This is a genomic window from Nocardia sp. NPDC055002, assembly GCF_053608825.1.
This window is the reverse complement of the sequence record NZ_JBSGWE010000006.1, coordinates 79324-135812: the sequence shown is the minus strand read 5'-3', so window position 1 is coordinate 135812 and position 56489 is coordinate 79324. Positions and strand designations below refer to the sequence as shown.

Genomic DNA, 56489 nt, shown 5'->3' with positions numbered 1-56489 from the left:
CATGACCTCGAAGTGTGGATCAGCGTCCCGATCACGATGATCGTGGTCGTCGCGGGTGTCGAGTATCCGGCGCTCCCGGCCCTCGGAATCGGCCTCCACCGCGTGTCCGTGATCGATGTCACCGAACCCGCCGGGCAGAGTCACTGCCTGCTCGTTGCCGTCGTCCGGCCGCCGATGCGGCCCCTGGTCCGCCCGCTCGCCCCGCGTGTACCTGACTCGCGCGGGTGCCTCACCGCAGACTTCGGTCACGAGGCAGTCGAGCAACACCAGCAGCCCGCGCGCCCCCGCGTCGACGACTCCCGCCGCGCGCAGCACGCCCAGCTGGGTCGGGGTGCGGCTCAGTGCCCGCGCGGCACCTTCGGCGGCGGCGCGGGCCACCTCTTCCAGGGAGGGTTCGGCGACCTCGGCGGCCGCGGCGGCGGCGCGGTCGAGAACCGTCAGGATCGTGCCCTCGACCGGGGCACTCAGTCCCGTGCGCACCAGCACGGCCGACCGCCGCAATGCCTCCTGCAGCCGCACACCGGTCAACGGACCAGCGACAACGGCCTCCGCGATCCCGCGCAGGACCTGCGACAGGATGATGCCCGAGTTTCCGCGCGCGCCCGTGGTGGCACCGCGAGCCAAGGCCTGGGCGACGCGGTGTGACGTGGCGTCCTCCGCGTCGAGCACGGCCCGCTCGGCCGTCGCGACCGCGGCTCGCATGGTGGCGAGGAGGTTGGTCCCGGTGTCGGCGTCGGCGATGGGGAACACGTTGAGCGCGTCGATCTCCGCGCGGCGTAGCTCCAGGTCGGTGCGGCAACCGCGGGCCCAGACCAGCAGATCGGGGCCGTCGAGAGACTCCCGCACGTGCGCCACCGCCACCTCGCTCCCCGTTCTGCGTACCCGCGCGCCGAGCACGCACGCCAGGTTAGCGGCAGCTACCGACCGGGGTACGCTGACCTCGGACGGGCCCTCAGCCGGGCTGTGCTCGGCAGGTCGACCGGGATACCCGGTTTGGAACTTCGAGGCCCGGCCCGCTAGTCTTGCAGGGTTGCTTTGTGCGGCCCACGTGGGTCTGCGCTGGCCGACGACAGTCGGCAAGGCATTTGACGACATCAGTTTCCGGTTCAGCGGGCTTACGTGCGCCGCTGTCCGCTTATGACATGAAGGAGCTCGCGACATGGCTGCCGTTTGCGACGTCTGCGCCAAGGGCCCCGGTTTCGGGAAGTCGGTCTCGCACTCGCACCGGCGCACCAACCGTCGCTGGAACCCGAACATCCAGACCGTGCGTGCGCAGGTTGCCCCTGGCAACACCCGCCGGATGAACGTGTGCACCTCCTGCCTCAAGGCGGGCAAGGTCGTCCGCGGCTGATTTTCAGCCCGTACATTCTGCCGACAATGCCCCGGCACCCCTCGTGGGTGATCCGGGGCGTTGTCGTACAACGGCCCCGCGCCGTCGAACGAGCGCGCCGTGTCTGACTGGCGGATCGCGCCGCTCACGGCGAACCGGGTCACCGAACTCGCCGCGTGCCACATCGCCAGCTGGCGTGAGGCCTACGGCGCGCTCGTCCCCCGCCACATCCTCGACGGCTTCGACCTCGAACGCTCCGCGATCAATTGGGAACGTCGTCGTGCCGCGGGCACCCACCGATTGCCGGTCGCGCTGGCCGGCGACCGCCTGGTCGGTTTCGCCGCCGGGCGGGATCGGCCCGTACCCGACCGCCCGGCGGACCCGTGCCCGTCCACCGAGGCCGAACTCGAAGCACTCTACGTCCGCAGCGCCTGGCACGGCACCGGCATCGCCGACGCCCTGATCGACGCGGCCGCCCCCGGATCGCCGTGCACCCTCTGGGTGTTCGCCGACTATCCGCGTGCCCACGCCTTCTACCGCAGGCACGGCTTCACCGACACCGGCAACCGCCGCACCGACCCGTTCACCCTGCTGCCCGAACAATTGTGGCGACGCGAGCCGGGTTAATGTGACGCCATGAGTACCACCGAACCGGTCGCCGCCGCCGAGATCATCGACGGCGTGCTCCAGCTGACCATCGCCACCTCCGCCGCGGGCACCTCGATGGATTTCGACCTGATCAACGCGGGCACCGCGGCCCTGCGCGCCCTCGACCCGTCGGTCGGCGCGATCCTGCTCACCGGCGCGGGCGCGAACTTCTGCGCAGGCGGCAATGTCCGCAATTTCGCCGGGGCCGATGACCGCGGCGCCTATCTGCACCAGCTGGCCGACGAACTCCACGAGTTCGTCCGCGCGCTCGCGGCCGCCCCCGTTCCCGTGATCGCCGCGGTGCAGGGCTGGGCGGCGGGTGCGGGCATGAGCCTGGTCTGCGCCGCCGACATCGCGATCGGTGGACCCTCGACGAAACTGCGCCCCGCCTACCCCGGCATCGGCCTGTCCCCCGACGGCGGCATGTCCTGGCTGCTCCCCCGCATCGTCGGCCTGGGCCGCGCCAGCGAGATCCTGCTCACCGACGCCGTCCTCGACGCCGACGAAGCCGTCCGCCTCGGCATCCTGAGCCGCACGGTCGCCGACGACGACATCCGCGCCGAAGCCCTCCGGCTGGCACAGACCTTCGTCAACGGCCCCCGCGCCACCTACTCGGCCATGAAAAAACTGCTGGCCCAGTCGCCTACAGCGATTCTGGACCAGCAGCTGGACGCCGAACGCGACAGCATCTCGGCCGCCGCGAACAGCGACACCGGCCGCGAAGGCGTCGACGCCTTCGTAGGCAAGCGCAAGCCGAACTACGTCGGCCTCACCTAGAAGCCACCAACTCCGACGTAGAAGTCACCAACTCCCGCGACTGAACTGACCACCCGGCGCGACCAACGCCACGCCGGATGTCAGCCACCACGGGTTTTCGGCCGCCTCGCATCCGAAGGGCGAGACGGAACGCCGAAGGCGCAGTATCGCCCTTCGGATGTGAGGCCCTCAGGGCCGAAAACCCCGCGGCGCCAGCCGCTCTAACACGCAGCACCGAGGGCGCTGAAGGTGTTCTGCAGCAGGCAGGTCACCTTCGCGTTCACGCCCGAGGAGATGGTCGAGGTGCCGGTGGAGGTCCATTCCTCGCCGACCTGAGTGGTGGCCACCGGCGCGGCCTGCTCGTTGTAGGGCTCGAGCTGCAGGCCTGCGGCGGTGGCCGAGCCCGCGCCCGCGGTGATGGCGGCGGCGACGGCGGCGGTCGCGAGGGCAGCGCGAACGGTGGAGATGTGCATCGGGTTGTGCTCCTTCATCATTCTCTTCTGGTGCGGGCGACGCCCCGGGTCAGGGCAGCCGCCAGTCGACGGGGTCGGCGCCGAGTTCGTCGAGCAGTTCGTTGACCCGGGAGAACGGTCGTGAACCGAAGAACCCGCGCGAGGCGGAAAGCGGTGAGGGGTGCGCCGATTCGACGTAGGGCACCTCGGCGGCGACGAGTGTGGGCTTCAGTGAGCGGGCGTCGTTGCCCCACAGCACGGCCACGAGCGGCTCGTCGCGGTCGACCAGCGCCCGGATCGCCTGCTCGGTGACCGCTTCCCAGCCTTTGCCCCGGTGCGAGGCGGGCGCGCCGGGGGTGACGGTGAGTACCCGGTTCAGCAGCAGCACACCCTGATCCGACCAGGGGCTCAGGTCTCCACAGGTCGGCGTATCGAAGCCGAGGTCCTTGCTGTATTCGGCGAAGATGTTGGACAAGCTGCGTGGAACCGGCGAAACCTGCGGTGTGACAGAGAAACTCAGTCCCATCGCGTGGCCCGGTGTCGGGTACGGATCCTGGCCGACGATCAGCACGCGCACCGCGTCGAACGGGCGCTGGAACGCGCGCAGCACGTTCTCCCCTTCGGGAAGATAGCCGCGGCCCGCCGCGTTCTCTTCTCGGAGGAACTCGCCCATTTCGCTGATGCGGTCGGTGACCGGCTCCAGTGCCCGGGCCCAGCCCGGATCGATGATCTCCGACAGTGGTTTGGCACCCATGACCGCACAACCTATCGTTCGTCGCCGGTGGGCGTGGCGTCCGCCCCACGGAACGATTCCCAGCCGGTGCCGCCGGTGGGTGCCACGCCGTCGACCGTGACGCCACTGCCTGCGGTTACTATGCCGATCGGCCGCCAGCCCGCGGGGAGCGCCACCTCGGCCGGCCAGGTTCCGGCGAAGGCGTGGTCTTCGCCGCCGGCCAGAATCCATTGCGCGGCATCGGCATCGAGCAATTTCGCGAGGGCCGACAGTTCGGGGTCGGTCAGTGCCGCGCTGTGCACGTCGATCGCGACGTGCGAGGCGGCGGCGAGATGCCCGAGGTCGGCGAGCAGTCCGTCGGAGACATCGGTCAGGGCGGTCGGGGGGTGCGCGCCGAACGCGTCGATCACCGCCGCGTACGGCGGCTGCGGAACACGATGTGTCGCAAGGGCGTAGGTGAACTCGGGATCGGTGAGGTCCGCGTCGCCGGTCAACACGGCCAGCCCGGCGCCGGACCAGCCGAGTTCGCCTGCCACGGCGACGATGTCACCGGCCACCGCGCCCGAGCGGGTGATCGCGGGCTGTCCGCCGAGGTCGCCGAACGCGGTCACCGAGACGACCAGCTGATCGCTGCGCACCAGGTCGCCGCCCGCGATGGAACCCCCGGCGCGGCCGGCCTCGATCCACATTCCGTCGGCGATCCCTTCGACCACGGACACGGGGGTGTCGGCCGGGCAGCCGAGCGCGACCACGAACGCGGTAGGCCGCGCGCCCATCGCCACCACATCGGCGGCGTTCTGGGCGATCGCCTTGCGGCCGATGTCGACGGGCGAGGACCAGTCGAGGCGGAAGTGTCTGCCTTCGACGAGCATGTCGGTGCTCACCACGAACCGCCCATCGGGCGCCGCGACCAGCGCGGCGTCGTCACCGGGGCCGAGCAGCACGTGCGCGGCCTGCTCCCGACCGGCGTTGATCCGGTCGATCAAGGCGAACTCGCCCAGCTCACGCACCGTCTGCGGACGGCTGTCCTCGCTGATGACCGACCCCTTCCCGCTGTGCTGCTGACCGACGAAATCGCCCCGACGGTACCCTTTCGGAGGCGATAGGGCACCACCGACGGTGCAGGCGAACCAGCGAACGGAAGGACCACACAGCTATGGCGGACTCGACACCGGAGGATCGCGGCGAGGCGACCGCTCCCGACGACACCGCCGCTGCCGACGCGATTTCGTCCGACGCTGAGCCGACGTCCGACGACTCACCGTCGTCCGGCGAAGACGTCCACCCGGAACCCGCCGTCGAGCCCGGCCTCGCCGACGACACAGACAGCGACGCGGACGATTCGGATTCCGGCGACGAGGACTCCGACGATGCCGACCTCGAGTCACACCACTCCCCCGCGCTGATCGCCACCGCGGTCGCCCTGCCCGTCGTCTTGATCGTCGCCGTCCTGGTCGCCGCCTTCATCGCCCTGCGCGCCCCGGTCGAACGCGAACCCCTCGCCCTCGGCCCGGTTCCGGCTCCCGCGGCCGACGGCCCCGCCTGTCAAACACTGCTCCCGGCCCTGCCCGCCGAGCTCGGCGACTACACCAAGTCGACCCTCGTCGAACCCGCCCCGCCGGCCACCCGCGCCTGGCAGCTCCCCGACGGCGGCGACCCGATCACGCTGCGCTGCGGCCTCGACCGCCCCCTCGAGTTCAACCGCGCGTCACCGTTGACGGTGATCGACGGCGTGAAGTGGTTCCAAATCCGCGACGAGGTCGGCAAGACCGGCACCTGGTTCGCCGTCGACCGCGAGACCTACATCGCACTGACCGTCCCCGACGGCTCCGGCACCAGCGGGGTGCAGACCGTGTCCGACATCATCACCGCGAATCTGCCTGCACGCGAACCGACTCCGGGCGAACTCTGAGCTAATCGACTGGCGCCGTAGAGCTTTCGTGCACGACCCCGCCGAAAGCCCTGCGGCCGAACAGAACTACCGCAGCCCGGTTCCGCGCGCGAGCGCCGTCTCGATCAGCGTCGACACCAGCGTCGGGTAGTCGATACCGGTCGCTTCCCACATCCGCGGGTACTGCGAGATCGGCGTGAAGCCGGGCATCGTGTTGATCTCGTTGATCACCGGACCGTTCTCGGTGACGAAGAAGTCGACCCGCGCCAGCCCCTGGCAGTCCAGCGCGCGGAACGCACGCACCGACAGCTCCCGGATCTCGTCGGCGACGTCGTCGTCGAGCTTGGCGGGCACATCGAATTCGCACACGTCGTCGAGGTATTTGGTGGCGAAGTCGTAGAACTCGGGCGCGGCCGCGTCGGCATCGGGCATGCGGATCTCGGAGACGACGCTGCCGCGCACCTCACCGTCGGCGAATTCCAGTACGCCACACTCGACTTCGCGTCCGACGATGCCCGCTTCGATGATCACCTTGGGGTCGTGCGCGCGGGCGGCGGCGATGGCCGCGGCGAGATCGGCCCAATCGGTGATCTTGGTGATGCCGATCGAGGAGCCGCCGCGCGCGGGCTTCACAAAGGCGGGCAGGCCGATCCGGGCCCGGTCGGCCTCGGACAGGGTCTCGGTGCCCGGCCGCAGCACGACCTGCACGCCGACGGGCAACGACTCGGCGGCCAGCAATTTCTTGGTGAACTCCTTGTCCATGCCCGCCGCGCTGGCCAGCACGCCCGCGCCGACATAGGGAATCCCGGCCAGCTCGAGCATGCCCTGCAATGTGCCGTCCTCACCGAAGGGCCCGTGCAGGATCGGGAACACGACATCGACATTGCCGAGGACATCGCTCGAGTCGAGGGCGACCAGCGCACCGGAGCGGCCGGGGTCAGCGGCGAGCGTGAGGGCGGTTCCCGACGCGTCGACCTGTGGTTGCACGCCGTGGCTCAGCGCCAGCTCGCCGATCCCGTCGGCCAGTACCCAGCCGCCGGTCGGGGTGATGCCGATCGGCACCACCTCGTAGCGGGTGGGATCGAGGTTGCGCAGCACACTGCTCGCCGACACGCACGAGACGGCGTGCTCGCTGCTGCGCCCGCCGAACACCACAGCCACCCTGATCCGTTCCGTCATGAACGTCACCGTAGTAGGTTCTCGCCGCCATGGCGCTATCGCCCTTACTCGGGCTTGATCCGCCTGCCGAGCAGGCTGCCGACCGCCTCGCTCACCGATAGCCCCTCATGACACACCCTGTGCACCGCGTCGGTCAGCGGCATCTCCACCCCGTGCTCGGCGGCCAGCGCCCGCACCGATGTGCACGACTTCACACCTTCGGCCACCTGCCCATTGGTCGCTTCCTGCGCGGCGCTCATCGTGCCGCCCGCACCGAGGGCGTACCCGAAGGACCGGTTGCGCGACAGCGGCGAGGTACAGGTAGCCACCAGATCGCCGACACCCGCCAGCCCGGCCAGCGTCACCGGCTGTGCGCCCAGCGCCACCCCGAGCCGGATCACCTCGGCGAGCCCGCGCGTGATCAGGCTGGCCACCGTGTTGTCGCCCAATCCCATTCCCGAAGCGATGCCGCAGGCGAGCGCGATGACGTTCTTGCACGCACCGCCGATCTCGCAGCCGATCACATCGGTATTGGTGTACGGCCGGAAGTACCCGGTGGCACACGCGCGCTGCGCGACCCCGGCCCGCTCGGTGTCGGAGCAGGCGATCACCGTCGCCGCGGGCTGACGTTCGACGATCTCGTGCGCCAGATTCGGACCCGACAACACCGCGATGCGCCCCGGCTCGGCCCCGGTGACCTCCGCGATCACCTGACTCATCCGCAGCAGCGTGCCGGTCTCGATCCCTTTGGCCAGACTCAACAGCGTGGCGTCGGACCCGATATCGCCCTTCCACAGATCCAGATTCGCCCGCAACGATTGCGACGGCACCGCCAGCACCACCAGATCCGCCCCGTCCAGCGCGACCCGATGGTCATCGGTTCCCCGCACCGGCGGCAACTGCACGCCGGGCAGGTAGAACGGATTGCGGTGCTCGGTGTCGAGCGCCTGCGCCACCTCGGGCCGCCTGGCCCAGATCGTCACGTCTGTCCCCGCCTCGGCCAACACCTTCGCGAACGCCGTACCCCACGACCCCGCACCCATAACCGCCGCCCTCGTCATCAGCCCAATATGCCATGCAAGGATCGGAACCATGCACACCGTGCACGCCGTGATGGCGGTCAAACACATCGGCCGGGCCAAGAGCAGGCTGGCGAACGTGCTGAGCACCGAGCAGCGGGCCCAGCTCGTGCTCGCCATGTTCACCGACACCGCCGTTGCCGCCACCGCGGTGCCCGAGCTGTTGTCGCTGACCGTGGTCACTCCCGATCCGCTGGTCGCCGCCCGCGCGCACGAGCTCGGCGCGCACGTGATCGATGAGCCACCGGCCGGTGCCGACCCGCTCAACACCGCGCTCGCGGCGGGCGCCGCCGATGTACGCGATCGCCACGGACCCACCGCGCTGCTCGCGCTGCAGGCGGATCTGCCCGCTCTTCGCCCGTCCGAACTGGCCGACGTGCTCGCCGTCGCCGTCAGCGCGCGATCGGTGGTGATCGATCACACCGGTACCGGCACCGCCGCATTGCTGATCCGCGACACCACCGCACCGCTGTCGCCCCGCTTCGGCGCCGATTCCGCGCGCGCACACCGCGACGACGGTGCCGTGCCGCTGCTCGGGCACTGGCCCGGCCTGCGCTGCGATGTCGACACCCCCGAGGATCTCGAGCTCGTCCGCACGCTCGGCGTCGGCGAATTCACCACATCGACCCTGCGTGAATTCGGATTCTCATCGCACAGAAGTGATCCCGTTCGCACCGTGTGCTAGCTGATCGCCACAATCGGACCGGTCGGAACGAATCGTGCAATGTCGTGATGCGCGCCGCCCGTTCCTCGAGGGATGATTGATCTCGTGAGCGATACGGAAACCATCAAGCAGCTGCCCCCGATTTCCCCGCCACCTGCGGCCGCCCTCGCCTCGGGCGGTGACGCGAGCACGCAGCGGTTGCCCAGAGATCGCTACCTCAACCGCGAGTTGAGCTGGCTCGACTTCAATGCCCGTGTCCTGGCCCTGGCCGAGGACGCCTCGTTGCCGTTGCTGGAGCGAGCCAAATTCCTCGCGATCTTCGCGTCGAACCTCGACGAGTTCTACATGGTGCGTGTGGCCGGCTTGAAACGCCGTGCCGAGACCGGCCTGTCGGTGCGCTCGGCCGATGGTCGCTCACCGTCGGAACAGCTGGAGATGATCACCGCCCGTGCCCAGGAGCTCGCCGAGCGGCACGCGAAGGTCTTCATCGACGCGGTGAACCCGGCGCTGGCCGTCGAGGGCATCGACATCATCGGCTGGAGCGACCTCGACGACGATGAGCGCCAACGCCTGTCGAACTACTTCACCGACCAGGTGTTCCCGGTCCTCACACCCCTCGCCGTCGACCCGGCGCACCCGTTCCCCTACATCTCCGGCCTGAGCCTGAATCTGGCCGTGACCGTGCGCGATACCGGCACCGGCGGCGAGCACTTCGCCCGCGTGAAGGTGCCCGACAACGTCGACCGTTTCGTGCGCGTGCGCCGCACCGGCGCGCCGTCGGCGATCGCGGCGTTCCTGCCGATGGAAGACCTCATCGCCGCCCACCTCGACCTGCTGTTCCCCGGTCTGACCGTGGTGGAGACGCATTCGTTCCGGATCACCCGCAACGCCGATTTCGAGGTCGACGAGGACCGCGACGAAGATCTGCTGCAGGCGATGGAGCGAGAACTCGCCCGCCGCCGCTTCGGCAAGCCGGTGCGCCTCGAGGTCTCCGACGACATGACCGAGCACATGCTCGAGCTGCTGTTACGTGAGCTCGAGGTCGACCCCGCCGATGTGATCCAGGTGCCCGGCCTGCTCGACCTGTCCTGCCTGTGGCAGGTCTACGGTGTCGACCGCCCCGAACTCAAGGACGCGCCGTATGTTCCGGCCACTCCGGCGGCCTTCGGCGAGCGCGAGACCCCGCGCAACGTCTTCGCCGCGCTCCGCGAGGGCGATGTGCTGGTGCACCACCCCTACGACTCCTTCTCCACCAGCGTGCAGCGCTTCATCGAACAGGCCGCGGCCGACCCCCAGGTACTGGCGATCAAGCAGACGCTCTACCGCACCTCCGGTGACTCCCCCATCATCAATTCCCTGATCGAGGCCGCCGAGGCGGGCAAGCAGGTCGTCGCGCTGGTCGAGATCAAGGCCCGCTTCGACGAGCAGGCCAACATCAAATGGGCGCGCGAGCTGGAACAGGCGGGCGTGCACGTGGTCTACGGCCTGGTCGGCCTGAAGACCCACTGCAAGACCTGCCTGGTAGTGCGCCGCGAGGGTTCCACGATCCGGCGCTACTGCCACATCGGCACCGGCAACTACAACCCGAAGACCGCGCGCCTGTACGAGGACGTGGGGTTGTTCACCGCCGCACCGGAGATCGGCGCCGATCTCACCGACCTGTTCAATTCGCTGACCGGCTACTCCCGCAAGGAGGACTACCGCAACCTGATGGTCGCGCCGCTGGGCGTGCGCGCGGGCATCATCGAGCGGATCGATCGCGAGATCGAACTGGCCGGACAGGGTGCGGCCGCCCGGATCCGGATCAAGGCCAACGCGATCGTCGACGAGCAGATCATCGACGCGCTCTACCGGGCCTCCCAGGCGGGTGTGCCGGTGCAGATCGTGGTGCGCGGCATCTGCGGCCTGCGCGCGGGTGTGCCGGGTCTGAGCGAGAACATCGAGGTGCGGTCGATCCTCGGCCGGTTCCTCGAGCATTCCCGGGTCATGGAATTCGGTGCGCAGGAGCAGACCTGGATCGGCAGCGCCGACATGATGCACCGCAATCTCGACCGCCGCGTCGAAGTGATGGTGCAGGTGAAGGATCCCAAACTCGTCGCTCAGCTCGCGCAGGTGTTCGATTCGGCGCTCGATCCGGCGACCCGCTGCTGGATCCTGCTGCCGGACGGCACCTGGCAGGCCAGTCCGACCGATGTCGAGGCCGACCAGGTGCGTGATCACCAGGCCTTCCTCATGCGTCGGCGTCGCCCCGATCAGCCGTGAGCGCACAGAGCAAGGACGCGTCGTTGCGTGACCCGCGTGTACGGCCCAATATCCATGCCGCGGGGGCGGTCCTGTGGCGTGCGGGCGCGCTCGGCCCGGAGATTGGCGTGATCCACCGGCCGAAATACGGCGACTGGTCGCTGCCGAAGGGCAAGCTCGATCCCGGCGAGACCCCGGTGGTCGCGGCCGTGCGCGAGGTAGCCGAGGAAACGGGCCTGCCGGCCACGCTGGGGCGCTATCTCGGCCATGTCACCTACCCGATCCCGGGGCACCGCCAGCTCAAGCGGGTCGACTACTGGGCCGCAGAGGCAGCCGACGGCGATTTCGCCGTCAACAACGAAGTCGACCAGATGCGGTGGTTCCCGCTGGCCCAGGTGATGGACCAGTTGTCGTATCCGATGGATCGCCAGATCGTGCGGATCTTCGCCCGGCTGCCCGCCCGCACCAACACGGTGCTGCTGGTGCGCCACGCCAAGGCGGGCAAGCGCAACCGCTACGACGGACCCGACGAGTTACGGCCACTCGAGGCCGCCGGGGAACAGCAGGCGAAGGGATTGACGCCGAATCTGTTGGCGTTCGGCGCATCCGAGATCTATTCCGCCGATCCCCTGCGCTGCATCCAAACCGTGACCCCGTTGGCAGAACAGCTCGATGCCGAAATCAATTGCGAGCCAATGTTTTCCGAGCAAGGTTACGATTCAGCGAAAAGCGCGGCGCGGCAACGATTTCTGTCGTTGGTAACAGATCGGGGGGTACCGGTCGTGTGTAGTCAGGGCGGGGTGATTCCCGATCTCACCCAGTGGCTGGCCGAGCAGGGCGGGCTCACGCTGCCCTCGGCGCGCAATCGCAAGGGCAGCGTCTGGGCATTGTCGTTCGTCGCGGACCGATTGGTCGCGGCGGACCATATGGACCGTTCGTTGTCGACGGCAATCGTGACGACCTGAGTCACCGGCACCGCCTCGGAAACAGCCGAAACGGCCCCGGGATTCCCGGGGCCGTTCTCGGTCCAGTGGTGGGTGATGCGGCCTACGTACACATTCCCCGACCTGATCCCGCTGCGGCAGGATCAACGAGCACGACGGGCGGCAGTCTTCTTAGCAGCAGTCTTCTTGGCGGCAGGAGCCTTCTTCGCAGCGGTGGTCTTCTTGGCGGCCGTGGTCTTGGCCGCCGTCACCTTCTTGGCAGGAGCCTTCTTGGCCGCCGTCACCTTCTTGGCGGGCGCCTTCTTGGCCGCCGTCACTTTCTTTGCCGCTGTGGTCTTCTTGGCGGCAGGTGCCTTGGTGGCGGCCTTGCGGGCCGTGGTCTTGGCCGGACCCTTGGACGGCGTGGCCTTCTTGGCCGCGGTCTTCTTCGCCGCGGTCTTCTTGGCTGCCGCCTTCTTCGCCGCCACCGGGGCATTCACGCCCCGCTTGACGGCAGGCCCGGACGAGGCCAGCTTCTGCTTACCCGCGATGACTGCCTTGAACTGCGCGCCCGGCCGGAAGGCAGGCACCGACGTGGCCTTCACCTTCACGGTTTCACCGGTACGCGGGTTACGGGCGACCCGGGGAGCACGCTTGCGCTGTTCGAACACACCGAATCCGGTGATGGTGACGCTTTGACCCTTGTGCACGGCACGGACGATGGTGTCGACAACATTCTCGACAGCCGCGGTTGCCGTCCGCCTGTCCGTACCCAACTTTTCGGTCAGAACGTCGATCAGTTCCGCCTTGTTCATTGAATCCTCCGCAGACTAATGGCCCGTCGTCGGACCGACTAGGTACCACGGTAAACCCAGTTTGAGCAAGAGTCTATGTGCCACGCCAAAATTCATGTGGTTTAGCACACGTCCAGCTACCGCCGCCCCGGATGCGCCCCTAAGCGCCCCAGCTGATTACGCCCGTGAAATAGGCTCCGGCAGCGTCACGGGTTTCCATGACGGCCTTCCCTTTTCGAACTCGCTGATCTCGTCGGCGCGGCGCAGCGTGAGGCCGACATCGTCCAAACCCTCCAGCAGACGCCACCGGGTGTAGTCGTCAATATCGAACGGCAACACGACGGTTCCCGCTGTGACGGTGCGCGCGGACAGGTCGACAACCAATTCGATGCCGGGCTGTTCCTCGATCAGCTTCCAGAGCATTTCGACATCGTTCTGTGACATCTGCGCGGCCAACAGGCCGCCCTTGCCCGCATTTCCACGGAAGATGTCCGCGAAACGCGACGAGATGACCACCCGAAAGCCGTAGTCCGACAGCGCCCACACAGCGTGCTCACGCGAAGAACCGGTACCGAAATCCGGGCCCGCCACCAGCACGCTGCCCCGGGTGTACGGCTCGGTGTTGAGAATGAACTCCGGATCGGCACGCCAACCGGCGAACAAGCCGTCCTCGAAACCCGTTCGGGTCACGCGCTTCAGGTAAACGGCGGGGATGATCTGATCGGTGTCGACATTGGACCGGCGCAGCGGTACGCCGATGCCTTTGTGAACGGTGAAGGCTTCCATAACGATTCCCTTTCGATCTGTAGGTGATCGGTGACTCAGGCCAGATCGGCAGGCGAGGACAGGGTTCCACGGACCGCCGTGGCGGCCGCGACCAGCGGCGAGACCAGGTGCGTGCGACCGCCCTTGCCCTGCCTGCCCTCGAAATTGCGGTTCGAGGTCGACGCGCAGCGCTGGCCGGGTTCGAGCTGATCGGGATTCATACCCAGGCACATCGAGCAGCCCGCCTGACGCCATTCCGCGCCCGCGGCGGTGAAAATCTCGCCGAGTCCTTCTTTTTCCGCCTGCGCGCGCACCCGCATAGAGCCAGGCACAACCAGCATTCGCACGCCCTCGGCGACCTGGCGTCCCTTCAAAACATCGGCCACCGCGCGCAAATCTTCGATCCGGCCGTTGGTGCACGAGCCGACGAATACGGTGTCGACGCTCACCTCACGCAGCGGCATTCCCGGCGTCAGGTCCATGTAGCGCAAGGCCTTCTCGGCGGATTCGCGCTCGTTCTCGTCGGCGATCTGGGCCGGGTCGGGCACATTCGCGCCCAGCGGCAGGCCCTGGCCGGGGTTGGTGCCCCAGGTGACGAACGGGGTGAGCGTGTTCGCGTCGATGTGGACCTCGGCGTCGAACTGCGCGCCTTCGTCGGTGACCAGCGCGTCCCAGGAGGCCACTGCGGCATCCCAGTCGGCTCCCTGCGGTGCGTGCGGGCGGCCCTTCAGGAATTCGTAGGTCACCTCGTCGGGGCCGATCATGCCGGCGCGTGCGCCCGCTTCGATGGACATGTTGCAGATCGTCATCCGCGCTTCCATCGACAGCTTGCGGATCGCCTCGCCGCGGTACTCCAGCACATAGCCCTGGCCGCCGCCCGTGCCGATCTCGGCGATCACGGCCAGGATCAGGTCCTTGCTCGTGACGCCCGGCGCCAATTCACCGTCGACGGTGATCGCCATCGTCTTGAACGGGCGCAGCGACAGCGTCTGGGTGGCGAGCACGTGCTCGACCTCACTGGTGCCGATGCCCATCGCCAGCGCGCCGAACGCGCCGTGGGTGGAGGTGTGGCTGTCGCCGCAGACGACGGTCATGCCCGGCTGGGTGAGACCCAGCTGCGGACCGACCACGTGCACGATGCCCTGCTCCGCGTCGCCCATGGAGTGCAGGCGCACGCCGAATTCGGCGCAGTTGCGGCGCAGCGTCTCCACCTGGGTGCGCGAGATCGGGTCGGCGATCGGCTTGTCGATATCGGCGGTGGGGACGTTGTGGTCCTCGGTGGCGATGGTGAGATCGGTTCTGCGTACCGGACGGCCCGCCGCGCGTAGCCCGTCGAAGGCCTGCGGACTGGTCACCTCGTGCACGAGGTGCAGATCGATGTAGATCAGGTCGGGTTCGCGGGAGGAACCATCGCCTTCGCCAGTGACGACGACGTGCTGTTCCCACACCTTCTCGGCCAGTGTGCGAGCGCGCTCGGCCATAGCTTGATCACCTTTCGACGGGCATACTTGGTATCTCAGCATTTGAGACGTTAGTATCGTTCTATGAGACAGCATAGCGGTATCGGTGTTCTCGACAAAGCCGTGGCGGTGCTCTACGCCGTCGCCGACGAGCCCTGCGGTCTCAACGACCTGTGCACCCGCACCGGCCTGCCACGCGCCACCGCGCATCGGCTGGCGGTCGGGCTGGAGACGCACCGGCTGCTGGCCCGTGACGGCAACGGACTGTGGCGGCCGGGGCCCGCGCTCACCGAGTTGTCGGCAGGGGCGGCCGATCCACTGGTGGAAGCCGCCGGTGCCATTCTGCCCCGCCTGCGCGAGATCACCGGCGAGAGCGTCCAGCTCTACTGCCGCGACGGTCACGCCCGAGTCTGCGTCGCCGCGCTGGAGCCGCCCGTCGGCCTGCGTGACACGGTGCCGGTCGGTTCGCGACTACCGCTCACCGCGGGTTCGGCGGCGAAGGTGTTGCTGGCGTGGGCCGATCCCGAGTTGCAGCGCACGGTCCTGGCCGACGCGGTGTTCGGCGACCGGGCACTGGCCGAGGTGCGCAAGCGCGGCTGGGCGCAGAGTGCCGCCGAGCGCGCACAGGGGGTGGCGAGCGTGTCGGCGCCGGTGCGCGATGCGGGCGGGGTGATCGTGGCCGCCGTGTCGGTCTCGGGGCCGATCGATCGCATGGGCCGTAGGCCGGGCGCGCGCTGGGCCGCGGATCTGGTCGCGGCCGCCGAGGCACTGCACAAGCGATTGTAGAAACGAAGAAGGCCCCCGGTCGGATTCGACCGGGGGCCTTACTTTGCTTTGTAGCCCCGACGGGATTCGAACCCGCGCTACCGCCTTGAGAGGGCGGCGTCCTAGGCCGCTAGACGACGGGGCCAGGACGATCTCACAGAGTGAAACCTTGCTGGGGTACCAGGACTCGAACCTAGAATGGCTGTACCAGAAACAGCTGTGTTGCCAATTACACCATACCCCAAAGACCGAAACGCCCGACCTTGCAATCCCCACCGAGTGGTTGTCGGTGTTGCGAGGCCGTGTTCCGCGGCGATGAGAAGATTACCAAACACTAGGGGGTAAACTACAAATCGCCTGGTCAGAAGCAGCTTTTCGGCCGTTTTCGACCCTGCTGGAGCGGATGCGACGCACGGGCCGCACCCGCTCCCACAGCTACTGCGCGGCAGGGACCCAACCACGGGCGGCGCGCAGTCGATCGAGCGAAGCCTCGCGACCCAGCAATTCCATCGACTCGTACAGCGGCGGGCTGATGTGCGAGCCCGTCACCGCGACCCGCACCGGCGCGAAGGCCTTACGCGGCTTGAGCCCCAGATCGTCGATCAGCGCCTTTTTCAGCGCCTCCTCCAGTGCCGGGGTGGTCCACTCGCCCAGCGGCTCCACAGCGGCGATCGCGGCGTCGAGCACGGGGTCGGCCTCGGCGCCGAGATTCTTGGTGCCCGCCGCCTGGTCGATCGCGAACTCCGCGGGAGCGACGAACAGGAACTTCAGCAGGTCCCACGCGTCCCCGAGCACCACGATGCGGGTCTGCACGAGTTCGGCGGCGACCAGGAAGGTCTTCTCGTCGACTTCGGCCCCGATGTGGCCCTTCGCGGTGAGGAACTCACGCAGACGGTGACCGAAATCGCCCGGCTCGAGAAGGCGAATCTGCTCGGCGTTGATAGCGTCGGCCTTCTTCTGATCGAAGCGAGCCGGATTCGAATTCACCGAGGAGATATCGAAAGCCGCGACCATTTCCAGCATGGAGAACACATCGCGGTCCTCACCGATGCTCCAGCCGAGCAGGGCGAGGTAATTCAGCAAACCCTCGGGGATGAATCCGCGGTCCCGATGCAGAAACAGATTCGATTCCGGGTCGCGCTTGGACAGTTTCTTGTTGCCCTGACCCATCACGAACGGCAGATGACCGAACTCGGGCGTGAACTCGGCAACCCCGATACGCTGCAGCGCGGCATACAGCGCGAGCTGACGTGGTGTCGAGGAGAGCAGATCCTCACCCCGCAACACATGGGTGATCCGCATCATCGCGTCGTCGACCGGATTCACCAACGTGTAGAGCGGGTCACCATTGCCACGGGTGAGGGCGAAATCGGGGACGGTGCCGGCTTTGAAGGTGGTTTCGCCGCGAACGAGATCATTCCATCCGAGATCTTCGTCGGGCATCCGCAAACGGACCACGGCGGGGCGACCCTCGGCTTTGTACGCCGCGATCTGCTCGGCGCTGAGATCGCGATCGAAATTGTCGTAACCGAGTTTCGGGTCGCGGCCGACGGCACGGTGACGGGCCTCGACTTCCTCCGGCGTCGAGAATGCCTCATAGGCCTCACCGGCCTCGAGCAACCGGCGCACCACGTCCAGATGCTGATCGCGGCGCAGCGACTGCCGGTAGGGCTCGTAGGGTCCACCGACCTCGGGGCCCTCGTCCCAGATGAGCCCCAGCCAGCGCAGCGCGTCGAGCAGCGCGCGGTAGGAATCCTCGGAATCGCGGGCGGCGTCGGTGTCCTCGATGCGGAACACGAATTTGCCGCCGTGGTGGCGCGCGAACGCCCAGTTGAACAGCGCCGTGCGCACCAGGCCGACGTGCGGCGTGCCGGTCGGCGACGGGCAGAAACGGACCCGTACTTCAGTCATGACTCTCTTCTCCGCTGGTCTCAGCGCTTGGTGGCAACAGGGTTGGTGAGGGTGCCGATGCCCTCGACGGTGACCGACACGTTCTGCCCGGCCTGTAGCGGACCGACGCCTTCCGGTGTGCCGGTGAGGATCACGTCACCGGGCAGCAGGGTCATCACCGAGCTGATCCATTCGATGATCTTCGGAATATCGTGCAGGAACAGCGACGTGCGGCTGCGCTGACGGACCTCGCCGTCGACCTCGGTGACGATCTCCAGATCGCTTGGATCCAGCGCGGTTTCGATCCACGGGCCGAGCGGGCAGAACGTGTCGTAGCCCTTGGCCCTGGTCCACTGGCCGTCGTGGCGCTGCTGGTCACGAGCGGTGACGTCGTTGGCGATGGTGTAGCCGAGGATCACCTCGGACGCCTTGGCAGCGGCCACGTCCTTGCACGGACGGCCGATCACCACGGCCAGCTCGCCCTCGTAGTCGACCTGAGAAGAGCTGGGCGGCAGGATGATCGATGCGTTCGGGCCGATGATCGAGGTGTTCGGCTTGATGAAGATCACCGGGTCCACCGGCGCCGCACCGCCCATTTCGGCCGCGTGGGCGGCGTAGTTCTTCCCGATGCAGATCACTTTGCTCGCCAGGATCGGTGCCAGCAGGCGGATATCGGCCAGCGGCCAGCTCCGTCCGGTGAACGTCGGCGAGCCGAACGGATGTTCGGCGATCTCCTTGGCGACGGCATCGCTTCCGTCGCCCTCGATGCTGACGAAAGCGACTCCATCGGGACTGGCAACTCGACCTAAGCGCATGCCCCGGAGTCTATCGAGACGGGGCTACCTGCCCGAACGCACCCGTGATGCGACACCGGCCGCTCGATAGCCGCTCGGGGCAAGTGCGGGCAAGCTCACACCGATGTGATTCGAAGCCGCTGCCCGCGTGCGGGATTCGCGCGCGCGCCGATGTGACCCGTCAGACACCTCGCCGGTGCGGAAATTCCACGGGTCATCGGTGTAGCGTGATCATCGATGTTCAAACAATGAGACATCAATCTCAGATAATGAGATGCAATCGTGCAATCCGGCGAGGTGAGAATCGTGACAGACGCGCGGCCGATGGCCCCAGTGACGCGGATCGGTGACGGCAGACGCTGGATGATGCTCGCCCTCGGTGTCTTCGCGCAGACCTCGAGTTCGATCTTCATCCACGGCACCCCGTTCCTGCTGCCCGCGCTCACCGCTCGCGGCGATTCACTCGCGTCCGCCGGGGCCCTGGTGGCATTACCGACCGTAGGTCTGGTCTGCACCCTGATCGCCTGGGGGTACGTGGTCGACCGGATCGGCGAACGCATCGTGCTGGTGGCGGGGACCCTGCTGATGTTCGTGGCGGGCGTCGCCGCGGCCGTGGTGGACAACCCGGTCGCGTTCGGGGCGCTGCTGTTCGTGGGAGGTATCGGCGCCGCCAGCTCGAACGGCGCCAGTGGCCGGGTGATCGTCGGCTGGTTCCCGCCGGACCGGCGTGGCCTGGCCATGGGTATTCGCCAGACCGCGCAGCCACTGGGCGTCGGCATCGGCGCGCTCACCATTCCGTGGGTGGCCGCGCACCACGGCATCCCCGCAGCGCTGTTGGTGCCCGCGTTGATGGCCGGCGTCGCCGCGATCGGCTGCCTGGTCGGCATCATCGACCCACCACGACCGGCCGCGAAGGCCGCCGACCGCGCCAATCCCTATCGCGGCGACTCCACCCTGTGGCGCATCCACGGCGTCTCGATCCTGCTGGTCGTCCCCCAGGCCACCCTGTGGACCTTCGGCCTGCTGTGGCTCCACGTCGATCTGGGTTGGTCACTGGCCGCGGCGGGCGCCGTGATGACCGCCACCCAATTCCTCGGCGCCGCAGGCAGAATCGGCGCGGGAGCCTGGTCGGACCGAGTCGGCTCCCGCCTGGGTCCCCTGCGTCAGGTGGCCATCGCCGCCGCCCTCGCCATGGCCGCCCTGACCGTCACCGCCTGGACCGACTGGTGGTGGGCCGCCGTCCCGTTGATGGTCGCGGCTTCGGTGATCTCGGTGTCCGACAACGGTTTGGCGTTCACCGCCGTGGCCGAGATCGCCGGCCCCTTCTGGAGCGGTCGAGGCCTCGGCATCCAGAACACCGGCCAGAACCTCGCGATAGCCGCCGTCCCACCACTTTTCGGTGCGGTGATCACGGCGACCGGTTTCCCCGTGGTGTACGCGTTGGCGGCGCTCGCCGCAGTGGCGGCGGTGCCCTTGGTACCCCGCGACTCACGAAAGTAGCTGTACGACCGGTTGGTTCCCCGCACGACCCGCGAATCGCGTTCCGGCAGGAGCGAATACCGGTACCACCACTCGCCGAACATCATTCGATCAGCACCCAGCAATGACAAAGGCTCGCTCCGGCATTCAGCCGGAGCGAGCCTTTCGCGTGTGGTGGGATCAGACGATGGCCGCGATGCGGTCGCCGACCTCCACGGTGGACGCGGTGCCGGTGCGCGAGGCCAGGTCCTTGGCGACGGCGGATTCGATGCGCGCCGCGCCCTCGGTGTTACCGAGGTGGTTGAGCAGCAACGAGACCGAGAGGATGGCGGCGGTCGGATCGGCCTTGGACTGACCCGCGATATCGGGGGCACTGCCGTGGACCGGCTCGAACATCGACGGGTTCACACCCGAGGCGTCGATATTGCCCGAGGCGGCCAGACCGATGCCGCCGCTGACGGCGGCGGCGAGGTCGGTGATGATGTCGCCGAACAGGTTGTCGGTGACGATCACGTCGAAGCGGCCCGGGTCGGTCACCATGTGGATGGTGGCGGCGTCGATGTGCTGGTACGCCGTGGTCACGTCGGGGAACTCGACCGCGACCTCGTCGACGGTGCGCTGCCACAGCGAACCGGCGAAGGCGAGCACGTTGTTCTTGTGCACCAGGGTGAGGTGCTTACGACGGGCCTGCGCGGTCGCGAAGGCGTAGCGCACCACGCGCTCGATGCCGAAGCGGGTGTTGTTGGAGACCTCGGTCGCCACCTCGTGCGGAGTGCCGACGCGGATCGCGCCGCCGGTGCCGGTGTACGGGCCCTCGGTGCCCTCGCGCACGACCACGAAGTCGATATCCGGGTTGCCCGACAGGGGGCTGGTGACACCCGCGTGCAGCTTCGACGGACGCAGGTTCACGTGGTGATCCAGCGCGAAACGGGTCTTGAGCAGCAGTCCACGCTCGAGCACGCCGCTGGGTACCGACGGATCGCCGATCGCGCCGAGCAGAATCGCGTCGTGCTGCTTGAGCTCGGGCAGCACCGACTCCGGCAGGATCTCCCCGGTGCGGTGGTAGCGCGCGGCGCCCAGGTCGTACTCGGTCTTGTCCACACCGGGCACCACGACGTCGAGCACCTTGAGCGCCTCGGCGATGACCTCGGGGCCGATGCCGTCACCGGCGATTACTGCGAGTTTCATGAACTAGCTCCGTTCGAAGTCGGGGCGGACCGTGCCGCGCCGGGATACAGGTGCGCGCCGCCACCGTGAGGTGACGGCGCGCAGCTGCCGATGTCCCGGCTGTACCGGGACGAACAACTCAGGCCAGGTCTACGAGGACGACCTTGGACGCGCCGACGGCCTCGGCGATCGCGGTCTGCACCTCGGCGGACACCTCGGCGTTGACACGCAGCACCACGGTGGCGCCTTCGGCATCCACGTCCTGGCTCAGCTGCGCGGCCAGGATGTCGATCTCGGCCTCGCCCAGCAGGGTGCCGATCTTGCCCAGCGCGCCCGGCTTGTCGCTGTAGTTCAGCACGGCCAGGTTCAGGCCCTCGGCGCGCATGTCGTAGTTGCGGCCGTTGATGTTGACGATCTTCTCGACCAGGTTGGGCTCGGTCAGGGTGCCTGCCACGTTCAGGGTCGAACCGTCGCCGAACACGGCGCGCAGGTCGACAACGCTGCGGTGGGTCGGGCTCTCCGAGGCGGTGGTGACGGTGGCGGTGATGCCACGGTCCTTGGCCAGCGCCGGCGCGTTGACGAAGGTGACCTGGTCCTCGACCAGTGCCGAGAACACACCGCGCAGCGCGGACAGCTCCAGCACGGCGACGTCCTGTGCGGACAGCTCGCCGCGAACCTGCACCTCGACACTGACGGGCAGCTCGCTGGCGATGGCGCCCAGCAGCGCGCCCTGCTTGCGCACGACGTCCAGCCAGGGGGCGACCTCGTCGTTCACGGCGCCACCGGTGACGTTCACCGCGCCCGGCACGAACTCACCGGCCAGCGACAGCAGCACCGACTTGGCGACGTCGGTGCCCGCGCGGTCCTGGGCTTCCGAGGTGGAGGCGCCGAGGTGCGGCGTCACGACGACCTGCGGGAGGTCGAACAGCGGCGAGTCGGTGCACGGCTCGGTCTCGAACACGTCCAGCCCGGCGGCACGCACGTGGCCGGACTTGATGGCGTCGGCGAGCGCCTGCTCGTCGATCAGCCCGCCGCGGGCGGCGTTGACGATGATGACGCCCGGCTTGGTCTTGGCGAGGGTCTCGGCGTTGAGCATGCCCTTGGTCTCGGGCGTCTTCGGCAGGTGGATGGAGATGAAGTCGGCGCGCTCGAGCACCTCCTCCAGGCTCAGCAGCTCGATGCCGAGCTGGGCGGCGCGAGCGGGCGAGGTGTAGGGGTCGTAGGCGACGATCTTGGTCTCGAAAGCGGCCAGACGCTGCGCGAACAGCTGCCCGATGCGGCCGAGGCCGATCACGCCGACGGTCTTGCCGAAGATCTCGACGCCGTTGAACTTGCTGCGCGCCCAGGTCTTCTCCCGCAGGGTCGCGTCGGCGGCCGGGATCTGGCGCGCGGCGGCGAGCAGCAGGGTGACGGCGTGCTCGGCGGCGGTGTGGATGTTGGAGGTCGGCGCGTTGACGACCATCACGCCACGCTCGGTGGCGGCGGGCACGTCGACGTTGTCGAGGCCGACGCCGGCACGGGCGACGATCTGCAGCTTCTTGCCCGCGTCGAGCACTTCGGCGTCGACGGTGGTGGCGGAGCGCACGAGCAGTGCGTCGGCGTCGGGGACCGCGGCGAGCAGCGCCGGGCGGTCGGGTCCGTCGACCCAGCGAACCTCGACACCGTCACCGAGTGCGTCGACGGTCGACTGGGCGAGCTTGTCGGCGATCAGAACTACAGGACGGCCTGCTTGGCTCACTGTGGGGTACTCCTGGGGAAGAAAGGGGGTCGGCAGTTACCGCCGACCAGGATAGTCGCCCGGACTTCGGCTGCCCTTACCCCCCTGCCCGAAAACCGGGTGAACCCTGGGCGCCCGCCGCTCTACGATCGCCTCATGTCCTTGCGCACCGTCCCCGAATCGATGGACCCGGCCGTGGTGGCCGCCGTCGACGCAGAGCTCGATCGGGTGGCTGCCGAGCACACTGTGTCCATCCGTCTGGCGATCGAAAGCGGCAGCCGTGCTTGGGGTTTCCCCTCGCCCGACTCCGACTACGACTGCCGTTTCGTCTATGTGGCCGGCCTGGAGACCTACCTGTCCCCCTGGCGCACCCGCGACGTGATCGAAACGCCGCTGATCGGGCTGCTCGACGTGAACGGCTGGGATCTGGCGAAGGCGCTGCGCCTGCTGGTGGCGGGCAACGCCGTGCTCGTCGAATGGTTGATGTCGCCGATCGTCTACCGCGGCGACGCGGCGTTTCGCACCCGGCTGCGCGAGGTCGCGAGGGAGGTGGCCGATCGCGACCGGATCGCTCGGCACTACCTGCACCTGGGCGCGCGCCAGTGGGCGCTGTTCGAGCGCAACGGCGGTTTGAAGAAGGTGTTCTACGCGCTGCGGCCCGCGATGGCGCTGCGCTGGTTGCGTGAGCACCCGGGTGCCGCGGTGGCGCCGATGCACCTGCCGACGCTGCTCGCCGAGTGCGAGTTGCCGGTCGACCTGGTGGCTGCGATCACCGAACTGACCGATCTCAAGTCGAAGACGAGAGAGATGGGTTCGGCCGCCCCGCCGGCGCTGATCACGGCGTTCATCGACGCCGAATTCGACAGGGCCACCACGGAATTCAGCGCCCGCGGGCCACGTGATCTCACCGCATCGATGGCCGTCACCGGCGAGTTCTTCCGCGCCGAGGCGCTGCGGTGACTACCCCCGGATAGCAGAAACTCCGCACCAACTGGTGCGGAGCTTCACATTCGTACGCTGGTCAGCGCAGAATCAGATGGCGCGAACGTCCTGAGCCTGGGGGCCCTTCTGACCCTGACCGACCTCGAACTCCACGCGCTGGCCCTCTTCGAGGGACTTGAAGCCGGAGCCGCCGATCGCGGAGTAGTGAACGAAGACGTCCGGGCCGCCTCCGTCTTGGGCGATGAAGCCGAAGCCCTTTTCGCCGTTGAACCACTTAACAACACCCTGTGCCATTTCAAAAACCTTCTGTAGATGAGCTAGGTCCTAATAGTCCGGCCCTGGTCTCGGTGTCCACCATGCCATGATCCGACGAATTCGGCCACATCGCACAGTGCAAAGTGTGCGAACTGTGAGGAAGGCAACCCCCAGATCCTGCCAGCAGCCGCTGGCAGGGACGTGACGCGGCCCGGTTTCGGGGTGGATGCTCGCCGTATGCCGAGGTAGTTGCTCCGCGGATGCCGGATTAGCTGGGAGCGCACACCAAACCGACTGGAACGCTTCACCATCGAGCGCTCTACGCAATAGGGACATGTCATCGTCAGCAACCCTAGACATTTTCGAGAAACCCAGTACGGCAAATTCTCTACCAGCGTATTTTCCGAGATCGTGAGGGATCGCACGCCTCGCCGAGAAATCACGCTAGGAGTAGACGGTGCTGGATATCAACCATTTCACTTACGGCTGGGTGACCCCCGTGCTGGCCTATGTCATGTCGGTCGTCGGGTCGATGCTGGCGCTGCGTTGCATGGTTCGCTCGCGCGCTTCCGGCATGCACGGCGGTTGGCTCACAGCGGCCGCGATCGCACTCGGTGGCACCGGTATCTGGGTCATGCATTTCATCGCGATGCTCGGTTTTTCGGTACGCGGCGTGACCATCCGTTACAACGTTCCCGTCACCTTGTTCAGCGCCGCCGTCGCCATGGGTGTGGTGTGGCTCGGATTGTCCATCGTGGTGCGCCGCAGCTGGGACAGCGCCGCATTACCGGTCGGCGGCACGATCACCGGGCTCGGCGTCGGGGCCATGCACTACGCGGGCATGTACGCGATGAAAACCGACGCCGAGATCATCTACGACCCCGTCGTGGTCGCCGCGTCGCTCGCCATCGCGGTGGTGGCTTCGATCGCGGCGCTGTGGTTCGCCCTGCACATCCACGGCATCGTCGCCACCATGGGCGCGGCCCTGCTGATGGGCGTGGCCGTCACCGGCATGCACTACACCGGCATGTTCTCGATGAGCGCGCACACCAGCGCTCACGTGGCCCATGCCAGCGGCGCCACCGCGGCCCAGCTGCTCACACCCCTGATCATCGGCATCAGCATGGTGACCATGATCCTGCTGATGCAGGTCGGCATCACCGAAGCCGAGGACCCCAACCTCACCCGCCCCGTCCACGGTCAACGCGCGAGCCGCTTCTGGCCCAGCGGCCAGAACTGAAACCTGTCGGACCTCGCCGGCCGCACCGCCTCACCGATCAGCTGCTGATCCTGAGCGCGGTCGTCTCACTGGCGGCAACGGGACTCGCCGCCTACGCGGGTGGCTGTCTTCTGATCACCCGGCCCGCACATCGTGCGCTTCGGGTCCGCGCCGGGTCTCGGTGACGGTGTATTCCACGCGCTGACCGTCGCGCAGCGTACGGAAGCCCGCACCAGCCAGCGCGGTGTATTCGACGAACACGTCGGGTCCGCCGGCGTCGGGAGTGATGAATCCGAATCCCTTGCCGCTGTCGAACCAGGTGACGATCCCGCTCGGCATCCACCGACCTTCCGACTCCTGTGCCTGCCAACCTGATTCGCTAATCGTCGCATGCCGGTGCCCGCGACACGACCGGCATTCGATTCGAGGAGCCGATCGCCCGGTGCCGAAGTGGATATGCTCCGGACACGGTCCGACCGGACCGGGTCAGCCGCGAGAACGGGGATTCGGTGCAGCCTTCGACCGTTCGCTGCGCGGCCGAAACCGTCACGATCTTCGTCGCCACCTCGGTGGCGGCGCTCGCGATCATGTTGCCGATCAGTTTCGCGTCGTTGGCGGAATCGCTGCACGTCGACCTGCTGGTGTTCAACGTTCCGCGGGCGATGACCGGTGCGGCGTTCATCGCGGTGATCACCGCCGCCGTCACGGTGGCGATCGGCAGCGTGCGAACGGCCCGCTGGACCGCGCTGATCGCCCTGGTCGGCATCTTGGTGAACCATCTCGCGCTGATCCCGGACAGCGCCGATGGCCACCTCGACGTTCTGTCGCTGCCCACCCTGAACTTCATCGACGCACTACTGGCGGGGGCTGTCATCGGCGCGCTCGCGGTCGCGGTCTGGAACGAACCGCTCCTGCGCACCGTCTATCTGTTCGGCACGCTCGGCGGCACCATCCTGGGCGACCTCACCCAGTCGCCCACCGACCCGAACTCCGACGGTTTCAGCGGTGCGCTCGGCGGCGCACTGCCCCTGTGGTTCATCGCCGCCAGCGTGCTCGCGCTCGCGTACTTCGCGCTCACCACCGTGGCCACGCCCCGCTGGACCACCGAAACCGCCATTCCGCTGGCGCCGGTGTTCTCCGCCGTCGTCGCCTACACGACGACCATCATCACCGCGCTCGCCGTGGCATCCCACAAGACCAGCGCCCCCTATCTGATCGTCGCCTCGGTCGTCGCCATCGCGGCCGCGGTCGCCGCCGCGATGATCCTGCCGGGACGCGACGGGATCCTTGTCCTGCTGATGAGCAGTTTCTCGGTGGCGGGCAGCCTCGTCATCACACTGCCGCGCTCCGGCTGGGTCGATCTCGCCACCCTCGCCGCCACCGCCGCCGGCCTACTGATCGGCATCCGCACACCGCGTCCGCTGGTAGCCGCGACGAGTGTGCTCGCCCTGGCCTGCCTCGTCCTGGCCGCCGACATCTTCTCCCCACCCGCCACACTCACCGCGGCCCTCGGATGTCTCGCCCTCGGCTCGGTCGCCGGGTATTGCCTCGGCACGGCGGTTCCACAAAGCCCCACGTCCGGGACCGTCGGCCTGGCGATCCTGTTCGTGCCCTCGATCGGTGTCGCCCTGAGCGACACCGACTTCGGTCACCTCGCCTATTCGTCGTCCTGGTACCGCACCACCGACGTCGACCGCGGGATCGGCCCCGGCGCGGTCGCGATCGCCGTGGCCCTCGGCTGCGCGATCGCCGTTCTGGCCCTGATGCGCCTGCGCTCCGAGCCCGCGGAAATCGTCAGCCCCTAGGCGAATCCCAGCCGTATTCCGAGAACGCTTCCCCTGTCATCACCTTGCCGATGCCGACCCGGCAGTAGTCGACGATCTCCTCAGGCAAGCTTTCTGGCTCGAACCATGTCAGTTCCGAACATTTTTCGGGCTCCCGGTTGGTGACCGCGCCTGTCCAGCGTCGTACGGTGAAGAACATCTGGACCCGCTCGTCGCTGTACAGCACATGCGCGAATTCCACGTCCCCAGCGTCGATCTCGACCCCCACCTCCTCGCGAGCCTCCCTGATCAACCCGCCCACCGCCGACTCACCGGCCTCCAGATGTCCCGCGGGCACATGGAACAACCCATCACCGAACCCCGTGTTCACCCTGCGCCCCAACAGCACCCGCCCCCGTGCGTCGACCAACACCAGATGAACCCCCACGAGCACCCGGTACTTCTCCACTGTCACCCCTCCTGATCGAATTGCCCACCCAAGAACTTCGAGACCGCCGCTGTTGCAGATGTTTTCGGGGTATACCCACATCATGAGTTTCCCGGTTTCCTTCGGGTTCGCCCAGGTCGGTCTCCTGGCATTGATCGCCCTCGCAGTCGCCCTACTGGTCATGGCCGCACTGGCCGCCACCCGCCGTCGCGGCCCCAAAGCCGTTCTCGGCCGCGCGGTCCCCGGCGCCGCCCTCCTGCTTGTCGCGGTCCTCCTACTCTGGATCGCCACCCTCCTGCAGACCTATCTCGGCCTCACCGGCGAGATCAAGGCCGCCCACGTAGTCGCCAAACCCGTTGCCGGCCAAGAACACCAACTCGATCTCGTCCTCACCCAGTTCGACGAAGACGGAAACGCGAGTGAGCCGACAACCCATCGCATCGAGGGCGACATGTTCGCCCTACAGTCCAACATCGTCGAACTCGAACCGTGGGTCAACGCCCTCGGCTTCCACTCCGGCTACAAACTCAGCCGCCTGTACGGCCAGCGCCTCGACGGCAAATCCCCCACCCAAGACCAGACCTTCCTCAACGGCGGCGACCGCGACTTCTTCGAAGACATGAACAAAAACCGCTGGTACACCAGCCCTTTCATCCGCTCCGCGTACGGCAACGCCACCATCGCCACCCCCGGCGAATACGACGTCTACATCTCCCGAGACGCCATCAAAGTCCGCCAGACGAACTGATCCCCGGAACGGGCCCGGTGATCTCTTCATCAGCCGGCGGCGCGGCCAACACGTTCTGCGGCAACCACGGCCCGTCCCCGAATGGGAGTTCACCACTGCGAACCCCCAGGTCTTTTCGAGCGCATTCGTAGAAGGCATTCCGCTTATGACCTGCCGCCTCATAGGCGCGCAGGTAGTCGTCATGCCCCATCTCGCGACCCATCGCTACGAGACTGAGCTCCCACACCGCCTTGTTCCACAGACGGGCAGCAGCAACAGCTTCGGGCGATCCGAGCAGCAACACCATCTCCCACTTCAGCGTCTTCTCGGACTCGGCCTCGGCCAGGAGCTGCGCACCTTCCTCTGTCGAAAGCGGTTGCCCTGCTTGCGGAAACCCCCTCCCCGCGACCATCCGCTGCGACACCACCGCAAAATGCTTCAGCGAGTGAGCGAACTCGCTGTACGCAACGAGCCGCCGGTCATCCCATCGGCTGCGCTGAGTCCGCTGCCACTTCGACCGCTCGGTCAACGCCGCCCCCGCAAACGTCGCCCCCGCTCCGAGTAGTACGCCAGCAACGGTAATCACTTGCTGCACAACAGCATTCATACATCCAGTGTGCAGGCAAGCCCGTCGGCGCACCAGAGATCCAGTCAGGCACTACTGGATCCAGGACGCTCACGTATGAGCTGGGGCGAATGAGCGATGTTCTGCCTCGTCTCACCCGGATTGCCCAGATAAACCGTGCCATCGATACTGCGAGACCGAATACCGCGCGATCAACGCTCGTGGCACTGTCTCAGAGTTGTTGCACAACTACCTGCGGCTCGTGGAGCAAGGTACGGCGCCGTTGATCAACGACCGAGATGCTTCCTGCCGGCGCTCGGGCTATACGACGTCGGCCCAGTGCGCTGCCCCTTACACACCATCCACAGCATCCAGCACCCGGTCCAGCAGCGCTTCGGCATCAACGTGTCGTTCATGCCGAAGTAGTGGACGGAGGATCTGGAGCACTTCTCGCTCGTCCCGCAGCCCGGCGTAGTTGATAATTGCGTCAACCGCATCCGGCAGATCGAGATCGCGGCAGGCAATCACCGCGCTTGCCGCCTCGTCCGGATCGGCTTCCGTAGCGACATGATGAATGAGACGGTTCGATTTCTCTAGCTGGCCAGCGGTGAGGTAGCCCGCAAGATCAGTTGCCGGCGGCCACAGCACCGGTCCACTCGGCCACGCAATATCGATCACAAGGCCGGAACCGATGCGCCGGTCCCCATGCGCCAGGGGGACCGGCGCAACCACTCCCGACACAGCATCTACTGGCTCTGGGCCCGGGCCAGCGGTTTCAGAAAGCTCGGCAGGAGCTGGTGTCCCGCATTGCGGGCATGCGACCGCAGCTTTCTGCACTGCGGAGCGGGTTTGCCCGTCTGGTGCGCCAGCGAAACCCTGCCGAAGGTCGAGGAAGTCCTTCCGCGCGATGACATCCAAGTCTCCATCGATCGCCGACTTGGCGAAGTCGTAGAACTCCTCCAGCGTCGACACCCTCGGACCGTGCTTATGCTGGCCCTTCAGGAGCCTGAACACTGCGTCTTTGCTGATATTGGCTCCACTGGCAAACCTGCGGTGAGACAAGCGGGTGCAACACATCAGCTTGCGAACTTCGAAATAGAACCGGGCTTGGCTGGCTGACCAGGCCCTGTCGAACTCGTAGCGCGAACACACGATCAATTCCACTCGCCCCCAAGCATCCGGCACACGATCGAACCAATTGTGCCTGGTTGAACACCCCAGGTAAACGGGCCGAGTGTCCTGACTTCCGGCTCTGCCGGGTCTGAAAAGTCAGGACAGCACATGACTTTCCGCGGACGGAGTTTTGCTGTTCAGTTGATGTCGCCGGGAACCACTGAACCGATCCGGCTCAGTGGTTCCTGGCACATCGACACGAGAGGAAGATTCCTGATGGACATGCCTGCCTGGGATGACCCGAAGCTCGGAACCATGAAAGCCTGCGCGCTGTGGTTGGTGCAGGAGATCGGGGTCGGTGAACTCTTCACAAAGAGTCAGCTGAGGGATGCGTTTCCGGCTACGTCCCAGATCGACCGGCGGATGCGGGACCTTCGCGACTTCGGCTGGCGGATCGACACCAACCGCGAAGACGCATCCCTGGGTCCGCACGAACAGCGGTTTGTCGAACAAGGTGCAGCCGTGTGGGAACCGGGCAAGGCGACGCGACCTGCAGGTGCCAGCGTCACGGCGGCCGAACGGCACGAGCTGATGGTGCGGGACGGACGCAAATGCCGCTCCTGCGGCATCGGCCCGGGTGAGAACTATGCCGGCACCTACGTCCCGTCGCAGCTCGACGTTGCCCGGCGCGCGGTGAAACTGCCCAATGGCGAAACTAAGGTGCAACTGCTCATCGAGTGCAGTCGGTGCCGTATCGGGGGCCGGGATTCGATCGTGGACCTCGCGGATGTACTGGATAGAGTCGATAAGCTGACGGTCTATGAGAAAAAAATGCTGAGCCAGTGGATCGAGCGCGATGCGCGCGGCTTCAGCGAGGCCGAGGACCTTTGGGCCCTGTACAGGACACTTCCGGCGGAATCCCGGGATGAGGTCCGGGACCAATTGACGTAGTTGCACCGTAGCCCGAGTCCGCACAGTTCGATCGAAAGAGACCGCACGAATATGTTCACAAATTTAGGCGTTCCCCCCACGGCGGACGCTGTTCGGACGATGGTTGCACAGCGACTCGAGGATCTCGACCGCAACGGGAGCGTCGCCGAGACACTGACTCTGGAGTGGCGCGATGCCCCCCTTCATGTCCAGGTCATCGACATGCCGCTCAACACGCTCTACTACAACCCCGGTACGCATCGGATTCGTGCGCAGCGCAGCCTGGATCAGGTTCGTGACGCAGCGCTGTCGGCTGATCCGTGGAGTCAGGAGAGCCAGAACTACCTCAAGCATCTGCTGACATGCCGACCTGCAGACCCGACGCTGCCTGACCCTGACTTCGGCAAGCTGGCAGATCACCTCGAGGAATTCGGTCAAATTGAACCCGGCCTGATCACCCGCGAAGGCATTCTGGTCAACGGAAATACCCGTTGCGCTGCGTTGCGCGGGGGCTCAAAAGCAACCAGCATGCGCGTCGGGGTGCTGCCGGCCTCGTGCACATGGGACGACATCAACGCCGTCGAGGTCTCTCTGCAGCTGCGGCGCGACAAACGCCGCGACTACTCGTATATCAACCACCTGCTCGCGCTGGAAGAACAGCGCGACCAGCTTCATCGCCCAATATCGGTCATCGCAAAGGCATTTCATACGACCACAGCAGTATGTGAGCGGGACTTTTGGGTCCTGGCCGAGCTTCAGAATTGCATCGAACGCAGCCGGACGCCTGACAGCGAGTCGATGCGGCTCATGGACTTCGAAGAGTCCAAGGAGAAGCTTGCCGAGCTCTACCGCGTGTACCGCGAAGAGCACAAGAAGAACCCTCGACGAGCGGAGTTACTCAAGGAGTCTCGGCTCGCCGCGATCGTGCTGGAATACTCAAAGACCGACGTCCGGTTCGTCGGGTCGGATTTCCAGGAGCGATATCTCGACAAAGGATTGATCGAGGAATTCGGTCAGACCGAGCCGGGCACCGTGGCCGCTGTCGCAATTCCTGGCCTGGATCGTAGCACGAGAGCACCCAGTGCCGATGTGACGACAGCCCGCGCGATCACTGACAAGCTCTTGCGAGCCAAGGCTGTCAAAGCTGCCGGCGACGCGGTCGGAGAGCCTACGAAAACCGCTGCCAGCAAGCTGATTTTGTCGTACCAAGCGGCATTCGACGATGCGATCACCATCGCAGGTCGTGACGCCATGCTCCGGAAAAAGCGTCTTGCCGCGCCCGATCGAGTCGTTGCGGCGTGCAAGGATCTCGAGCAGGCCGTTACAGACCTTGTCTTGGCGCGGGGCAACTCCAGTCTTGACGAAGACGCGTTCGACGACGCACTCATTCAGGTGCATACGGTTCTGGAGCAGCTTGCGATCGAAGCACAGCGATCGGTCAAGATTCCTGGCAGCGGCCTCGACTGGCTCTCCGCCGCAGTTGAGAGCAGGCCCCAGCGCTGATGAGCATCATTAGGAACGATCCGTCGCTCCGGCTGCGGTTCGGAATGACACGGACGCGCGTGGAGTTGCTCACGACACCCGCATTCCAGCGTGAATTTCAGCTGCTGGCAGCTCGACTCAGCACTTCCGGAGCGAGAGGGGACCTATCTGCAGAAGTCGATCTCGATGATTTTCTCGTGAATCTGGGCGAACTCGGTAGCTGGTCGGATCCTGACGTGGAGTGGGCCGACGAACTGAAGGCGCTTGTCACCGGCGTGCTCGATGACGCCGAGGCCGTAGAGCGGAACCTGAACGGGGTGACCGATAACTCATCGGGAGCTGTTCAGCCGGATGCTGTCACAGGGCTGCTCGGCAACGAGTGGATCGCTGAGCTCACGTCATTCCAGCAAAGAGACATAGCGAGGCTTCTGTCGCTGCGGCATGGAGCGAACTTCAGCGTTCCCGGCGCAGGCAAAACCCGTGTGGCACTGGCTGTCTACGCTGCGGCCCGCGCGCGCGGAGAAGCGGAACGGCTCCTCGTCGTCGGGCCGAAGTCCGCGCACGAATCGTGGGAATACGAGAGCACGTACTGCTTCACAAAACCACTGAGCAGTGCCGTGACCGGGCGATCCACTGATCCTCACGCAGAACTCTGCATCGTGAACTACGAACGTCTCGACCGTTCTCTGGACACCCTGGTTGCCTGGCTTCGGGCAAAGCCCTCGATGATCGTGCTGGACGAGGCGCACCGAATCAAGCTGGGCGCGCGCGGAACTTACGGTTCTGCGGCCCTTGCACTCGGCCCCTTGGCTAACCGGCGCTTGATCTTGACAGGGACGCCGGCGCCGAACGGTGCGCGGGACCTCGAAAGCTTGCTCTCGTTTGTATGGCCGGGTCACGGCAAACGGGCGGTGATCGAGGCCGTCAATGGTGGTGATCTTGCGCGTGCCAGCGCCGTGCTGCGTCCACTGTTCACCCGCACGACAAAGGACGAGCTCGGTCTCCCGCCCTTCGAACCGCGAATCCGATACGTGGACATGCCGCCGATACATGCGGAGGTTTACGAAGCGCTGAAAGGGAACTTCTCCGCCCGCGCAGAGGGTTCGAGGGGAAGTATCGAAGCCCTCGGGCGGGCGATGCTTCGGATGCTGATGGCTGCGACGAGCCCGGCACTGCTCCTCGAAGGATCTAGCCGATTCGAGCCGCTGGAATACCAGCTCCCGCCACTTCAGCCTTCGCCAGGTGATTCTCTCTTCGACCTGTTCCAGAAACTCCCGCAAATCGAGTTTTCGCCCAAGTACCGGGAAACCGTGAAGATCGTCGCAGACAATGCAGCTGTCGGCCGGAAGACACTGGTGTGGACAACATTTGTCCGAAGCTTGACAACTCTTGAGAAGCTGCTCCAGAACTACGGACCAGCGACGGTGTACGGCGGAACGCTGGACCGCAACGAGCAGCTACGCCGATTCCGGGAAGATCCTGACTGCCACGTCCTCATCTCCAACCCGGCGACACTCGGTGAAGGCATCAGCCTCCACCATGTATGCCATGACGCGGTCTATGTCGACAGGGACTTCATGGCCGGTCGATTCCTACAGAGCCTGGACCGTATCCATCGCCTCGGACTGCCGCCGGATACGGAGACGCGAGTGACTGTTCTTGCCACTCGCGGCACCATCGACGAAGTAGTACGTCTCCGTCTGGACGCGAAGCTGAAATTCATGGCGGCGATTCTCGATGATCCAGACGTCCAGCAGCTGGCAGACTTGGAAGAGGAGCCTGCCGAAGGTGCAGGCATGGACGCTGCCGACGTGCGCGCACTACTTCGGCATTTCGACGAGGAAACCGCTGCGCCCGGATAGCTGACCTATGGAGAGTGGCTACCCGGTTCGATTCACCAGGTAGCGAGCGACGCAGGAAGTAGCGCGTAGTCGAGCAGCCGTCCCTGCTCGGTGACCTCTGCCCACGCATCTTGCTGTTCGCCCGTACCGACCGCTGCCACCGCATGTGCCATAGCCGAATACGCCAGGTGGTACGTGGCGTCGACTTCCCCGGTGCCGCGCGCGATCGATGCTAGACGTGTCGGAAGGGGTTCCGCGGTGATGGTGACCAAATGCGGCAACCGCCCCCGCCGATGCCGGATCATGTTGCGGTTTTCGTGACGGATGTTCTGCACCCGGTCGGATCGTATGGTCCATTTGCAAGCAAGCGCGGCGTGCAGCCACGGATGGTCAGTCGCCGTCGGGGTTCCGAGAAGTCCGACCAGGACATCTGGCTTTATCAGGTAGTCGGTTCCCAGTGTCACGCGAAGGTTCGGGTCGTTCGCGATCGCCCGATCGATGGCGGCAAGATGCTGGTACTGGGCATATTTGACGATGCTCTGCCCTTTGCGCACGTCCCAATTGCGCCGCGGATCCAGCTGCGGAAGCTCCGTGGCGAGGTCTGCCGTGACTTGTGTCTCGAGCAAGCCTCCCGGATTGTCGGGCGGCTCGACCGGATCAGGTCCGCCATCGTTCGGGTTCGGGGCGCCGAGGTACTCGAGCAGCTGCGCCGCCAGCCGGAGGCTTGAGACGTTGTCGGTATCGGCGGTGTTCGGTACCCACTGCCAGCCCAGCTTGTTCTTTCGGCTGCGCTTCCACCCGAGCAAGTCCGTTCCGAATGGCATCCCCATGCTGCAAATCTAACCGCACGGGTGAGTTGCCGTGACCACAGTTATCTGATCGCATACGATCGCTCATATGTTCGGACCCCGATCGAGCTTGTCGACCACAGTGGTCAGCGCAGACGCGACCGGCTCGTGCTCCCAGACCCGGATGACTGTCCACCCGGCCGTCGACAACGCGGCGTCCGCTTCACGGTCACGCTCGACGTTGCGCCGGAGCTTAGGCGACCAATACCACTCGTTCGTGGTCGGGAGTCTCCCGTGGTCAGGACACGCATGCCAGAAGCAGCCGTCAACGAATACGGCGACCCGGCGAGCCGTGAACACGATGTCCGGACGCACCGGTCTGCGTCCTGCGACGGCAATTGGGAAGTCCTTACGGAACCGGTATCCCAGCCGATGCAATGAGCTGCGGAGCTCCACTTCCGGCTTGGTGTCGGCGCGCCTGATCGCTCGCATGTTTCGCCCGCGACCGGGCGAAGAGGCTGTCGGTACGCCACTTCGCTCAGGCCCCGGCGGCGGCCCATCTTCTCGATCCATTCCATACCCAGCTTTCGACTGGCCCCGACTTCACGGCATGATAGTCCTTCGCATCCCACAGGGATCGGTCGATACATCACTTCACAGAAGGGCCACCGCGTGACTGAGCTCAGCGTCATCGAGATTTGCGCAGGAGCTGGCGGCCAGGCCCTCGGGCTCGAGCGAGCAGGGTTCGAGCACAAGCTGGCTATCGAGCTCGACCCGATCGCTGCTGACACGATCAAGCGAAATCGTCCGCATTGGAAGGTCGAGGTCGGCGACGTCGCCGATCCAGCAGTGTTCAACCCGAAGGCATTCGCACCTGACGCCGAAGCACAGGATGGGAAGCAGATCGACCTTCTCGCAGGCGGCGTTCCGTGTCCTCCGTTTTCCATCGCGGGCAAGCAGCTCGGCGCGAATGACGAGCGGGATCTGTTCGCTTGGGCTGTCGAACAGGTCGATGTACTCAGACCGCGTGCCTTACTGCTCGAGAACGTCCGCGGATTGAGTATGCCGCGATTTGCTGGCTATCGACAGCACGTGCTCGATCGGCTCAGCAAGTTCGGCTACTCAGCAGAATGGCGTCTCATTCAGGCATCCGAGTACGGAGTTCCTCAGTTACGTCCGCGATTCGTTCTTATTGCGATGGCACCCGAAGACTTCCAGTATTTCAAGTGGCCCAAGGGGACAGACAAGGTCAAGACAGTCGGAGAAACACTATTGCCACTGATGATGGAGCGCGGCTGGAAGGGCGCGGCCGAGTGGGCCGAAAAAGCAAATGGCATCGCTCCAACGATTGTTGGCGGATCGAAGAAACATGGTGGCGCCGACCTGGGACCGACTCGAGCAAAGCGCGCCTGGGCAGAACTCGGTGTAGATGCCTACGGCGTCCACGACACGGCACCGCCCTATGACAAGCGGCCGATGACGGAGTTCGGCCCCAAACTTACAGTCGAAATGGTTGCGCGTTTGCAAGGCTGGGTCTGGGCAAAGGATGAGGCACATCGTTCCGAGCTGGAGAACTCCGAGAACGGTGAATTCGCCTGGATCTTCACGGGCAAGAAGACTGCGCAATACAGACAGATCGGCAATGCTTTTCCGCCGCCGGTTGCTAAAGCGCTCGGGCAATCCATCGCAAATGCGCTCGGCCATATCGGCAAGCCGAGCGAGCGCAACGACGATCCGCTCGCTGACCCCATTTACAAGGTTCTGCGCGATCAGGCACAGCGAGACCCACACACGTTCCTCACTGCCGCGCAGATCATCCAGCGTGCGAAGCTTTCTATTGACGATCCCGAGATCGACCGCCGGATTTCCTTGCTGGACAAGGACTTCGAGATCATCAGGGATGAGATCGCCAGCGTTCTCGCGTATCGGATCGGTGAATTCCGGGCATTTACCGGGCAGGGCGATCACATCCGGCACGAGTACTACCGGAACCATATTTCGCGCGTGAGCTAATCAACCATGGCACCATATCGCCTGTGGGCGCGCCCCGAGCACTCTCGCGCAACGAACGCGTCACCAGCGAGGTATGGGGCGATCAGCCGCGACTCTCTAGATCGGGACCGCGGGCGGCTACGTCGGCCGATGCCCAGTACCCCAGACCCTGGCTTTGCTTGTAGGTAGGTGCTGACGCGCGGGTCTGGCGGGTTGGATCTTCGGGCGGTGACCGATCGGGCGATGCGGCTTACTTCAGCTTGAGCGCGAGTCCGGCTGCACCAGCAGAGAACTCGGTCGAGGTAAGGCGATTCGTCCGGAGCAGTTGCGCGTGCCGCTTTCCGGTTTGACTCCGACCACCGCCACTCGCCACCCCAATGACTGCAACTCGACCAACAGAAGCGTTCGAAGGCGCGCCAGCCCGCGTCTCTGGACCTACAGACGCCGGAGCGAGCCGGATTGCAGTCGCCCGTTACCGAAAGTGGTACCTCTATTCACATGTACCTGGGCTGGGGTTTTCGTTGCCATGCACAGTGATTCGGCGAAGTTCTGGCGCGTGGCGGCGGAAGGAGGGACCCTCGGAGTAGAGGATCGCGTTACCCAGGAGCCGCATGACTGTCAGAAGTGACCGTGAAGGTGGCTTGCCGGAGACATTGCCCGCGCTGGAGCAGTTGCCGGCGGATGAGGCTCGGGATCTGTTCGAGTTGATGAGGGCCGCGAGTACGTTCGAGGCGGCCGCGTTGGACAAGTCCATCGATTCGATGGTCTCTGCGTTGCCGCGGCCGCTGCGTCGGGTGACGAAGAAGATCATGTTCGGCGGCAGATGACGGACCTGACTACGCGGGCGCAGTTGATTCTGCTGGCTCGGACGTTGCATGTCCATCCGCAGCGGTTGGATCACCTGCGGTATCTGGGGGCCGATCGGCTGCATGCGTTGCATCAGCAGATCTCGGGGGTGTTGTTCGATCAGCACACGGAGACGTTTCGGCGGATCAGTGCGCTGGTGCCGTTCATTCCGTTGACGATCTCGATTCCGCTGGTGCAGAAGCTGGTTCCGCCGATGATGACGGGGCGGGCGGCGGGGTCGGTGGGGTTGGATCACCCGGGCAAGGCCGCTGAGACGTTGACGATGCTCGAGGCGGGCTACGCGGCGGATTGTGCGCCCTATCTCGATCCGCGGGCCATCGAGCAGCTGGCCGATCAGATGGCGCCGGGGCCGATCGTCGACATCGTGAACGAGTTGCTGCGGCGGCAGGACTACGTGACGGCGGGTCCTTTCTTATCCTGTGCGACAACGGAATTGATCGCGGCGGTCGAGGCGGGGGTCCGCGATGACGCGGGGCTGATCTTCTCGGCTGCGTTCTCCTACGACGTCGACGTGCTCAGCGCGGTGGTTCGCCAACTGCTGGATGGGCCGCATCGGCGGGTGCCGCGGATGACGCAGACGGTGTTGGCGGGTTCTCCCGACCTGCAACATGCTGCGCTGTCGGTGTTTTCGCGGTGCGCGCCCGATGTGATCCGCCGGGTGGGTGACATTCTGTTCGGGAATGCGCAGCCCGGTGATGTCGCGCGGTTGGTGCGCAACGCGCTCGCGCTCGGGGCGGTGCCCGAATTCCTCACGCTGGCCGGGTATCTCACGCCGCTGGGGCTGTGGACGCTGGTCGGCAATCCGGTGTTCAGTGATCCGGATGTCGGGGTGGATCTGGTCGCGCCGATGGATGGGCGCGGCGATGCGGAGAGTTGGCGTGGGCTGTTCACGTTGATGTCGCGGATGGATGACGATGTCAGGAGCGCTGTGGGGTACGCGCTGGCTTTGCTGTCGGAGTCCGCGGTGGCGGAGTTGCCCGCGCGGGCGACCGAAACCGGTTGCTGGCCTGCGCTACTCGATCTCGTGGCGGTTTCCGGGGAGCGGGGGCAGTCGCGGTTCGGGTCGATCTGGGCGCAGTTGGGGCCGGAGCGACGGGCCTATCTGCACCGGTGCATCACCGAGCTCCGATACGACACCAGGTTGGCCGAGATCACGGCACTGGTCGAGCCGGTGGAGGTGGATCTGCTGTTCTATCAGCGGCGGCAGAAGGGGCGGTATCGAGGCTGACTCGGGTCAGCCCTGCCATCGGCCCCAATCCCTTTGGGCGTGCAGCACAGCGGGGTCGACGACACCCCAGATGCGGATCTCGAACCGATAGTCACCGGGCTGAGGCTCGAGGAGACCTTCCACCGCATGCACGCCGGGGGTCGGAGAGAACACCCGGCGTAGTCCGAGGACATCGGCCCATTGATCGACCACCCGGCCCGGATGCTGCGAAAGATGGCTACCGGCTTGACCTTCCACAGACAGGACGGCCTCCATGCTGTCATCGCTGGTCACCGATGGCGCCACGAACCAGGTCAACGGCAACAATCCGACCGCTTTGCCGAGTTCGTTGAGATGTTGGGCGACAGCCGCCTCGATCGCCGAGCTCAGCTGGGACAGATTCATGGGTTAGGTATAGCGCGCCGACGCAGACGGGGCGAACTCATGGCTGAGTGCGGGTGAAGCGGCTCCCCCACTCCCGCAGCTGCGCAACCAGTTCCGGCGGGCCGAGAACGCGGAAATCTGCTCCTACCTTGCCCAGCAACAGGATCGGCCAGTCGAGCTCGTCGACGGTCATTTCTATGTGGGTGCGGTTGTCGGGGAGGGCGGTGATGGTGCACCAGCGGCCCACTCGGGTGTGGACATCGGTGGCGGGGGCTTCTATTTCGGCGGTGACGGTGTAGCCGGAACGGCGGGCGCCGATGGCGTTGTGAACGAAGGTGGCGGCGTCGGGGGCCGGGAGGGGGCGGGGGCGGAAGCGGGTGCCGGTGGTCGCGGAGGCGGTGAGGCGGTCTACGCGGAAGGTGCGCCAGTCGTGGCGGGTGAGGTCGTAGGCGACGAGGTACCAGCGCCGGCCCAGGGAGACGAGGCGGTGGGGTTCCACTTCCCTGGTGCTGGTGCGGCCGTCCGCGGCGGTGTAGGTGAAGGTCAGGCGTTCTTCGCGGCGGCAGGTGAGGGCCAGATCGGTGAGGACGGCAGGGTCCACGTCGGAGAGGGGGACGGCGGTCCAGGCGGTGGATTCGGTCATGGCGCGTAGGGCGTCGACGCGGCGGCGTAGGCGGGTGGGCAGGACGGTGACCAATTTGCCGAGAGCGCGGATGGACGGTTCGGCCAGGCCGTCGCCCGCACCCTGGGAACCGGCTTGCAGGCAGACGGTGATGGCGACGGCTTCGTCGTCGTCGAGGACCAGGGGCGGCATCGCCGCGCCCGCGGCCAGCTGATAGCCGCCGTCGACGCCGGGGCGCGCGTCGACGGGATAGCCGAGTTCGCGAAGGCGGTCGATGTCGCGGCGCAGGGTGCGGGCCGAAACACGAAGGCGTTCGGACAGTTCCGTGCCGGACCAGGACCGGTGGGTCTGCAGCAGCGACAGCAGTCGGAGGGTGCGTGCGCTTGTATCGGCCATATTCCGATTATCTCGCAATTGCGGTCAGAAACTGGCCGCAATTGGTTCTACCTTGGGTTTCACAACACCGACAAGCAAAGGATCCGGACATGACCACGAGCACCCAGATCGACACCGAGCGCACCGACATCCTCGAGATGCTCGCCAAGCACCGGCACTTCCTGCGCTTCACTGTCCGCGACCTCACCGACGAGCAGGCGGGTCTGCGCACGACCGCCAGCGAGCTGTGCCTGGGCGGTCTGATCAAGCATGTGGCCGCGGTGGAAGCGAATTGGGCGGGTTTCATCCTCGACGGGCCCGCGGAAGCCCCCGATTTCTCCTCGATGACCGAGGAACAGATCGCGCAGTGGGGCGAGATCTTCCGGATGCTGCCCGGCGACACGCTCGAGGGCATCTTGGCCGAGTACGAGCGGGTGGCCGCACGCACCGACGAGCTCGTGCGCACCCTCCCGGATCTGAACGTGAGTCAGCCCCTGCCGGAGGCCCCGTGGTTCGAGCCCGGCGGACGCTGGACCGCCCGCCGCACGCTGATGCACATCATGACCGAGACCGCCCAGCACTCCGGGCACGCCGACATCATTCGTGAATCGCTGGACGGAGCGAAGTCGATGGGGTGATCTCGGCGAACAGGGACTCGGCCGCCGCACGGTGTTCGGTGGCGGCAGCCGGGTCCGTCGCGTCCAGAACGTCGGCGATGCCCTGGTGGGCTGTCGCCTCCTCGAAGCGGTGGCCCAGTCTCGGTGCCAGGGCCAGGGTTTCGCGGTAGAGGTCGAGGGCTTCCCCGGGCAGGCCCGCGAGACGGCAGGTTTCGGCGTAGCCGTTGAGGAAGTGGATCTTCCAGTGGTCTTCGAAAAGGGCGTCCAAGAGCGCGAACGCCTCTCGGTGGCCGGCGAGGGCTTCGTCGTAGCGACCCATTTCACGCAGCGCGACGCCCCGGCAGTTCAGGCACCACGCTTCGTTGTGTTTGTGGCCGTCCTCGCGAGCGAGGGCGAGGGCCTGATCGAGGTGTTCGAGGGCTTGCGCGGGTTCGTCTGCCGCGATCGCTACGCCGAGAGTGATCTGGGCCTGCAGCGAGGGATTGACCGCGGGGATCGCGAGGGCTTCGCGGGCGAGTTGGATGGCTTGTTCGCGGTGACCCAGTTGGAGCAGGGCCCAGGCTTCACTGGCGACGGCGTCGGCGGCGCTGGTCGGGCAGCCGCCGGTGGTGTAGAGGTCGCGGGCTTGGCGGAACAGCTCCAGCGGTTCTTCGATACTGCCTTCGTCCCAGCGCAATTGGGCGCAGCGCATCGTCAGTTCGGCTCGGGGTAGCGGGTCACCCACTTCGGCCACCAGGGGTGCGGCCGCGGCGTAGGCGGCGGCCGCTTCGGTCATCCGCCCGGCGTTGTACCGGGCGAAACCCAGGTCGCTGTGAGCTTCGGCGAGTTGGCGCGGGTCGCCCAGATTCTGTGCGGCGGTGAGAGATTGCTCGAAGAGGGCGTTGAGATGTGTGGTGCCGCACCGGCGGGCGAAGAACGCGCGCATGAAGCGCGGCAATTCGCAGACGTGGGTGTCGGCGCCGACTTCGACAGCGGCGTAGAACACGGCCATCAGGTTGGTGTACTCGGAGACGAACCAGAAGAACGCGGCATCACGGCCGGGGAACCGCGGCAGTTCGGCGGGCGGTGCGCCCGCCGAGACCGGGCGGGTCGGCGACAGGAACGGCATAGCGGCGTCGGCGGCAGCCGCGGTGTGCACGTAGTAGTCGAGGACGCGGTGTAGCGCGCGTTCGCGGTCGGCGGGGGTGTCGTGTTCGAAGGTGGCGGTGCGGGCGTGCTGGCGGACCAGGTCGTGGAGGCGATAGCGGCCGTCGGCCGGTTGCTGGACCAGGTGCGCGTCGAGGAGATCCTCGAGCATCGTGCGGGCACTGCGCAGCGAGACGTCGGCCACGGCGGCGGCGACGTAATCGGTGAACGTGGAGCCGGGGATCAGGCCGAGCAGCCGGAACAGGCGACGCTGGTCCCGGTTCAGCTGACGAACCGACATGCCGAAAGCGGTGTCGAATTCGCTAGCCCCCTCCGACATCCGCTCCACGAGAATGCCGACCGACCAACCCGGGCGATGACGGAGACGAGCGGCCGCGAGGCGCAACGCCAGCGGGAGGTTGCCGCACAGGCGCAGCACTTCGGCGGCCTGCTCGGGTTCCTTGGCGAGCCGTCCGAGGCGTGCGTCACCGCTGGCCCGCACCAGCAGCTCGGCGCTCTCCTCGGGAGTGAGCACATCGAGGGTCACCGGCGGGACCTCGTCGAGCTCGAGCAACCGGTTGCGGCTGGTGATGATGGCGACCGACTCGCCCGCACCGGGCAACAGCAGGCTGACCTGCGCGGCATCGGCGACATTGTCGAGCACGACGACAGCGCGCAATCGCGCCAGCTCCGAGCGCCAACAGGCCGCACGCAATTCGACGCCCCCGTCCTGCGGCACCCGCTCCGAGGGGACCTGCAACGCGGCCAGCAACGCGCGGAGGGCGGCGTCGGGGTCGAGCGGCTGACGTCCGTCGGTGAAGCCGTGGAGGTCGAGATACAGCTGAGCGTCAGGGTATTCGGCGGTGAGCTGATGCGCGGCGTGCACGGCCAGGGAGGTCTTCCCGACGCCTGCCATGCCGTCGATGGCGACCACGCGATCGGCACGGACGGCGGCGATCACCTCGGCCAGTGCCTGTTCGCGGCCGGTGAAGTCGGGCACGTCGCGGGGCAGGTCGTTGCGGGGCGGCGGTGGGGCGTCGGCCGGCGGGCTCGGCGGGGCCGGCTGGCGGCTGGTCTTCGGCGGGGCGGGCAGGGGGTTGTTGGCGCGCTCCCAGAGCGGACGCAGCGGGCGTGGATCGCGTTTGACCAGGCGGCACAGCTCGATGACCGCCGGCCACGGCGGGACGGTCTGGCCGCTGAGATAGCGCGAGAGCGAGGACGAGCTCAGGCCGGTGTCGCGGGCCAGGGCGCGCACGCCGCGGCCGGACAGTTCCTGAATCAGGCGCAGGCGCGAAGCGAGCTCGTCCTGCGGGTACGCCCGTGCCGTCTGCTGTTGCACAACCACCGTATTCCACTCCCGTTGTCCCGGCCCGGACCAGAAATCTCACGACCGACAAGCCGGTGGTCAGGGCCGTTTTCAGCTGTCCCACAGTGTCCCACAGCCATTCTGTTCCAGCGCCGGACGGGCTGTTATTGAGTCACACCGCAAGCAGCGGAGAAACACCGACAAGGAGAACGACATGCAGTCTCGGATGAAGAACCCCGCCATGGTCCTCACCGACGCGATGGGCCCCATCCAGCAGGTACTCAAGGCCGTGGAGACCGGCGGCGTGGACAGCGAGATCCTGGAGCTGGTACACCTGCGGGTCAGCCAGATCAACAATTGCAGCGCCTGCGTGCACGGCGGCACCACCACCGCACGCAAAGCGGGCGTCAGCGAAGACCGCCTCGCCACCGTGGTCGCCTGGCGCGAGACCCCCTTCTTCTCCGAGGAGGAGCGCGCCGCCCTCGAACTCGCCGAGGCCGCCACGCGGATGGCCGACCGTCCCGACGCGGTCACCGATGAGATCTGGGACAGCGCCGCCAGCTACTTCGACGAGAAGCAGCTCGCCTCGATCGTGCTGATGATCGGCGTCACCAACATGTTCAACCGGCTCAACGCCACCACCCGTCAGATCGCCGGCGCCTGGGGCTGAGGCCCCTCCTCTCGAAAGGAACAGAGACAATGTCTGCGAATCAGCAAGCGAGCAAGAGCAATGCACACGGCGGGTTCTCTCGCTGGATGCAGCACCGGATGAACGCGCGCATGAACCGCAAGATCCGGCGCGGCAAGGGCACTTTCATGGGGATGGACGTGCTGATCCTGCACACGGTCGGCCGCCGCAGTGGCCAGCCACGCGATACCCCGATCAGCTGGTTCCCCGGCGAGGACGACTCCTGGCTGCTGGTCGCCTCGGGCGGCAAGGACGGGCACCCCGACTGGTTCCTCAACCTGATGGGCAATCCCGATCAGGCGACCGTCCAGCTCCCCGACCACGACCCGGTCGCCGTGACGCCCCGGGTTCTCGACGGCGCCGAGCGGGCGACGGCCTGGGACCGCATCGCGGCCGCCCAGCCCCGCTACGACAAGTACCAGGCCAAGGCAGGCCGGGAGTACGCGGTCGTGCGGCTGGCGGCCACCGCTTGAACGCTCGTGTCCGGTTGCGCAACGAAACAGAGGGCCTGCCGAGGCATTTCAGACTTCTCGGCAGGCACGGGGAACCGAGCCCCCGACGAGGACGCCTCGGCACCGCCACCATCACCCACAGTCAGCGTCGACCTGGCCGAGCTGAATCAGGCGGGCAGCAGTCTGCCGATCACCTCGGCGAGCTGGGCGACATTGCGGCATTCGTGCATGGTGACGATGTCGGTGTAGTCCTCGGCGGCCGAGTCGCCGGTCGACCAGGAGCGCGACGGCTCCGGGTTGAGCCAGTAGACGGCCTTCGCTCGCTCGGTGATCGCTTGCAGCGCGGCCAGATTCGGATCGGTGCGGTTGGTGCGGGCGTCGCCGAGGATCAGGACGCACGTGCGGGGGCCGACGGCGTCGAGGTAGTGGTCGACGAAACCCTGGAGGACCTCGCCGTAATTGCTGGATCCGAACCGGGCGACGCCGCCTTCGCGCACGATGTTCTGCGCGAAGCCCGGCGGTGGCGGTTCGCCGGGGGTGAAGTACTGGGTGATCTCGGCACAGGTGTCGACGAAACCGAAGCTGCGGACCTTGCTGAACTGGTCCTGCAGCGCCTGCACCAATTGCAGCGTGAATTCGGCGAAACCGCTGACCGAGCCCGAAACATCGGCCAGCACAACGAGGTCGGGCCGACCACGCTTGCGAGCCCGCAGCACCGGATCGACCGGGACACCACCGGTGGCCATCGATCGGCGCAGGGTGCGGCGCAGATCGATCTGACCGCGCACCGCCTTCTTACGGCGCACCGCCAGCCGGGAGGCGAGCTTGCGGGCCAGCGGGTGCACCAGGCGGCGCATTTCGGCGAGGTCCTGTTCGCGAGCGCCGAGGAAATCCGTTCGGTCCGCGGAGTTCTCGACGCCGCGCCGGGCGATGTAGTCGGTGCCGCGCAGTTCGGCCGAACGCAGCCGTGCTTCGGTTTGCACAGCGGTGCGGAACTGGTCGACGCGGCGACGGGCCTCGATGGTACGCACTGCGGTATCGAACTGCCCTGAGCCACCCATGGTTTGGGCGAGTTGCTCGGAAATCTCATCCGGGCGTAGCGATTTCATCGTCAGGTAAGAGGACCAGCCGGCGCCGGAAGCCTGGGTGACCCGGCCCGCGCTCTCCCCCGCACCGCCGTAGGCACCGAAGGTGTCGAGCGCTTCGCGGGCCAGCTCGGCGGTGTCCTCACCCTGGACGAGGGTGGCCATCAGACGCTCGCGCAGGTCCTCGGCGCTCTCGCTCGGGCGCACGGGTGGCAGCGAGACGCCGAGGAAGTACAGGTCGAAGAGTTGGTCGAAGACCTTGCGTTGGCCGTTGCGGCGCAGCAGGCAGGCGGCCAGACCCGAGCGCAGGACGCGGGGGTCGGTGGTGCCGAGGGCTACGACCGCCGCGGCCGCGTCGATGGTTTCGCTGGGGCCCGCGTGAATGTTGTGCTCGCGCAGCAGGGTGACGAAATCGACGAGCCGAGCGCTGGTGGGCGCGAAGCGCGAATCCGTTGCCGCGACAGGCGCCGAGCCGCCGAGGTCATCGCGGCTCGTCACCGCACACTGCCGTCCGTCTGGTCGTCGAGACCGAGGCGGTCGATCGCCACGCGATGGTCCGACTGATACTTCAGCAGGACTCCGAGTGTCGAGCGGACCACGCCGCCGGTCAGCGACCGCGTCCCCAACGCGACCAGAGTTCTCGCCCAGTCGACAGTTTCGGCGATCGAGGGTGCTTTGCGCAGCGAGAGCTGCCGCAGCGCACTCACCGTCGCCACCACTGGTTCGGCCAGCGCCGCATCGAGCTCGGGGACTTTGAGCGCGACGATAGCCTTCTCCAATTCCGCTGTCGGATAGTCGATATGGAGATACAGGCAGCGGCGCTTCAACGCTTCGGACAGGTCGCGGTGGGCGTTGGAGGTGAGGATGACGAAGGGCTTGCGGACGGCGGTGACCGTGCCGAGCTCGGGGATGCTCACCTGGAAGTCGCCGAGGACTTCCAGCAACAGACCCTCGAGTTCCACGTCGGCCTTGTCGAGCTCGTCGATGAGCAGCACCGTGGGGTCGGGATTGCGGATCGCCGCCAGCAGCGGGCGGGCGAGCAGGAACTCCTCGGTGAACACGTGGTCGCGGGTGCTGTCCCAGTCCTCGCCGGACGTGGCGGTGATGCGAAGCAGCTGCTTGGCGTGGTTCCACTCGTACAGGGCACGGGCCTCGTCGACGCCCTCGTAGCACTGCAGACGGATGAGCTCGGCACTCACCGCGGCGGCGATCGCCTTGGCGAGCTCGGTCTTGCCGACACCGGCGGGACCCTCGATCAGCAGCGGTTTACCGAGGCGATCGGCGAGGAAGACCGCGGTCGCGATATCGAGGGACGGCAGGTAACCGGCAGCCGTCAGCCGGTCGGTCACCTGGTCCACCGAGGAAAAGAAGTTACTCATCGGTAATGAGTGTATCGAGTGTTGCCGAGATGGCGGCGACGCGAGCCCCCGTAGCTCCGACGCTGCCGGTTCGGCCTCAGTACGGGTTGTCGGCCACCGCTACCCGACCGTCCTTGATCGCGGCCTGTAGCAGGCGGTAGTCGGCCATGCTCTGATCCGAATACGACATCGCGAAATCGCTCAGAGCCGTGTCGAACTTCTCGCTGCCGCCGATGTAGGCGTCGATGGCCAGCGGATCACCGGAGCGGCAGTGGGCACGAGCCAGCACGCCACCGCAGACGGCGCCATAGTTGGACAGTTGCCGGTGGGTCAGATTGTCGATATCGACGGAGCCCTTCATGTCGCGGAACTGACGCCAGTAGTGATGCACGCCCTCGGGGCCGGTGGCCCAGCCGAGGAAGATGTCGCTCGACGCCTGCATCAAGCGCTGACCGGCGACGACACGATGTCCCTGGTGCTTGTACCGGCTCGCCTTCTGATACGGCGCCAGCACCGACGTGTCGGCCTCCTTCAACTGCAGGAACAGCGGAGCGCCGGACTCCTTGTCCATCAGCAGCGCGATGAAGCACCGGGTACCGACACTGCCGACCCCGACGACCTTCACGGCGGCCTCGACGAAGGCGTAACGGTTGAGCAGCACGCGCATGTGATCGGGCAGGGTGCGCCGGTATTCGGCGAACAGCGCCGTGACGGTCGCCGCGTCAGGGGTGGTGATGGGTACCAGCAGCGGCGGCTGATTCTTGATCCGCGGAATGCCGTCGGCATCGGGTTCGGTGAGTTTGTCCAGTGCCTGCAGGCTGGTGCGCTTCTTGGCCGCGGCGATCGTCTTCTCGGCCAGCTTGCGGCCCTTCTTCTTCTGGACCAGCTCGAGGACCATGTCGGAGTCGACGCGGTCGTACCAGATCTCGAGACTGTCCTGCTCTGTCATCGCCTCGATGCCCTCGCGATAGCCGCGGGCGGTCGCCTCCGCCGCCGATGCCGCGTCCTCATCGGAACAGCCGTTGTTGAGCGCCGCGACCGTGACACTGGCGACCAGGCGTTTGACGTCCCACTCGAACGGGCCGGGCAGCGTCTCGTCGAAGTCGTTCACATCGAACACGAGATTGCGTTCAGGAGTGCCGAAGAGCCCGAAGTTCGACAGGTGCGCGTCGCCGCAGAGTTGCACGATGAGCCCGGTATCGGGACCGGATCCGAGGTCATTGGCCATGATCGCCGCGGCACCCCGCAGAAAGGTGAACGGCGACACCGCCATTCGCGCCATCCGGATCGGCACCAGACTCGGCACCCGCTTCGCGTTCTGCTTCAGCAGAATCGCCACCGGGTCCTCCCTGCCCGGCTCCGGTTTCCACTCCCCCATCGCGGTACGAGAAACCCGCTTCCGCGCCGCTTTACCGACCTCCGCCGCCTGCCGATCGAAATCCTCAACCGTCGTCATCGAGCAAGTCTCGCGCTACCGAGCCATCACAGCAAGGACCAGCGGGTAACCATGCGGTGACAGAGTGCGTCACCGCCCAGCAAACACGATCAACTCATCGAGCAAGGGGCGGGTGGCGCTACAGACCAAGCCGCCTGCGCCACTCGTCGACTCGGCGGACGAGCTCCTGCCACCAGGTCAGATGCGGGTCCGGTGGTGGAGTCGGCCAAGGCTCGGGCGTCGGTTCGGGGTCGGGTGGCGGGACGAGCACCTTCCGGCGAATCCCGGTGCAGGTGAACTGGGTCGCCCGATAGGGATTCCCGTTCTCCGCCCACTCGGAGACGATGAGGGTGAACTTGCCGTCCTCGAGCCTGCTGTAGGGGTGTACGTAGCCGCCGTACAGGCGCGGGACGGTGTCGACACCGCGCGGCATCCCGGTGATCGGCCGGTGGGTGTGGGTCGTGATCCAGTTCGTGTTGTCGATGCGGTCGCCGACCTTGACGAAGATCGAGTAGTCCCCCGCGTCGAATCCGGAGATCACCGCCCTGTTCTCGACATAGCGCAGACAGATCTCGCCGAATTGCCAACCGGGCAGGATCGGCGTGGGCTCACGGTTCCAGGCCCAGTTGTCGCCGTCCCAGCCCCAGCCCTGCCAGGCGTGCGGATCGGACAGGCCTTCGACCGTCGCGCGCCACAGCAGCATGTCCTTGTTCCTGGCCAGGCCGCCGGTGGAGATGATGTGCACCCAGTCGCTGTGCGGGTCCTTGGCCCAGGAGATCATGACCCGCTTGCCGGCGAAGGCCCCGCACCAGAACTTCGACCCGCTGCGCGCCCAGGTGACACCGCTGTCGTCGGATGTCCATACCTCGCACCACTTCTCGTTGCCCAGGCCCTGGGTGTACATGACCCACAGGTAGATCCGGCCGTCGACGGTCATCGCGTCGCACGGCAGGACGGTGGAGTACTCGGCGTTGTCGTGCTGGTAATCCCACAGCTGGCGGCCGTCGGTGCCCGGCGCGGTGTCCATGACGATCGGCTCGGCGGGGTCGCGCGCAGATGTGCGCGTGATGACGGGGGAACGCCAGTTCCCGATGCCGCCCATCGGTGGGCCGAACGGGCCGTCCCCGGAGAACGAGTCGCCCCAGATGAAGCCGACATCGCCGTTGGGCAGCTCGAACGGAATCGCGAGATCGCCGCCGCCGAGGTCAGCCGACGGCACAGGGTTCAGATCCGTGACGCGGATGACACACCCACCCCGGTCGGCTCGAACCAAAATCGTTGGGCTGGTTTCGCTTCCGTCACGCCACCAAGTTACGTCAGAATGCCGAAAGGCCCGCTCGCACGTGGCGAACGGGCCCTTCGAGACGCGGTGAAACCTTACGCGGTTTCGGTGATCGGGCGGTCGACCCAGCTCATCAGGCCGCGCAGCTTGGCGCCGGTGACCTCGATGGGGTGCTCGGCGTTCTCCTTGCGCAGACCCTCGAGCTCCTTGTTGCCGCCTTCGACGTTGGCGACGAGGCGCTTGACGAAGGTGCCGTCCTGGATGTCGGTCAGGATCGCCTTCATGCGCTCCTTGGTGCCGGCGTCGATGACGCGCGGGCCCGACAGGTAGCCACCGAACTCGGCGGTGTCGGAGACCGAGTAGTTCATGCGGGCGATGCCGCCCTCGTACATCAGGTCGACGATCAGCTTGAGCTCGTGCAGGACCTCGAAGTAGGCCATCTCGGGGGCGTAGCCCGCCTCGACCATGACCTCGAAACCGATCTTGACCAGTTCCTCGGTGCCACCGCAGAGCACGGCCTGCTCACCGAAGAGGTCGGTCTCGGTCTCTTCCTTGAAGGTGGTCTTGATGACGCCGGCGCGGGTGCCGCCGATGCCCTTGGCGTAGGACAGCGCCAGGGCCTGGCCCTCGCCGGTCGGGTCCTGATCGACAGCGATCAGAGCCGGAACGCCCTTGCCGTCGACGAACTGACGACGCACCAGGTGGCCGGGGCCCTTCGGGGCGACCATCGCGACGGTGACGCCGGCCGGAGCCTTGACGAGACCGAAGTGGATGTTGAGGCCGTGGCCGAAGAACAGCGCGTCGCCGTCCTTCAGGTTGGGCTCGATGTCGTTGGTGAAGATCGACGCCTGCGCGGTGTCGGGGGCGAGCACCATGATCACGTCGGCCCAGGCGGAGACCTCGGCGGGGGTGCCGACGGTCAGACCGGCCTCTTCGGCCTTCGGGCGAGACTTCGAACCCTCGGCCAGGCCGACGCGGACGTCGACACCGGAGTCGCGCAGGCTCAGCGAGTGCGCGTGGCCCTGGCTGCCGTAACCGATCACGGCGACCTTGCGGCCCTGGATGATCGACAGGTCAGCGTCGTCGTCGTAGAACATCTCGACTGCCACTTTGGTTGGTCCCTTCTGAATGAATGCGGTTAGGAAAAGTTATCGCGGAGGTTGCTGAGGGAGGTTCAGCGGGTCGCGGTGATCGATTTGGGGCCGCGGCCGACGGCCACGACACCGGACTGCACGATCTCGCGGATCCCGTACGGCTCGACCATGCGCAGCAGCGCGTCGAGCTTGGAGCGGGTGCCGGTCGCCTCGATGGTCAGCGCGTCGGGCGACACGTCGATCACCTTGGCGCGGAACAACTGCACGGCCTCGATCACCTGCGTGCGCACCGACGCGTCGGCCCGCACCTTCACCAGGATCAGCTCGCGGGCCACCGAGGCGTCGGCGTCCTGCTCCACGATCTTGATGACGTTGATCAGCTTGTTGAGCTGCTTGGTGACCTGCTCGAGCGGCAGATCATCGACGGTCACGACGATCGTCATACGCGAGATCTCGGGGATCTCGGTGCCACCGACGGCCAGGGATTCGATATTGAAGCCACGGCGCGAGAACAGGCTCGCGACTCGCGCCAGCACGCCCGGCTTGTCCTCGACAAGGACGCTCAGGGTGTGGGTGGTGCTCATTCGTCGTCGCCCTTCTCGGAGGTGGCCTGCTCGCGTTCCATCGCCTCGTGGATGACGGCCGGTTCGGAGACCGACTCGTCCTCGTCGAAGAGCGGACGGATACCGCGGGCGAACATGATCTCGTCGTTGCTGGTGCCCGAGGCGACCATCGGCCACACCTGGGCGTCCTTGCCGACGATGAAGTCGATCACGACCGGGCGGTCGGTGATGGCCTGGGCCTGGCGGATCGCGTCCTCGACCTCGGACTCCTTCTCCACCCGGATGCCGACGCAGCCCAGCGCCTCGGCCAGCTTCACGAAATCGGGGATGCGCAGGGAATGCGTGCCGAGATCGGTGTTGGAGTAGCGCTGTTCGTAGAACAGGGTCTGCCACTGGCGGACCATGCCCAGGTTGCCGTTGTTGATCAGGGCGACCTTGATCGGCACGCCTTCGATCGCGCAGGTGGCCAGTTCCTGGTTGGTCATCTGGAAGCAGCCGTCACCGTCGACCGCCCAGACTTCCTTGTCCGGCGCGCCCATCTTGGCGCCCATCGCGGCGGGCACCGAGTAGCCCATGGTGCCGAGACCGCCCGAGTTGAGCCAGGTGCGCGGGTTCTCGTACTTGATGAACTGCGCGGCCCACATCTGGTGCTGGCCGACGCCGGCGCAGTAGATGGCCTCGGGGCCCGCGAGACGACCGAGGGTCTCGATGACGTACTCCGGCGAGACCGAGCCGTCGCTGGGCGTCTTCCAGCCCAGCGGGTAGTTCTCGCGGATGCCACTGAGGTAGGCCCACCATTCGGTGAGGTTCAGCAGCGGTGCGTCACCGGCCTGCGGATCGGCCTTGAGGGTCTCGATCAGCTCGACGATCACCTCACGCGCGTCGCCCACGATCGGGACGTCGGCGTGGCGGTTCTTGCCGATCTCGGCCGGGTCGATGTCGGCGTGGATGACCTTCGCGTCGGGTGCGAAGGAGTCCAGCTGACCGGTGACGCGGTCGTCGAAACGGGCGCCGAGGGTGATCAGCAGGTCCGACTTCTGCAGCGCGGCGACGGCACCGACGGTGCCGTGCATGCCGGGCATGCCCATGTTCAGGGTGTGGCTGTCGGGGAACGCGCCCCGCGCCATCAGCGTGGTGACCACCGGGATGCCGGTGAGTTCGGCCAGCTCGAGCAGTTCCGGCGAGGCGTCGGACTTGATGACGCCGCCACCGACGTAGAGCACCGGCTGCTTGGACTCCAGGATCATCCTGGCGGCCTCGCGCACCTGCTTGCCGTGCGGCTTGGTGACCGGACGGTAGCCGGGCAGACGCATCTCCGGCGGCCACGAGAACGTGGTCTGGGCCTGCAGCGCGTCCTTGGTGATGTCGACCAGGACCGCGCCGGGGCGACCCGAGGCAGCGAGGTAGAACGCCTCGGCCAGGGTGCGCGGGATCTCGGCGGCGTCCTTGACCAGGAAGTTGTGCTTGGTGATCGGCATCGTGATGCCCGAGATGTCGGCTTCCTGGAACGCGTCGGTGCCGACCAGGCTCGACGGCACCTGACCGGTGATCGCCACGATCGGGACCGAGTCCATCTGGGCGTCGGCCAGCGGGGTCACCAGGTTGGTCGCGCCGGGACCGGATGTGGCCATACACACACCGACCTTGCCCGAGGCCTGCGCGTAACCGGTCGCCGCGTGACCGGCGCCCTGCTCGTGCCGGACCAGGACATGGCGGACCTTCTTCGAGTCGAACAGCGGGTCGTAGACAGGAAGGACCGCGCCGCCGGGAATGCCGAATACCGTGTCGACGTCGAGCTCTTCGAGGGAGCGAACCACCGACTGGGCGCCGGTCACGCGCTCGGGCGCGACCTGGCGGCGGGTGGGGTTGGTCGCCGGGCTACCAGGGGTAGCTGAAGGCGCTGACCTGCGGGCCGATGGCCCGGGTCGTGCGGTTGGTGCACTCACCGTCTTCGTTCCTCACTGTCTCGTTCTGACTCGGACTGACCCGACAGGGCCGCTGGCATTCGCCCGAACACAAAAAAGCCCCCGCCCAGCGCATGGCTGTTCGAGGGTGGCGCGTCGCAAACGCGAGCTGACGTATTGACTAGGTGTCAGGCTCAGCGCTGGACGCGCCGGCCGATTACGAGCTCGTTTCGAATCACGCATACGACGTTAGGCGCGCGTAGTGCGTCGAGTCAAACAGGCTTTCCGCTCCGGTCCCATTCTGTGGGACTCGAGTGGTTGCGTGGGTCCGTGTACCAAGATGCGAGGATAGGAGGGTGTCATCACCGCATCAGTCCGTGCCACCGGCTAAATCGTCCCACACCACCGACGAGGGAACCGATACGGGTCGCCCGTCGCGACCCGGCGGCCTGCGCTCGGCCAGTCCGGGGCGGCTCGCGGCGATCGGCGCGGTGGTGCTGGCCTACCTGGCCTTCGTCGTCGTCGGCACCGTGCAGGACTGGTCGCTGGGGGTGCGGATCGGGCTGATCGTGCCCGTCGCGGTGGTCGTCTGGCTGCTGGTGCCGCGCCGGACGAACACGCCGACGCCGGGTGTGCACGTGATCGGCGTTCCCCGCCTGGCCTATATCGGCGTGCTGGTGTTGGCGTTCTGCGTGTTCTTCCCGTTCGTCGGGTGGCCGGCCGTACTGTGGCCGCTGCTGCTGGCCCCGGTGATCGCGGTGTGGTGGGTGGTGCGCACGCACACGACCGTGTCCGAGACCGGGCTGGATCTGAGCTCGATGACCAGCACGAAGCACCTCGACTGGGCGCGGATCAAAGGGATCAGCATTCCCAAGCGCGGCGCTGTGCGCGCCCGACTCGACGACGAATCCGAGGTGAAGCTGCCTGCCGTCGGATACGACCGGTTGCGGGAGCTGATCGAAGCGTCCGGCGGGCGACTGCCCGATGTGTTCGCTGCCGCCGAGGCGGCCGAGGCCGAACGCCTTGCTGCCGAGCGGGCCGCGGCGAAGGCGGAATCCGACGCGAAGACCGAGCCCGAAACGAAGGCGCCGTCGGAGTCGAAGGACGAGCCGGAGTCCGAGCGATAACGACCGGCACTGTGGGAATCAGCACGTCGGGAATCAGCGGGTGGGCGGCGGCCTTGTACCGGTAAGCTGACGGCAGCCGGGCAACCCCGCGCCGACGGCACCACCGCGGCGACACCTCACGGAGCGACACTCCCGCCTCGAGCCCCGGTTCCCGCTCCCCAGCACGCCACCACCGGCGCGATGCGACCATCGCTCGCCGGAGTAACGTGAAGGGCTGCCGGACGCACCGCGATCGCGCACGTGCCACGCAGGTCAGCCCCCTGCGCGCACGCTCGCCACGCACCCAGCGACATCACGAGGACTTCCATGCCACCGCTTCGCTCACGCACCACCACCATCGGCCGCAATGCTGCGGGCGCGCGCTCACTCTGGCGCGCGACCGGCATGACCGATTCCGATTTCGGTAAGCCGATCATCGCGATCGCGAACTCCTACACCCAGTTCGTGCCCGGTCACGTGCACCTCAAGAACATGGGCGAGATCGTCGCCGAGGCCGTGGCCGCCGCCGGTGGCATCGCACGCGAGTTCCACACCATCGCCGTCGACGACGGCATCGCCATGGGTCACGGCGGCATGCTCTACTCGCTGCCCTCGCGCGAGATCATCGCCGACTCCGTGGAGTACATGGCCAACGCCCACACCGCCGACGCGCTGGTGTGTATCTCCAACTGCGACAAGATCACTCCCGGCATGCTCAACGCCGCGATGCGTCTCAACATCCCCGCCGTGTTCGTCTCCGGTGGGCCGATGGAGGCCGGTAAGGCCGTGGTCGTCGACGGTGTCGCGCAGGCGCCGCTCGACCTGGTCAGCGCGATCTCCGCGAGCGCGAACCAGGCCGTGTCCGACGAGGGCCTCGACGAGGTCGAGCGCTCCGCGTGCCCGACCTGCGGTTCGTGTTCGGGCATGTTCACCGCGAACTCGATGAACTGCCTGACCGAGGCGCTCGGCCTCGCTCTGCCGGGCAACGGTTCCACCCTCGCCACCCACTCCGCGCGCCGTGCGCTGTTCGAGCGGGCCGGCACGGTGATCGTCGATATCGCCAAGCGCTGGTACCAGGACGACGACGCCTCGGTGCTGCCCCGCAACGTGGCCAACGCCAAGGCTTTCCGCAACGCGATGGCCCTCGACGTCGCCATGGGCGGCTCGACCAACACCGTGCTGCACACCCTCGCCGCCGCGCAGGAAGGCGAGATCGACTTCGACCTGCAGACCATCGACGACATCAGCCGCAAGGTGCCGTGCCTGTCGAAGGTGTCGCCGAACTCGGATTACCACATGGAAGACGTGCACCGCGCCGGTGGCATCCCCGCCATCCTCGGTGAACTGCGTCGCGGCGGCCTGCTCGAGACCGACGTCACCACCGTGCACACCGCCGACTACGAGGAATTCCTCGACACCTGGGATATCCGCTCGGGCAAGGCATCCGACGAGGCGCTCGAACTGTTCCACGCCGCCCCCGGTGGCGTGCGCACGGTCGAACCGTTCTCCACCAGCAACCGCTGGTCCTCGCTCGACACCGATGCCGCCGGTGGCTGCATCCGCGACGTCGAGAACGCCTACACCGTCGAGGGTGGGCTGTGCGTACTGCGCGGCAACATCGCTCCCGACGGCGCGATTCTCAAGACCGCCGGCATCGACGAAGACCTGTTCACCTTCGAAGGCCCGGCCGTGGTGGTCGAGTCGCAGGAGGACGCGGTGTCGATGATTCTCGGTAAGAAGATCCAGCCCGGTGACGTGGTCGTCATCCGGTACGAAGGCCCAGCAGGCGGTCCCGGCATGCAGGAGATGCTGCACCCGACCTCGTTCCTCAAGGGCCTCGGTCTCGGCAAGGTGTGTGCGCTGATCACCGACGGCCGCTTCTCGGGTGGTACCTCGGGGCTGTCGATCGGCCACATCTCCCCCGAGGCCGCCTCGGGCGGTGCCATCGGCCTGATCGAGAACGGCGACCGCATCCGCATCGATGTGCACACCCGCGCGCTGGAAGTGCTTGTCTCCGACGAGGTCATGGCCGAACGCCGCGCGAAGATGGAAGCCTCGGAGCGCCCGTGGCAGCCCGTCAACCGCGACCGCACGGTCACCACCGCCCTGCGTGCCTACGCGGCGCTCGCCACGTCGGCGGACAAAGGTGCCGTTCGTCAGGTGCTGTAGCCGCCTCCCCGCGTATTCAGGCCAGATTCAGGCTCGCCGCCCGCGCGTGGAGCGTCCCGCCCGGAACCGCGTAACGGCG

At 66.6% G+C, this 56489-nt stretch carries 54 protein-coding genes and 2 tRNA genes (1 of these 56 running past the window's edge); 24 read left to right on the top strand and 32 right to left on the bottom strand.

The features are described 5' to 3' along the window. On the bottom strand, window positions 1–846 hold the 5' portion of the coding sequence (locus tag ACWF99_RS24260; RefSeq protein ID WP_452537472.1) for a DAK2 domain-containing protein. Its footprint begins 1071 nt before the window's first position; the window shows 846 of its 1917 coding nt (coding positions 1–846); its start codon is at window positions 844–846; the stop codon falls past the left edge of the window. Between the two features lie 313 nt (window positions 847–1159). Here ACWF99_RS24260 and rpmB point away from each other — a divergent pair, with 313 nt between their 5' ends. The 3 genes from rpmB (at window position 1160) to ACWF99_RS24245 (ending at window position 2755) form a co-directional block, all read left to right on the top strand. Beyond that, a complete protein-coding gene (gene rpmB, locus ACWF99_RS24255; RefSeq protein ID WP_011210730.1) occupies window positions 1160–1351 on the top strand; it encodes a 50S ribosomal protein L28 in 192 nt (63 codons plus the stop codon). Window positions 1352–1450: 99 nt separating this feature from the next. Continuing rightward, window positions 1451–1957, top strand: a complete 507-nt coding sequence (locus ACWF99_RS24250) for a GNAT family N-acetyltransferase (protein ID WP_452537471.1) — start codon at window positions 1451–1453, stop codon at window positions 1955–1957. 9 nt (window positions 1958–1966) lie between these two features. Next, a complete protein-coding gene (locus tag ACWF99_RS24245) occupies window positions 1967–2755 on the top strand; it encodes an enoyl-CoA hydratase/isomerase family protein (protein WP_378626314.1) in 789 nt (262 codons plus the stop codon). A 200-nt stretch (window positions 2756–2955) separates the two neighbouring features. Here the strand turns inward: ACWF99_RS24245 and ACWF99_RS24240 are convergent, their stop codons facing one another. The 3 genes from ACWF99_RS24240 to ACWF99_RS24230 are packed head-to-tail and all read right to left on the bottom strand — an operon-like array spanning window position 2956 to window position 4956. Further along, window positions 2956–3207, bottom strand: coding sequence for a hypothetical protein (locus tag ACWF99_RS24240; RefSeq protein WP_266291645.1), 252 nt, complete (start codon window positions 3205–3207; stop codon window positions 2956–2958). A 49-nt stretch (window positions 3208–3256) separates the two neighbouring features. After that, on the bottom strand, window positions 3257–3940 hold the full coding sequence (locus tag ACWF99_RS24235; RefSeq protein ID WP_378626311.1) for a uracil-DNA glycosylase: 684 nt from the start codon (window positions 3938–3940) through the stop codon (window positions 3257–3259). 11 nt (window positions 3941–3951) lie between these two features. Beyond that, window positions 3952–4956 carry a thiamine-phosphate kinase gene (locus ACWF99_RS24230; protein ID WP_452537601.1) on the bottom strand — a complete coding sequence of 335 codons (1005 nt, stop codon included), beginning with the start codon at window positions 4954–4956 and terminating at the stop codon, window positions 3952–3954. A 119-nt stretch (window positions 4957–5075) separates the two neighbouring features. On the opposite strand from ACWF99_RS24230, the gene ACWF99_RS24225 reads away from it, so the two are divergent. Further along, a complete protein-coding gene (locus tag ACWF99_RS24225) occupies window positions 5076–5831 on the top strand; it encodes a DUF3515 domain-containing protein (protein WP_452537470.1) in 756 nt (251 codons plus the stop codon). Window positions 5832–5897: 66 nt separating this feature from the next. Here ACWF99_RS24225 and ACWF99_RS24220 read toward each other — a convergent pair whose 3' ends face one another. Then, window positions 5898–6989, bottom strand: coding sequence for a D-alanine--D-alanine ligase family protein (locus ACWF99_RS24220; protein ID WP_378626309.1), 1092 nt, complete (start codon window positions 6987–6989; stop codon window positions 5898–5900). 44 nt (window positions 6990–7033) lie between these two features. Next, complete coding sequence (locus tag ACWF99_RS24215) at window positions 7034–8029, bottom strand: NAD(P)H-dependent glycerol-3-phosphate dehydrogenase (protein ID WP_378655026.1); 996 nt, start codon at window positions 8027–8029, stop codon at window positions 7034–7036. A gap of 31 nt (window positions 8030–8060) precedes the next feature. On the opposite strand from ACWF99_RS24215, the gene cofC reads away from it, so the two are divergent. The 3 genes from cofC (at window position 8061) to ACWF99_RS24200 (ending at window position 11917) form a co-directional block, all read left to right on the top strand. Beyond that, window positions 8061–8732, top strand: coding sequence for a 2-phospho-L-lactate guanylyltransferase (gene cofC, locus ACWF99_RS24210; protein WP_452537469.1), 672 nt, complete (start codon window positions 8061–8063; stop codon window positions 8730–8732). 72 nt (window positions 8733–8804) lie between these two features. Continuing rightward, window positions 8805–10973: an RNA degradosome polyphosphate kinase gene (locus tag ACWF99_RS24205; protein WP_452537468.1), complete on the top strand. Its 2169-nt coding sequence runs from the start codon at window positions 8805–8807 to the stop codon at window positions 10971–10973. Beyond that, complete coding sequence (locus tag ACWF99_RS24200) at window positions 10970–11917, top strand: NUDIX hydrolase (protein WP_452537467.1); 948 nt, start codon at window positions 10970–10972, stop codon at window positions 11915–11917. Before ACWF99_RS24205 ends, ACWF99_RS24200 begins: the two co-directional genes overlap by 4 nt. 122 nt (window positions 11918–12039) lie before the next feature. Here ACWF99_RS24200 and ACWF99_RS24195 read toward each other — a convergent pair whose 3' ends face one another. The 3 genes from ACWF99_RS24195 to leuC form a co-directional block, all read right to left on the bottom strand. Further along, window positions 12040–12690 carry an HU family DNA-binding protein gene (locus tag ACWF99_RS24195; protein WP_358105333.1) on the bottom strand — a complete coding sequence of 217 codons (651 nt, stop codon included), beginning with the start codon at window positions 12688–12690 and terminating at the stop codon, window positions 12040–12042. Between the two features lie 156 nt (window positions 12691–12846). Beyond that, complete coding sequence (gene leuD, locus ACWF99_RS24190) at window positions 12847–13455, bottom strand: 3-isopropylmalate dehydratase small subunit (RefSeq protein WP_378626302.1); 609 nt, start codon at window positions 13453–13455, stop codon at window positions 12847–12849. A 35-nt stretch (window positions 13456–13490) separates the two neighbouring features. After that, window positions 13491–14915, bottom strand: a complete 1425-nt coding sequence (leuC, locus tag ACWF99_RS24185) for a 3-isopropylmalate dehydratase large subunit (RefSeq protein WP_364401667.1) — start codon at window positions 14913–14915, stop codon at window positions 13491–13493. A gap of 63 nt (window positions 14916–14978) precedes the next feature. Between leuC and ACWF99_RS24180 the strand changes: the two genes are divergently transcribed. Then, window positions 14979–15680 (top strand): IclR family transcriptional regulator, encoded by a 702-nt coding sequence (locus tag ACWF99_RS24180; protein WP_101466364.1) that lies wholly within the window; start codon window positions 14979–14981, stop codon window positions 15678–15680. Window positions 15681–15731: 51 nt separating this feature from the next. Here ACWF99_RS24180 and ACWF99_RS24175 read toward each other — a convergent pair. From ACWF99_RS24175 to ACWF99_RS24160, 4 genes are all read right to left on the bottom strand, one after another. Then, window positions 15732–15804, bottom strand: a tRNA-Glu gene (locus tag ACWF99_RS24175). A gap of 27 nt (window positions 15805–15831) precedes the next feature. Next, window positions 15832–15903 (bottom strand) — tRNA-Gln (locus ACWF99_RS24170). A gap of 191 nt (window positions 15904–16094) precedes the next feature. Then, window positions 16095–17570 (bottom strand): glutamate--tRNA ligase, encoded by a 1476-nt coding sequence (gene gltX, locus ACWF99_RS24165; RefSeq protein ID WP_378626301.1) that lies wholly within the window; start codon window positions 17568–17570, stop codon window positions 16095–16097. Window positions 17571–17590: 20 nt separating this feature from the next. Continuing rightward, window positions 17591–18364 carry a fumarylacetoacetate hydrolase family protein gene (locus ACWF99_RS24160; RefSeq protein WP_378626299.1) on the bottom strand — a complete coding sequence of 258 codons (774 nt, stop codon included), beginning with the start codon at window positions 18362–18364 and terminating at the stop codon, window positions 17591–17593. Between the two features lie 303 nt (window positions 18365–18667). Here ACWF99_RS24160 and ACWF99_RS24155 point away from each other — a divergent pair, with 303 nt between their 5' ends. Then, window positions 18668–19843, top strand: coding sequence for an MFS transporter (locus tag ACWF99_RS24155; RefSeq protein ID WP_378628238.1), 1176 nt, complete (start codon window positions 18668–18670; stop codon window positions 19841–19843). A gap of 159 nt (window positions 19844–20002) precedes the next feature. Here ACWF99_RS24155 and ACWF99_RS24150 read toward each other — a convergent pair whose 3' ends face one another. Continuing rightward, on the bottom strand, window positions 20003–21010 hold the full coding sequence (locus tag ACWF99_RS24150; protein ID WP_378626298.1) for a 3-isopropylmalate dehydrogenase: 1008 nt from the start codon (window positions 21008–21010) through the stop codon (window positions 20003–20005). 118 nt (window positions 21011–21128) lie between these two features. Beyond that, entirely contained in the window at window positions 21129–22727 is a 1599-nt protein-coding gene (gene serA / locus ACWF99_RS24145) for a phosphoglycerate dehydrogenase (RefSeq protein ID WP_452537466.1), read from the bottom strand. A 135-nt stretch (window positions 22728–22862) separates the two neighbouring features. On the opposite strand from serA, the gene ACWF99_RS24140 reads away from it, so the two are divergent. After that, window positions 22863–23666, top strand: coding sequence for a nucleotidyltransferase domain-containing protein (locus tag ACWF99_RS24140; protein ID WP_378626294.1), 804 nt, complete (start codon window positions 22863–22865; stop codon window positions 23664–23666). 72 nt (window positions 23667–23738) lie between these two features. On the opposite strand, the gene ACWF99_RS24135 is transcribed toward ACWF99_RS24140, so the two are convergent. Continuing rightward, on the bottom strand, window positions 23739–23942 hold the full coding sequence (locus ACWF99_RS24135; protein ID WP_056812000.1) for a cold-shock protein: 204 nt from the start codon (window positions 23940–23942) through the stop codon (window positions 23739–23741). Between the two features lie 418 nt (window positions 23943–24360). On the opposite strand from ACWF99_RS24135, the gene ACWF99_RS24130 reads away from it, so the two are divergent. Further along, a complete protein-coding gene (locus tag ACWF99_RS24130) occupies window positions 24361–25143 on the top strand; it encodes an MHYT domain-containing protein (RefSeq protein ID WP_378626292.1) in 783 nt (260 codons plus the stop codon). 114 nt (window positions 25144–25257) lie between these two features. On the opposite strand, the gene ACWF99_RS24125 is transcribed toward ACWF99_RS24130, so the two are convergent. Then, the gene (locus tag ACWF99_RS24125) at window positions 25258–25461 is read right to left on the bottom strand and encodes a cold-shock protein (protein WP_378626291.1); all 204 of its coding nucleotides are present in this window, start codon (window positions 25459–25461) and stop codon (window positions 25258–25260) included. 170 nt (window positions 25462–25631) lie between these two features. On the opposite strand from ACWF99_RS24125, the gene ACWF99_RS24120 reads away from it, so the two are divergent. Next, window positions 25632–26927: a hypothetical protein gene (locus ACWF99_RS24120; RefSeq protein ID WP_452537465.1), complete on the top strand. Its 1296-nt coding sequence runs from the start codon at window positions 25632–25634 to the stop codon at window positions 26925–26927. Here ACWF99_RS24120 and ACWF99_RS24115 read toward each other — a convergent pair. Beyond that, window positions 26917–27438: an NUDIX hydrolase gene (locus tag ACWF99_RS24115; RefSeq protein WP_378626288.1), complete on the bottom strand. Its 522-nt coding sequence runs from the start codon at window positions 27436–27438 to the stop codon at window positions 26917–26919. The genes ACWF99_RS24120 and ACWF99_RS24115 overlap by 11 nt on opposite strands. Here ACWF99_RS24115 and ACWF99_RS24110 point away from each other — a divergent pair. Then, window positions 27437–28081: a hypothetical protein gene (locus tag ACWF99_RS24110; RefSeq protein WP_378655009.1), complete on the top strand. Its 645-nt coding sequence runs from the start codon at window positions 27437–27439 to the stop codon at window positions 28079–28081. The genes ACWF99_RS24115 and ACWF99_RS24110 overlap by 2 nt on opposite strands. Here the strand turns inward: ACWF99_RS24110 and ACWF99_RS24105 are convergent. Together ACWF99_RS24105 and ACWF99_RS24100 are read right to left on the bottom strand one after the other, a co-directional pair. Further along, window positions 28059–28667, bottom strand: coding sequence for a hypothetical protein (locus ACWF99_RS24105; protein ID WP_452537464.1), 609 nt, complete (start codon window positions 28665–28667; stop codon window positions 28059–28061). The two genes, ACWF99_RS24110 and ACWF99_RS24105, sit on opposite strands and share 23 nt — an antisense overlap. Window positions 28668–28976: 309 nt before the next feature. Then, window positions 28977–29789, bottom strand: a complete 813-nt coding sequence (locus ACWF99_RS24100) for a hypothetical protein (RefSeq protein ID WP_452537463.1) — start codon at window positions 29787–29789, stop codon at window positions 28977–28979. Window positions 29790–29906: 117 nt separating this feature from the next. On the opposite strand from ACWF99_RS24100, the gene ACWF99_RS24095 reads away from it, so the two are divergent. From ACWF99_RS24095 to ACWF99_RS24085, 3 genes are all read left to right on the top strand, one after another. Next, a complete protein-coding gene (locus ACWF99_RS24095; protein WP_378626283.1) occupies window positions 29907–30689 on the top strand; it encodes a hypothetical protein in 783 nt (260 codons plus the stop codon). A gap of 99 nt (window positions 30690–30788) precedes the next feature. Then, window positions 30789–32171 carry a transcriptional regulator gene (locus tag ACWF99_RS24090; RefSeq protein ID WP_452537462.1) on the top strand — a complete coding sequence of 461 codons (1383 nt, stop codon included), beginning with the start codon at window positions 30789–30791 and terminating at the stop codon, window positions 32169–32171. Window positions 32172–32230: 59 nt separating this feature from the next. Beyond that, on the top strand, window positions 32231–34012 hold the full coding sequence (locus ACWF99_RS24085) for a DEAD/DEAH box helicase (protein WP_378626281.1): 1782 nt from the start codon (window positions 32231–32233) through the stop codon (window positions 34010–34012). Window positions 34013–34044: 32 nt separating this feature from the next. Here ACWF99_RS24085 and ACWF99_RS24080 read toward each other — a convergent pair whose 3' ends face one another. Both ACWF99_RS24080 and ACWF99_RS24075 read right to left on the bottom strand, forming a co-directional pair. Next, window positions 34045–34821 (bottom strand): NgoMIV family type II restriction endonuclease, encoded by a 777-nt coding sequence (locus ACWF99_RS24080; protein WP_378626279.1) that lies wholly within the window; start codon window positions 34819–34821, stop codon window positions 34045–34047. Between the two features lie 63 nt (window positions 34822–34884). After that, window positions 34885–35271 (bottom strand): very short patch repair endonuclease, encoded by a 387-nt coding sequence (locus ACWF99_RS24075; protein ID WP_378626277.1) that lies wholly within the window; start codon window positions 35269–35271, stop codon window positions 34885–34887. Window positions 35272–35451: 180 nt separating this feature from the next. On the opposite strand from ACWF99_RS24075, the gene ACWF99_RS24070 reads away from it, so the two are divergent. The 3 genes from ACWF99_RS24070 (at window position 35452) to ACWF99_RS24060 (ending at window position 38866) form a co-directional block, all read left to right on the top strand. Next, window positions 35452–36792 carry a DNA cytosine methyltransferase gene (locus ACWF99_RS24070; RefSeq protein WP_452537461.1) on the top strand — a complete coding sequence of 447 codons (1341 nt, stop codon included), beginning with the start codon at window positions 35452–35454 and terminating at the stop codon, window positions 36790–36792. A gap of 620 nt (window positions 36793–37412) precedes the next feature. Continuing rightward, window positions 37413–37598 (top strand): hypothetical protein, encoded by a 186-nt coding sequence (locus ACWF99_RS24065; protein ID WP_452537460.1) that lies wholly within the window; start codon window positions 37413–37415, stop codon window positions 37596–37598. After that, window positions 37595–38866, top strand: a complete 1272-nt coding sequence (locus tag ACWF99_RS24060; RefSeq protein WP_378626274.1) for a hypothetical protein — start codon at window positions 37595–37597, stop codon at window positions 38864–38866. Before ACWF99_RS24065 ends, ACWF99_RS24060 begins: the two co-directional genes overlap by 4 nt. A 6-nt stretch (window positions 38867–38872) precedes the next feature. On the opposite strand, the gene ACWF99_RS24055 is transcribed toward ACWF99_RS24060, so the two are convergent. Together ACWF99_RS24055 and ACWF99_RS24050 are read right to left on the bottom strand one after the other, a co-directional pair. Further along, a complete protein-coding gene (locus tag ACWF99_RS24055; protein ID WP_378626273.1) occupies window positions 38873–39250 on the bottom strand; it encodes a hypothetical protein in 378 nt (125 codons plus the stop codon). A gap of 37 nt (window positions 39251–39287) precedes the next feature. Beyond that, window positions 39288–40247 carry a helix-turn-helix transcriptional regulator gene (locus ACWF99_RS24050; protein ID WP_452537459.1) on the bottom strand — a complete coding sequence of 320 codons (960 nt, stop codon included), beginning with the start codon at window positions 40245–40247 and terminating at the stop codon, window positions 39288–39290. Window positions 40248–40336: 89 nt separating this feature from the next. On the opposite strand from ACWF99_RS24050, the gene ACWF99_RS24045 reads away from it, so the two are divergent. Continuing rightward, window positions 40337–40864: a DinB family protein gene (locus tag ACWF99_RS24045; RefSeq protein WP_452537458.1), complete on the top strand. Its 528-nt coding sequence runs from the start codon at window positions 40337–40339 to the stop codon at window positions 40862–40864. Here the strand turns inward: ACWF99_RS24045 and ACWF99_RS24040 are convergent. Further along, entirely contained in the window at window positions 40824–43313 is a 2490-nt protein-coding gene (locus ACWF99_RS24040) for a tetratricopeptide repeat protein (protein WP_452537457.1), read from the bottom strand. The genes ACWF99_RS24045 and ACWF99_RS24040 overlap by 41 nt on opposite strands. A gap of 175 nt (window positions 43314–43488) precedes the next feature. Between ACWF99_RS24040 and ACWF99_RS24035 the strand changes: the two genes are divergently transcribed. Both ACWF99_RS24035 and ACWF99_RS24030 read left to right on the top strand, forming a co-directional pair. After that, a complete protein-coding gene (locus tag ACWF99_RS24035; protein WP_378626269.1) occupies window positions 43489–43944 on the top strand; it encodes a carboxymuconolactone decarboxylase family protein in 456 nt (151 codons plus the stop codon). 29 nt (window positions 43945–43973) lie between these two features. Then, on the top strand, window positions 43974–44435 hold the full coding sequence (locus ACWF99_RS24030) for a nitroreductase family deazaflavin-dependent oxidoreductase (protein WP_452537456.1): 462 nt from the start codon (window positions 43974–43976) through the stop codon (window positions 44433–44435). A gap of 146 nt (window positions 44436–44581) precedes the next feature. Here ACWF99_RS24030 and ACWF99_RS24025 read toward each other — a convergent pair whose 3' ends face one another. The 7 genes from ACWF99_RS24025 to ACWF99_RS23995 form a co-directional block, all read right to left on the bottom strand. After that, window positions 44582–45997, bottom strand: a complete 1416-nt coding sequence (locus ACWF99_RS24025) for a vWA domain-containing protein (protein WP_452537455.1) — start codon at window positions 45995–45997, stop codon at window positions 44582–44584. After that, window positions 45994–46878, bottom strand: coding sequence for an AAA family ATPase (locus ACWF99_RS24020; RefSeq protein WP_378626264.1), 885 nt, complete (start codon window positions 46876–46878; stop codon window positions 45994–45996). Before ACWF99_RS24020 ends, ACWF99_RS24025 begins: the two co-directional genes overlap by 4 nt. Window positions 46879–46954: 76 nt before the next feature. Further along, a complete protein-coding gene (locus ACWF99_RS24015; RefSeq protein WP_378626262.1) occupies window positions 46955–48313 on the bottom strand; it encodes a DUF2252 domain-containing protein in 1359 nt (452 codons plus the stop codon). 118 nt (window positions 48314–48431) lie between these two features. Next, a complete protein-coding gene (locus ACWF99_RS24010; RefSeq protein WP_452537454.1) occupies window positions 48432–49511 on the bottom strand; it encodes a DUF4185 domain-containing protein in 1080 nt (359 codons plus the stop codon). 158 nt (window positions 49512–49669) lie between these two features. Then, window positions 49670–50671: a ketol-acid reductoisomerase gene (ilvC, locus tag ACWF99_RS24005; protein ID WP_174551969.1), complete on the bottom strand. Its 1002-nt coding sequence runs from the start codon at window positions 50669–50671 to the stop codon at window positions 49670–49672. 77 nt (window positions 50672–50748) lie between these two features. Further along, entirely contained in the window at window positions 50749–51252 is a 504-nt protein-coding gene (gene ilvN, locus ACWF99_RS24000) for an acetolactate synthase small subunit (RefSeq protein WP_019048314.1), read from the bottom strand. Next, window positions 51249–53177 carry an acetolactate synthase large subunit gene (locus tag ACWF99_RS23995; protein WP_378626246.1) on the bottom strand — a complete coding sequence of 643 codons (1929 nt, stop codon included), beginning with the start codon at window positions 53175–53177 and terminating at the stop codon, window positions 51249–51251. Before ACWF99_RS23995 ends, ilvN begins: the two co-directional genes overlap by 4 nt. A 314-nt stretch (window positions 53178–53491) precedes the next feature. On the opposite strand from ACWF99_RS23995, the gene ACWF99_RS23990 reads away from it, so the two are divergent. Both ACWF99_RS23990 and ilvD read left to right on the top strand, forming a co-directional pair. Then, on the top strand, window positions 53492–54262 hold the full coding sequence (locus ACWF99_RS23990) for a PH domain-containing protein (RefSeq protein WP_378654930.1): 771 nt from the start codon (window positions 53492–53494) through the stop codon (window positions 54260–54262). A gap of 306 nt (window positions 54263–54568) precedes the next feature. Continuing rightward, on the top strand, window positions 54569–56410 hold the full coding sequence (gene ilvD, locus ACWF99_RS23985; RefSeq protein ID WP_378654927.1) for a dihydroxy-acid dehydratase: 1842 nt from the start codon (window positions 54569–54571) through the stop codon (window positions 56408–56410). The last annotated feature ends 79 nt before the right edge of the window (window positions 56411–56489 follow it).

Excerpts from the sequence above, each read along its gene's own strand:
- rpmB (WP_011210730.1), top strand. The coding sequence starts at position 1,160 with ATGGCTGCCGTTTGCGACGTCTGCGCCAAGGGCCCCGGTTTCGGGAAG.
- ACWF99_RS24245 (WP_378626314.1), top strand. The coding sequence starts at position 1,967 with ATGAGTACCACCGAACCGGTCGCCGCCGCCGAGATCATCGACGGCGTG.
- ACWF99_RS24240 (WP_266291645.1), bottom strand. The coding sequence starts at position 3,207 with ATGCACATCTCCACCGTTCGCGCTGCCCTCGCGACCGCCGCCGTCGCC.
- ACWF99_RS24235 (WP_378626311.1), bottom strand. The coding sequence starts at position 3,940 with ATGGGTGCCAAACCACTGTCGGAGATCATCGATCCGGGCTGGGCCCGG.
- ACWF99_RS24225 (WP_452537470.1), top strand. The coding sequence starts at position 5,076 with ATGGCGGACTCGACACCGGAGGATCGCGGCGAGGCGACCGCTCCCGAC.
- ACWF99_RS24220 (WP_378626309.1), bottom strand. The coding sequence starts at position 6,989 with ATGACGGAACGGATCAGGGTGGCTGTGGTGTTCGGCGGGCGCAGCAGC.
- ACWF99_RS24215 (WP_378655026.1), bottom strand. The coding sequence starts at position 8,029 with ATGACGAGGGCGGCGGTTATGGGTGCGGGGTCGTGGGGTACGGCGTTC.
- cofC (WP_452537469.1), top strand. The coding sequence starts at position 8,061 with ATGCACACCGTGCACGCCGTGATGGCGGTCAAACACATCGGCCGGGCC.
- ACWF99_RS24205 (WP_452537468.1), top strand. The coding sequence starts at position 8,805 with ATGATTGATCTCGTGAGCGATACGGAAACCATCAAGCAGCTGCCCCCG.
- ACWF99_RS24195 (WP_358105333.1), bottom strand. The coding sequence starts at position 12,690 with ATGAACAAGGCGGAACTGATCGACGTTCTGACCGAAAAGTTGGGTACG.
- leuD (WP_378626302.1), bottom strand. The coding sequence starts at position 13,455 with ATGGAAGCCTTCACCGTTCACAAAGGCATCGGCGTACCGCTGCGCCGG.
- leuC (WP_364401667.1), bottom strand. The coding sequence starts at position 14,915 with ATGGCCGAGCGCGCTCGCACACTGGCCGAGAAGGTGTGGGAACAGCAC.
- ACWF99_RS24180 (WP_101466364.1), top strand. The coding sequence starts at position 14,979 with ATGAGACAGCATAGCGGTATCGGTGTTCTCGACAAAGCCGTGGCGGTG.
- gltX (WP_378626301.1), bottom strand. The coding sequence starts at position 17,570 with ATGACTGAAGTACGGGTCCGTTTCTGCCCGTCGCCGACCGGCACGCCG.
- ACWF99_RS24160 (WP_378626299.1), bottom strand. The coding sequence starts at position 18,364 with ATGCGCTTAGGTCGAGTTGCCAGTCCCGATGGAGTCGCTTTCGTCAGC.
- ACWF99_RS24155 (WP_378628238.1), top strand. The coding sequence starts at position 18,668 with ATGGCCCCAGTGACGCGGATCGGTGACGGCAGACGCTGGATGATGCTC.
- ACWF99_RS24150 (WP_378626298.1), bottom strand. The coding sequence starts at position 21,010 with ATGAAACTCGCAGTAATCGCCGGTGACGGCATCGGCCCCGAGGTCATC.
- ACWF99_RS24140 (WP_378626294.1), top strand. The coding sequence starts at position 22,863 with ATGTCCTTGCGCACCGTCCCCGAATCGATGGACCCGGCCGTGGTGGCC.
- ACWF99_RS24135 (WP_056812000.1), bottom strand. The coding sequence starts at position 23,942 with ATGGCACAGGGTGTTGTTAAGTGGTTCAACGGCGAAAAGGGCTTCGGC.
- ACWF99_RS24125 (WP_378626291.1), bottom strand. The coding sequence starts at position 25,461 with ATGCCGAGCGGGATCGTCACCTGGTTCGACAGCGGCAAGGGATTCGGA.
- ACWF99_RS24110 (WP_378655009.1), top strand. The coding sequence starts at position 27,437 with ATGAGTTTCCCGGTTTCCTTCGGGTTCGCCCAGGTCGGTCTCCTGGCA.
- ACWF99_RS24115 (WP_378626288.1), bottom strand. The coding sequence starts at position 27,438 with ATGATGTGGGTATACCCCGAAAACATCTGCAACAGCGGCGGTCTCGAA.
- ACWF99_RS24105 (WP_452537464.1), bottom strand. The coding sequence starts at position 28,667 with ATGAATGCTGTTGTGCAGCAAGTGATTACCGTTGCTGGCGTACTACTC.
- ACWF99_RS24095 (WP_378626283.1), top strand. The coding sequence starts at position 29,907 with ATGACTTTCCGCGGACGGAGTTTTGCTGTTCAGTTGATGTCGCCGGGA.
- ACWF99_RS24090 (WP_452537462.1), top strand. The coding sequence starts at position 30,789 with ATGGTTGCACAGCGACTCGAGGATCTCGACCGCAACGGGAGCGTCGCC.
- ACWF99_RS24080 (WP_378626279.1), bottom strand. The coding sequence starts at position 34,821 with ATGGGGATGCCATTCGGAACGGACTTGCTCGGGTGGAAGCGCAGCCGA.
- ACWF99_RS24075 (WP_378626277.1), bottom strand. The coding sequence starts at position 35,271 with ATGCGAGCGATCAGGCGCGCCGACACCAAGCCGGAAGTGGAGCTCCGC.
- ACWF99_RS24060 (WP_378626274.1), top strand. The coding sequence starts at position 37,595 with ATGACGGACCTGACTACGCGGGCGCAGTTGATTCTGCTGGCTCGGACG.
- ACWF99_RS24055 (WP_378626273.1), bottom strand. The coding sequence starts at position 39,250 with ATGAATCTGTCCCAGCTGAGCTCGGCGATCGAGGCGGCTGTCGCCCAA.
- ACWF99_RS24050 (WP_452537459.1), bottom strand. The coding sequence starts at position 40,247 with ATGGCCGATACAAGCGCACGCACCCTCCGACTGCTGTCGCTGCTGCAG.
- ACWF99_RS24045 (WP_452537458.1), top strand. The coding sequence starts at position 40,337 with ATGACCACGAGCACCCAGATCGACACCGAGCGCACCGACATCCTCGAG.
- ACWF99_RS24035 (WP_378626269.1), top strand. The coding sequence starts at position 43,489 with ATGCAGTCTCGGATGAAGAACCCCGCCATGGTCCTCACCGACGCGATG.
- ACWF99_RS24030 (WP_452537456.1), top strand. The coding sequence starts at position 43,974 with ATGTCTGCGAATCAGCAAGCGAGCAAGAGCAATGCACACGGCGGGTTC.
- ACWF99_RS24020 (WP_378626264.1), bottom strand. The coding sequence starts at position 46,878 with ATGAGTAACTTCTTTTCCTCGGTGGACCAGGTGACCGACCGGCTGACG.
- ACWF99_RS24015 (WP_378626262.1), bottom strand. The coding sequence starts at position 48,313 with ATGACGACGGTTGAGGATTTCGATCGGCAGGCGGCGGAGGTCGGTAAA.
- ilvC (WP_174551969.1), bottom strand. The coding sequence starts at position 50,671 with ATGTTCTACGACGACGACGCTGACCTGTCGATCATCCAGGGCCGCAAG.
- ilvN (WP_019048314.1), bottom strand. The coding sequence starts at position 51,252 with ATGAGCACCACCCACACCCTGAGCGTCCTTGTCGAGGACAAGCCGGGC.
- ilvD (WP_378654927.1), top strand. The coding sequence starts at position 54,569 with ATGCCACCGCTTCGCTCACGCACCACCACCATCGGCCGCAATGCTGCG.